The 54,000-nt window shown below is 64.4% G+C and carries 63 protein-coding genes and 1 other RNA gene (1 of these 64 only partly in view); 31 read left to right on the top strand and 33 right to left on the bottom strand.

What is annotated here, in order from left to right; genetic code table 11:
- Positions 1–1,034: the 3' portion of a pyridoxal phosphate-dependent aminotransferase gene (locus ACODSN_RS08985; protein ID WP_489054756.1), read on the top strand. It extends 130 nt beyond the left edge of the window; the window shows 1,034 of its 1,164 coding nt (coding positions 131–1,164); the start codon falls outside the window, past its left edge; its stop codon occupies positions 1,032–1,034.
- A gap of 58 nt (positions 1,035–1,092) precedes the next feature.
- Here the strand turns inward: ACODSN_RS08985 and ACODSN_RS08980 are convergent, their stop codons facing one another.
- The 4 genes from ACODSN_RS08980 to ACODSN_RS08965 are packed head-to-tail and all read right to left on the bottom strand — an operon-like array spanning position 1,093 to position 3,243.
- Positions 1,093–1,563, bottom strand: coding sequence for an SRPBCC domain-containing protein (locus tag ACODSN_RS08980; RefSeq protein WP_489054754.1), 471 nt, complete (start codon positions 1,561–1,563; stop codon positions 1,093–1,095).
- On the bottom strand, positions 1,560–2,051 hold the full coding sequence (locus ACODSN_RS08975; protein WP_489054875.1) for a VOC family protein: 492 nt from the start codon (positions 2,049–2,051) through the stop codon (positions 1,560–1,562). The genes ACODSN_RS08980 and ACODSN_RS08975 overlap by 4 nt, the downstream gene beginning before the upstream one ends.
- The gene (locus ACODSN_RS08970; RefSeq protein ID WP_489054873.1) at positions 2,051–2,863 is read right to left on the bottom strand and encodes a VOC family protein; all 813 of its coding nucleotides are present in this window, start codon (positions 2,861–2,863) and stop codon (positions 2,051–2,053) included. Before ACODSN_RS08970 ends, ACODSN_RS08975 begins: the two co-directional genes overlap by 1 nt.
- A 20-nt stretch (positions 2,864–2,883) precedes the next feature.
- A complete protein-coding gene (locus tag ACODSN_RS08965; RefSeq protein ID WP_489054752.1) occupies positions 2,884–3,243 on the bottom strand; it encodes a DUF1428 domain-containing protein in 360 nt (119 codons plus the stop codon).
- Positions 3,244–3,353: 110 nt separating this feature from the next.
- Between ACODSN_RS08965 and ACODSN_RS08960 the strand changes: the two genes are divergently transcribed.
- Positions 3,354–4,028 carry a winged helix-turn-helix transcriptional regulator gene (locus ACODSN_RS08960; RefSeq protein WP_489054750.1) on the top strand — a complete coding sequence of 225 codons (675 nt, stop codon included), beginning with the start codon at positions 3,354–3,356 and terminating at the stop codon, positions 4,026–4,028.
- Here ACODSN_RS08960 and ACODSN_RS08955 read toward each other — a convergent pair.
- The 3 genes from ACODSN_RS08955 to ACODSN_RS08945 form a co-directional block, all read right to left on the bottom strand.
- Positions 4,025–4,792, bottom strand: a complete 768-nt coding sequence (locus ACODSN_RS08955) for a hypothetical protein (protein ID WP_489054749.1) — start codon at positions 4,790–4,792, stop codon at positions 4,025–4,027. The two genes, ACODSN_RS08960 and ACODSN_RS08955, sit on opposite strands and share 4 nt — an antisense overlap.
- Positions 4,793–4,873: 81 nt before the next feature.
- A complete protein-coding gene (locus ACODSN_RS08950; RefSeq protein ID WP_489054748.1) occupies positions 4,874–5,887 on the bottom strand; it encodes an NAD(P)H-dependent flavin oxidoreductase in 1,014 nt (337 codons plus the stop codon).
- A gap of 117 nt (positions 5,888–6,004) precedes the next feature.
- A complete protein-coding gene (locus ACODSN_RS08945; protein WP_489054872.1) occupies positions 6,005–7,270 on the bottom strand; it encodes an aspartate kinase in 1,266 nt (421 codons plus the stop codon).
- A 79-nt stretch (positions 7,271–7,349) separates the two neighbouring features.
- Between ACODSN_RS08945 and ubiG the strand changes: the two genes are divergently transcribed.
- Together ubiG and ACODSN_RS08935 are read left to right on the top strand one after the other, a co-directional pair.
- Entirely contained in the window at positions 7,350–8,090 is a 741-nt protein-coding gene (gene ubiG, locus ACODSN_RS08940) for a bifunctional 2-polyprenyl-6-hydroxyphenol methylase/3-demethylubiquinol 3-O-methyltransferase UbiG (protein ID WP_489054746.1), read from the top strand.
- A gap of 8 nt (positions 8,091–8,098) precedes the next feature.
- Complete coding sequence (locus tag ACODSN_RS08935) at positions 8,099–8,494, top strand: polyketide cyclase (RefSeq protein ID WP_489054744.1); 396 nt, start codon at positions 8,099–8,101, stop codon at positions 8,492–8,494.
- Here ACODSN_RS08935 and ACODSN_RS08930 read toward each other — a convergent pair.
- Complete coding sequence (locus ACODSN_RS08930) at positions 8,491–9,306, bottom strand: HpcH/HpaI aldolase/citrate lyase family protein (RefSeq protein WP_489054743.1); 816 nt, start codon at positions 9,304–9,306, stop codon at positions 8,491–8,493. The two genes, ACODSN_RS08935 and ACODSN_RS08930, sit on opposite strands and share 4 nt — an antisense overlap.
- A 77-nt stretch (positions 9,307–9,383) precedes the next feature.
- Here ACODSN_RS08930 and ACODSN_RS08925 point away from each other — a divergent pair, with 77 nt between their 5' ends.
- The 3 genes from ACODSN_RS08925 to ACODSN_RS08915 are packed head-to-tail and all read left to right on the top strand — an operon-like array spanning position 9,384 to position 11,449.
- On the top strand, positions 9,384–10,355 hold the full coding sequence (locus tag ACODSN_RS08925) for an SPFH domain-containing protein (protein ID WP_489054741.1): 972 nt from the start codon (positions 9,384–9,386) through the stop codon (positions 10,353–10,355).
- A gap of 34 nt (positions 10,356–10,389) precedes the next feature.
- On the top strand, positions 10,390–10,836 hold the full coding sequence (locus ACODSN_RS08920) for an NfeD family protein (RefSeq protein WP_489054740.1): 447 nt from the start codon (positions 10,390–10,392) through the stop codon (positions 10,834–10,836).
- A gap of 49 nt (positions 10,837–10,885) precedes the next feature.
- On the top strand, positions 10,886–11,449 hold the full coding sequence (locus ACODSN_RS08915; RefSeq protein ID WP_489054738.1) for a nuclear transport factor 2 family protein: 564 nt from the start codon (positions 10,886–10,888) through the stop codon (positions 11,447–11,449).
- Positions 11,450–11,472: 23 nt separating this feature from the next.
- Here ACODSN_RS08915 and ACODSN_RS08910 read toward each other — a convergent pair whose 3' ends face one another.
- Both ACODSN_RS08910 and ACODSN_RS08905 read right to left on the bottom strand, forming a co-directional pair.
- Positions 11,473–12,291, bottom strand: a complete 819-nt coding sequence (locus ACODSN_RS08910; RefSeq protein WP_489054737.1) for a ferredoxin--NADP reductase — start codon at positions 12,289–12,291, stop codon at positions 11,473–11,475.
- 255 nt (positions 12,292–12,546) lie between these two features.
- A complete protein-coding gene (locus ACODSN_RS08905; RefSeq protein ID WP_489054735.1) occupies positions 12,547–12,858 on the bottom strand; it encodes a hypothetical protein in 312 nt (103 codons plus the stop codon).
- Between the two features lie 141 nt (positions 12,859–12,999).
- On the opposite strand from ACODSN_RS08905, the gene ACODSN_RS08900 reads away from it, so the two are divergent.
- From ACODSN_RS08900 to ACODSN_RS08875, 6 genes are all read left to right on the top strand, one after another.
- Positions 13,000–13,704: a response regulator gene (locus ACODSN_RS08900; RefSeq protein WP_489054734.1), complete on the top strand. Its 705-nt coding sequence runs from the start codon at positions 13,000–13,002 to the stop codon at positions 13,702–13,704.
- Entirely contained in the window at positions 13,673–15,265 is a 1,593-nt protein-coding gene (locus tag ACODSN_RS08895) for a sensor histidine kinase (RefSeq protein WP_489054733.1), read from the top strand. Before ACODSN_RS08900 ends, ACODSN_RS08895 begins: the two co-directional genes overlap by 32 nt.
- 96 nt (positions 15,266–15,361) lie before the next feature.
- Positions 15,362–15,793, top strand: coding sequence for an HPr kinase/phosphorylase (locus tag ACODSN_RS08890; protein ID WP_489054732.1), 432 nt, complete (start codon positions 15,362–15,364; stop codon positions 15,791–15,793).
- On the top strand, positions 15,790–16,728 hold the full coding sequence (rapZ, locus tag ACODSN_RS08885) for an RNase adapter RapZ (protein WP_489054730.1): 939 nt from the start codon (positions 15,790–15,792) through the stop codon (positions 16,726–16,728). The genes ACODSN_RS08890 and rapZ overlap by 4 nt, the downstream gene beginning before the upstream one ends.
- Positions 16,729–16,750: 22 nt before the next feature.
- Positions 16,751–17,155: a PTS sugar transporter subunit IIA gene (locus ACODSN_RS08880; protein ID WP_340231060.1), complete on the top strand. Its 405-nt coding sequence runs from the start codon at positions 16,751–16,753 to the stop codon at positions 17,153–17,155.
- Complete coding sequence (locus ACODSN_RS08875) at positions 17,152–17,424, top strand: HPr family phosphocarrier protein (RefSeq protein ID WP_489054728.1); 273 nt, start codon at positions 17,152–17,154, stop codon at positions 17,422–17,424. The genes ACODSN_RS08880 and ACODSN_RS08875 overlap by 4 nt, the downstream gene beginning before the upstream one ends.
- On the opposite strand, the gene ACODSN_RS08870 is transcribed toward ACODSN_RS08875, so the two are convergent.
- Positions 17,425–18,309, bottom strand: coding sequence for a metallophosphoesterase family protein (locus ACODSN_RS08870; protein ID WP_489054726.1), 885 nt, complete (start codon positions 18,307–18,309; stop codon positions 17,425–17,427).
- 71 nt (positions 18,310–18,380) lie between these two features.
- On the opposite strand from ACODSN_RS08870, the gene ACODSN_RS08865 reads away from it, so the two are divergent.
- The 3 genes from ACODSN_RS08865 to ACODSN_RS08855 all read left to right on the top strand — a co-directional run bounded on the left by ACODSN_RS08865 (position 18,381) and on the right by ACODSN_RS08855 (position 21,456).
- The gene (locus ACODSN_RS08865; RefSeq protein ID WP_489054724.1) at positions 18,381–19,274 is read left to right on the top strand and encodes a diacylglycerol/lipid kinase family protein; all 894 of its coding nucleotides are present in this window, start codon (positions 18,381–18,383) and stop codon (positions 19,272–19,274) included.
- Positions 19,275–19,360: 86 nt separating this feature from the next.
- Positions 19,361–20,158, top strand: a complete 798-nt coding sequence (locus ACODSN_RS08860; RefSeq protein WP_489054722.1) for a TrmH family RNA methyltransferase — start codon at positions 19,361–19,363, stop codon at positions 20,156–20,158.
- Between the two features lie 5 nt (positions 20,159–20,163).
- Entirely contained in the window at positions 20,164–21,456 is a 1,293-nt protein-coding gene (locus ACODSN_RS08855; RefSeq protein ID WP_489054720.1) for an MFS transporter, read from the top strand.
- A 58-nt stretch (positions 21,457–21,514) separates the two neighbouring features.
- Here the strand turns inward: ACODSN_RS08855 and ACODSN_RS08850 are convergent, their stop codons facing one another.
- From ACODSN_RS08850 to ffh, 7 genes are all read right to left on the bottom strand, one after another.
- On the bottom strand, positions 21,515–24,010 hold the full coding sequence (locus ACODSN_RS08850; RefSeq protein ID WP_489054719.1) for a TonB-dependent receptor plug domain-containing protein: 2,496 nt from the start codon (positions 24,008–24,010) through the stop codon (positions 21,515–21,517).
- A gap of 338 nt (positions 24,011–24,348) precedes the next feature.
- Positions 24,349–24,717 carry a 50S ribosomal protein L19 gene (gene rplS / locus ACODSN_RS08845; RefSeq protein ID WP_340231052.1) on the bottom strand — a complete coding sequence of 123 codons (369 nt, stop codon included), beginning with the start codon at positions 24,715–24,717 and terminating at the stop codon, positions 24,349–24,351.
- A 5-nt stretch (positions 24,718–24,722) separates the two neighbouring features.
- Positions 24,723–25,460 carry a tRNA (guanosine(37)-N1)-methyltransferase TrmD gene (gene trmD / locus ACODSN_RS08840; protein WP_489054718.1) on the bottom strand — a complete coding sequence of 246 codons (738 nt, stop codon included), beginning with the start codon at positions 25,458–25,460 and terminating at the stop codon, positions 24,723–24,725.
- Positions 25,457–25,735 carry a hypothetical protein gene (locus ACODSN_RS08835; RefSeq protein ID WP_489054717.1) on the bottom strand — a complete coding sequence of 93 codons (279 nt, stop codon included), beginning with the start codon at positions 25,733–25,735 and terminating at the stop codon, positions 25,457–25,459. Before ACODSN_RS08835 ends, trmD begins: the two co-directional genes overlap by 4 nt.
- A gap of 3 nt (positions 25,736–25,738) precedes the next feature.
- On the bottom strand, positions 25,739–26,233 hold the full coding sequence (gene rimM / locus ACODSN_RS08830; RefSeq protein ID WP_489054715.1) for a ribosome maturation factor RimM: 495 nt from the start codon (positions 26,231–26,233) through the stop codon (positions 25,739–25,741).
- Between the two features lie 5 nt (positions 26,234–26,238).
- Complete coding sequence (gene rpsP, locus ACODSN_RS08825) at positions 26,239–26,700, bottom strand: 30S ribosomal protein S16 (RefSeq protein WP_489054713.1); 462 nt, start codon at positions 26,698–26,700, stop codon at positions 26,239–26,241.
- 41 nt (positions 26,701–26,741) lie between these two features.
- A complete protein-coding gene (ffh, locus tag ACODSN_RS08820) occupies positions 26,742–28,202 on the bottom strand; it encodes a signal recognition particle protein (RefSeq protein ID WP_489054711.1) in 1,461 nt (486 codons plus the stop codon).
- Positions 28,203–28,512: 310 nt separating this feature from the next.
- Here ffh and dapF point away from each other — a divergent pair, with 310 nt between their 5' ends.
- From dapF to ispZ, 4 genes are all read left to right on the top strand, one after another.
- Entirely contained in the window at positions 28,513–29,313 is an 801-nt protein-coding gene (gene dapF / locus ACODSN_RS08815; RefSeq protein WP_489054710.1) for a diaminopimelate epimerase, read from the top strand.
- On the top strand, positions 29,310–30,554 hold the full coding sequence (gene mtaB / locus ACODSN_RS08810; protein ID WP_489054871.1) for a tRNA (N(6)-L-threonylcarbamoyladenosine(37)-C(2))-methylthiotransferase MtaB: 1,245 nt from the start codon (positions 29,310–29,312) through the stop codon (positions 30,552–30,554). The genes dapF and mtaB overlap by 4 nt, the downstream gene beginning before the upstream one ends.
- Positions 30,547–31,485: a signal recognition particle-docking protein FtsY gene (gene ftsY, locus ACODSN_RS08805; protein ID WP_489054709.1), complete on the top strand. Its 939-nt coding sequence runs from the start codon at positions 30,547–30,549 to the stop codon at positions 31,483–31,485. Before mtaB ends, ftsY begins: the two co-directional genes overlap by 8 nt.
- 130 nt (positions 31,486–31,615) lie before the next feature.
- Positions 31,616–32,263, top strand: a complete 648-nt coding sequence (gene ispZ / locus ACODSN_RS08800) for a septation protein IspZ (protein WP_489054707.1) — start codon at positions 31,616–31,618, stop codon at positions 32,261–32,263.
- Positions 32,264–32,294: 31 nt separating this feature from the next.
- Here ispZ and ACODSN_RS08795 read toward each other — a convergent pair whose 3' ends face one another.
- Positions 32,295–32,858: a urate hydroxylase PuuD gene (locus tag ACODSN_RS08795; protein ID WP_489054705.1), complete on the bottom strand. Its 564-nt coding sequence runs from the start codon at positions 32,856–32,858 to the stop codon at positions 32,295–32,297.
- Positions 32,859–33,065: 207 nt separating this feature from the next.
- Between ACODSN_RS08795 and ACODSN_RS08790 the strand changes: the two genes are divergently transcribed.
- Positions 33,066–33,677, top strand: a complete 612-nt coding sequence (locus tag ACODSN_RS08790; protein WP_489054703.1) for a superoxide dismutase — start codon at positions 33,066–33,068, stop codon at positions 33,675–33,677.
- Positions 33,678–33,699: 22 nt separating this feature from the next.
- Here the strand turns inward: ACODSN_RS08790 and ACODSN_RS08785 are convergent, their stop codons facing one another.
- The 12 genes from ACODSN_RS08785 to mscL form a co-directional block, all read right to left on the bottom strand.
- Positions 33,700–34,044 (bottom strand): (2Fe-2S) ferredoxin domain-containing protein, encoded by a 345-nt coding sequence (locus ACODSN_RS08785; RefSeq protein WP_489054701.1) that lies wholly within the window; start codon positions 34,042–34,044, stop codon positions 33,700–33,702.
- Positions 34,017–34,565 (bottom strand): J domain-containing protein, encoded by a 549-nt coding sequence (locus tag ACODSN_RS08780; RefSeq protein ID WP_489054699.1) that lies wholly within the window; start codon positions 34,563–34,565, stop codon positions 34,017–34,019. The genes ACODSN_RS08785 and ACODSN_RS08780 overlap by 28 nt, the downstream gene beginning before the upstream one ends.
- A 69-nt stretch (positions 34,566–34,634) precedes the next feature.
- Entirely contained in the window at positions 34,635–36,614 is a 1,980-nt protein-coding gene (locus ACODSN_RS08775) for a hypothetical protein (RefSeq protein WP_489054698.1), read from the bottom strand.
- A gap of 62 nt (positions 36,615–36,676) precedes the next feature.
- Positions 36,677–37,066: RNase P RNA component class A (rnpB, locus tag ACODSN_RS08770), an RNA gene on the bottom strand.
- 46 nt (positions 37,067–37,112) lie between these two features.
- Positions 37,113–37,811, bottom strand: a complete 699-nt coding sequence (locus ACODSN_RS08765) for an N-acetylmuramoyl-L-alanine amidase (protein ID WP_489054697.1) — start codon at positions 37,809–37,811, stop codon at positions 37,113–37,115.
- 148 nt (positions 37,812–37,959) lie between these two features.
- Positions 37,960–38,856 (bottom strand): CheR family methyltransferase, encoded by an 897-nt coding sequence (locus tag ACODSN_RS08760; RefSeq protein WP_489054695.1) that lies wholly within the window; start codon positions 38,854–38,856, stop codon positions 37,960–37,962.
- The gene (locus tag ACODSN_RS08755; RefSeq protein ID WP_489054694.1) at positions 38,856–39,944 is read right to left on the bottom strand and encodes a chemotaxis protein CheB; all 1,089 of its coding nucleotides are present in this window, start codon (positions 39,942–39,944) and stop codon (positions 38,856–38,858) included. Before ACODSN_RS08755 ends, ACODSN_RS08760 begins: the two co-directional genes overlap by 1 nt.
- Positions 39,945–39,990: 46 nt before the next feature.
- On the bottom strand, positions 39,991–40,356 hold the full coding sequence (locus ACODSN_RS08750) for a response regulator (RefSeq protein ID WP_489054692.1): 366 nt from the start codon (positions 40,354–40,356) through the stop codon (positions 39,991–39,993).
- A 76-nt stretch (positions 40,357–40,432) separates the two neighbouring features.
- Positions 40,433–40,870: a chemotaxis protein CheW gene (locus ACODSN_RS08745; protein WP_489054870.1), complete on the bottom strand. Its 438-nt coding sequence runs from the start codon at positions 40,868–40,870 to the stop codon at positions 40,433–40,435.
- 16 nt (positions 40,871–40,886) lie between these two features.
- Positions 40,887–43,253 carry a chemotaxis protein CheA gene (locus tag ACODSN_RS08740; RefSeq protein WP_489054691.1) on the bottom strand — a complete coding sequence of 789 codons (2,367 nt, stop codon included), beginning with the start codon at positions 43,251–43,253 and terminating at the stop codon, positions 40,887–40,889.
- A 161-nt stretch (positions 43,254–43,414) separates the two neighbouring features.
- Positions 43,415–43,687, bottom strand: a complete 273-nt coding sequence (locus ACODSN_RS08735; RefSeq protein WP_489054690.1) for a hypothetical protein — start codon at positions 43,685–43,687, stop codon at positions 43,415–43,417.
- A 143-nt stretch (positions 43,688–43,830) separates the two neighbouring features.
- Entirely contained in the window at positions 43,831–44,265 is a 435-nt protein-coding gene (gene mscL, locus ACODSN_RS08730) for a large conductance mechanosensitive channel protein MscL (RefSeq protein ID WP_489054689.1), read from the bottom strand.
- 122 nt (positions 44,266–44,387) lie between these two features.
- Between mscL and ACODSN_RS08725 the strand changes: the two genes are divergently transcribed.
- The 4 genes from ACODSN_RS08725 to ACODSN_RS08710 are packed head-to-tail and all read left to right on the top strand — an operon-like array spanning position 44,388 to position 46,993.
- Positions 44,388–44,984, top strand: coding sequence for a LemA family protein (locus ACODSN_RS08725; RefSeq protein ID WP_489054688.1), 597 nt, complete (start codon positions 44,388–44,390; stop codon positions 44,982–44,984).
- Positions 44,985–44,988: 4 nt separating this feature from the next.
- Complete coding sequence (locus ACODSN_RS08720) at positions 44,989–45,780, top strand: TPM domain-containing protein (protein WP_489054687.1); 792 nt, start codon at positions 44,989–44,991, stop codon at positions 45,778–45,780.
- A complete protein-coding gene (locus ACODSN_RS08715; protein WP_489054685.1) occupies positions 45,780–46,457 on the top strand; it encodes a TPM domain-containing protein in 678 nt (225 codons plus the stop codon). The genes ACODSN_RS08720 and ACODSN_RS08715 overlap by 1 nt, the downstream gene beginning before the upstream one ends.
- Positions 46,454–46,993: an NUDIX hydrolase gene (locus ACODSN_RS08710; RefSeq protein ID WP_489054684.1), complete on the top strand. Its 540-nt coding sequence runs from the start codon at positions 46,454–46,456 to the stop codon at positions 46,991–46,993. The genes ACODSN_RS08715 and ACODSN_RS08710 overlap by 4 nt, the downstream gene beginning before the upstream one ends.
- A 7-nt stretch (positions 46,994–47,000) precedes the next feature.
- Here ACODSN_RS08710 and ACODSN_RS08705 read toward each other — a convergent pair whose 3' ends face one another.
- Entirely contained in the window at positions 47,001–47,459 is a 459-nt protein-coding gene (locus ACODSN_RS08705; RefSeq protein WP_489054869.1) for a DUF6456 domain-containing protein, read from the bottom strand.
- 96 nt (positions 47,460–47,555) lie between these two features.
- Between ACODSN_RS08705 and ACODSN_RS08700 the strand changes: the two genes are divergently transcribed.
- Positions 47,556–48,119 (top strand): helix-turn-helix domain-containing protein, encoded by a 564-nt coding sequence (locus ACODSN_RS08700; RefSeq protein WP_489054683.1) that lies wholly within the window; start codon positions 47,556–47,558, stop codon positions 48,117–48,119.
- A 44-nt stretch (positions 48,120–48,163) separates the two neighbouring features.
- Complete coding sequence (locus ACODSN_RS08695) at positions 48,164–49,336, top strand: glycosyltransferase (RefSeq protein ID WP_489054682.1); 1,173 nt, start codon at positions 48,164–48,166, stop codon at positions 49,334–49,336.
- Here ACODSN_RS08695 and ACODSN_RS08690 read toward each other — a convergent pair.
- The gene (locus ACODSN_RS08690; RefSeq protein WP_489054680.1) at positions 49,333–50,976 is read right to left on the bottom strand and encodes a molybdopterin-dependent oxidoreductase; all 1,644 of its coding nucleotides are present in this window, start codon (positions 50,974–50,976) and stop codon (positions 49,333–49,335) included. The genes ACODSN_RS08695 and ACODSN_RS08690 overlap by 4 nt on opposite strands.
- A gap of 156 nt (positions 50,977–51,132) precedes the next feature.
- Here ACODSN_RS08690 and modA point away from each other — a divergent pair, with 156 nt between their 5' ends.
- The 4 genes from modA to ACODSN_RS08670 all read left to right on the top strand — a co-directional run bounded on the left by modA (position 51,133) and on the right by ACODSN_RS08670 (position 53,801).
- A complete protein-coding gene (gene modA, locus ACODSN_RS08685) occupies positions 51,133–51,921 on the top strand; it encodes a molybdate ABC transporter substrate-binding protein (protein ID WP_489054678.1) in 789 nt (262 codons plus the stop codon).
- A gap of 2 nt (positions 51,922–51,923) precedes the next feature.
- Entirely contained in the window at positions 51,924–52,622 is a 699-nt protein-coding gene (gene modB, locus ACODSN_RS08680; protein WP_489054677.1) for a molybdate ABC transporter permease subunit, read from the top strand.
- Positions 52,612–53,268: an ATP-binding cassette domain-containing protein gene (locus ACODSN_RS08675; protein WP_489054676.1), complete on the top strand. Its 657-nt coding sequence runs from the start codon at positions 52,612–52,614 to the stop codon at positions 53,266–53,268. The genes modB and ACODSN_RS08675 overlap by 11 nt, the downstream gene beginning before the upstream one ends.
- 287 nt (positions 53,269–53,555) lie before the next feature.
- Entirely contained in the window at positions 53,556–53,801 is a 246-nt protein-coding gene (locus tag ACODSN_RS08670; RefSeq protein ID WP_489054674.1) for a hypothetical protein, read from the top strand.
- Positions 53,802–54,000: the final 199 nt, after the last annotated feature.

The following is a 54,000-nucleotide window of genomic DNA, read 5'->3' as shown; positions in this document are numbered from 1 at the left end:
CTTTCGCGCAGCAGCAGGCTGCACGCGGGATCAAGGGCGCGACGCGGATCGGCGCCAATGAATGCTGGACCGGCCCCTTCCCCGCCGGCGTCGAAGCCATCCGCGAATCCGCTGCGTTCGGCAATTGGTATGATCCTGACAATTATATGGGCGATCTGGTCAGCACCGTCGCCAAGGTCGAGGGCCTGCCGGAAGAAACCGTGCGCGTCTGGCCGGGTTCGGGTGGTCCGCTGGTCAGCATCGTTGCGGCCTATTGCTCGCCCACCAAGGGTCTCGTCACCGCCGATCCGACCTTCGAATCCGCCTGGCGCACCGCCGATTATGTGAAGGCGCCCATCGCCAAGGCCCCGCAGGCCATCGGCAAGGGCAGCGATGTCAAGGCGATGCTGGCCGCCAATCCCAACGCCGGTCTCTATTATATCTGCTCGCCCAACAATCCGACCGGCACGGTCACGCCACTCGCCGACATCAAGTGGCTGCTCGACAACAAGCCCGCCGACGCCATGCTGCTGGTGGATGAGGCCTATCTCCACTTTTCCGGTGCGCCCAGCGCGGCGACATTCCTTGCCGGGCGCAAGGACCTCATCGTCATGCGCACCTTTTCGAAACTGTTCGGCATGGCGGGCGTGCGCCTCGGCCTCACCTTCGCCGATCCCGAAGTGCAAAAGCGCATCATGCTGTTCGGCCCGGCGGCGGGTGGCATATCGATCACGGCGATGGCGTGCGGCAATGCGGTTTACACGCAGGCCGACCTCATCAAGGCGCGCCGAGCGGAAATGATCGCCAACCGGGAAGAGACGATCGCATGGCTGACCAAGAAGGGTATCATGGTGCATCCGGGTAGCCAGGCGAACATGTTCATGGTCGACTGGAAGACCAAGCCCGCCAAGGAAATGCAGACCGCGTTGCTGGCTGAGAATATCCAGATCGGCCGCAACTGGCCGATCTGGCCGACCGTATCGCGCGTTACCGTCGGTTCGGCCGCCGACATGGCCAAATTCCGGGCAGCTGTGGACAAGACCTACAAGGCCTGACGCCACCGCTCGGGTCGCAAGAAAGGGCGTCCGGCCATACCGGGCGCCCTTTTATGTATCAGCCTCGCGCCGCACTCTCACACAAAGCCTTGAACTGCGCCGCGACCTGATCCCAGCCGGGATGGAAACCCATCGCCTCGTGACTCGCCTTCGCCTCGGCGTCCCAGTGGCACACGGTCGCGGTGTAGCGCGTCCCCTCGCCCTCGCCCTCGTCGGCAAAGGCCCATATCGTCGTCATGAACGGCTTTTGCGGCTCCCATCCAGCGCGATAGGCATCGGTGGTCACGATCCGCTCGCCGGGCACGACCTCCAGAACCACGCCCTCCAGCGGCCCCGTATCCTCGCCCGCCGGGCCAGTCATCCGCAGCGCGAAACGCCCGCCTGGGCGCAGATCCTGCGCGATGATCTCTGCCTTCCACGGATCGGGCGCGAACCATTGCCCCGTCCGCTCGGTCCAGACCTTCCAGACGATATCGCGCGGCGCATCGATGAAGCAGGTCACGGATAGCTCATGGTCGGTCTCGCTCATGCCGCTTCTCCCCTGAACGCGGCGTCCAGCACGGCGATGTTCAGCTTGCCCATCGTCATCATCGCTTCCGTCATCCGCCCGATCGCGGCGGCGTCGCCCGATTTCTGCATCGCGATCATCGCTTGCGGCACCAGTTGCCAGGACATGCCGAACCGATCCTTCAGCCAGCCGCAGGGCCGTTCCACGCCGCCGTCAGCGGTCAGCGCGTCGAAACGCGCGTCCAGTTCCGCCTGATCGGCGCAGGTGAGCGAAATCGACACCGCCTCGCTCAGCGGAAATTGCGGCCCGCCGTTCAGGCCCTGAAAGCGCTGCCCGAACAAGGTGAACTCCACCAGCAACACCGTGCCCGCCTTGAAATGCGGCGGAAAGGGCGAGTCCGCCTGATAGCGCGTCACCGCATCGATCGATCCGCCCAGCAAGGATGTGTAGAAGGTCGCGGCCTCCTCGGCCTCGCCATTGAACCACAGACATGTGGCGACCTGACTGATCATGATCCCACGCCCTGATGCGCACGCATGCCCACCACGGCAAAGGCCGCGCCCTGCGGATCGATCGCCTGCACGATCCACGCACCGCCCGGCACCTCCATCGGCCCGTGCGTCACGGATCCGCCGCCCGCGACGATCCGGTCATGCGCCGCATCGATATCGCCGACGTTGAAGTAGAACAGCCAACCGGGCGCGGGCTGCTGCGGCATTTTGGGCATGATCGCGCCGGTCATCGCGTCAAAGCTGGCGACGCGATCCTGCGACCAGAGCTGATAGGTGCCCATCGGCCCCATATCCATGCCGTCGCCCGTCACCCAGCCGAATTGCCTGGTGTAAAAGCCCAGGTCCGCGTCATAATCGCCGCTCGACAGCTCGTGCCAGCCGACATGGCCGGCCGCCATCGGCGGCGGCGCGGCGAAGCCGTCCGGGCTGGACCCTTTGAGCAGCATGAAGATCGCGCCGCCCGGATCGGCCATCACGGCGAAGCGCCCGACGCCCGGTATATCCTCCGCCGCGCGCTTCACGCTCGCGCCCCCCGCCGTCAGCCGCGCGACATCGGCATCGACATCGGCCGATCCGATATAGCCGCCCCACCAAGGGGTCATGCCGCAATCCTTCGCCTCCGCCGGAATCGCCATGATCCCGCCGACGCCGCCGCCCGATCCGGTCAGCACATGATAGGGATCACCCGCCAGATCATCGCCGAACGGCTGCGCCGTCCAACCGACGACATCGCCATAAAAGGCAAGCGCACCCTGCGGATCGCTGGTCATCAGTTCATACCAGAAGAATTTGCCGGTCACGTCCGTCATCATCGCTCTCCCGCGAAAAATCAGCCCTTGAGGGCGACCAGCGACGTAAAGCCGCCATAGATCATGCGCGCGCCCGAAAAGGGCATGTCCTGCCCCTCCATCTTCAGGCGGGGGTCGGCCATCACCTTGGCATTGCCCGCGTCGCGCACCTCTTTGGATGGCCAGATGATCCAGGAAAAGACGACCTCTTCATCCTCTTCCGCGATCACGGCGGTACGGAAATCATTGGTCTTGCCGGTTGGAATATCGTCGCCCCACGCCTCGACATAATCGATCGCGCCATATTCGATCCAGATCGGCCCGGCGATCTCCGCCAGTGCGCGATAGGCATCCTTCTTCGCGCGGGGCACGGGCACCAGAAAACCATCGATATAGGTCATAGCTACTCTCCTGTCGCGATGGCGGAGGTCGCTTCAAGGCGACTCGCTCACTTGAACTTTGTGCCGCAGAAGATTATTTAATACAACTTCAAAGTTAGAAAAGATAACCAATGTCCTCAAGCACCCGGAAAAGAGCGTATCAGGACGGCTGCGCCACCGCCCACGCGCTGGATATTATCGGCGATCGCTGGGCGATGCCGATCATGCGCGAATTGATGCTCGGACCCAAGCGATTCACCGATCTGCGCGCCGGTCTGCCCGGAATCAGCGCCAATGTGCTGACGCAGCGGCTGGAGGAACTGGAGGCGGCGAGCATCATCGTCCGCCGCCGCCTGCCCCCGCCCGCCGCCAGCCAGATTTATGCGCTGACCGACTGGGGGCTGGAGTCGGAAATCCTGTTCAACACGCTCGGCCGCTGGGCCAGCCGGTCGCCGACGATGCAGCCGGGCATGCCGATGAGCCGCGTGTCCGTGATCCTGTCGCTGCGCACGATGATCGACCGGGGCGCGATCGGCGATCTCAACGCCACGATCGGCCTGCGCTTCGGCGATGAGGAATTTCTGGCGCGATTGCGCGACGGCGATTTCACCATCGATCGCGGCGCGGCAGATGGCGCGGACGCCATCTTCACCGGCGACCAGAATGCGCTGGCGGCGGTCATCTATGGCGGCGCGCGCTTCGCCGATGTCGCCGACACCCTGTCGATCGAGGGCGACCGCGCGCTGGCGGACAGGTTCGTCACGCTCTTCCCCCTGCCCCCCAAAGCCCCGTCGACGGTGAGCTAGCCCGGCAGCAGGATCATGTCGGACGGCTTCTGCGGCGGCGTGTCGGGCATCTGCTCGGTCGGCAGATGCGGCGCCGCGGGCGCGGGCGGCGGCGTACTCTCGTCATGCCATCCTTCCACCTTCACGCTGGGCCGGCCAAAGCGCTTGCGCCATTCCTCCAGCTTGCGCAGATATTCGGCATATTCGTCCCAGAAATCCTCGAACGGCTTTTCCAGCGCCTGCAATGCCTTGGGCGCATAGTCGATCAACTGCTCGGGCGTCATCCCGTTGGCGATGGTCAGCGTCGCGACCGCCACATCGCAAAACGCCTTCTGGGCGGGCGGCAGCGAGAAGAAATTATAGACGATGGTATTGAGCCGCTCGCGCATGTCAAACGCATTGACGCCATAGCGCGCCTTGTAGCTCTCCTCGACCGTGTCATTGGCCTTTTTCAGCGCCGCGACATGGATATGCAGCATCCGGTTATATTGCACCTTGGCCGGTTCACCCGGCGTGCGGCAGCCGAGCGCCGCGACATTGAGCGCCATGCGCACATGCCACAGCGCCTGCTCCCCCACCATATTGCGGTTGGGCGTGACATAGTGGCCGCTCTCATCCTTATCGGGCACGATCATGTCGGGCGCGGAACCGCGCGGCGGCAGCGGCATGATGGTCGGCACAATCGGCGGCGGCGGGGTCGGCGGTGACTTGGCCGGCTGACAGGCCGCCAGCATCAGGGCCAGCGCGAGCGCAAAACGCGTGAAAAGCCGTCGATCGGCGGGCATTCCAGTCTCCATGCAATGTCCATTCCTATTGCACTGCAATAGAGAGCAAGGAAACAGGCTATTAACCGTTCATGGGATCGATCAGGCGGTTCGCCGCTCCAGCGCGGCGGATGCCTCGTGCATGAGCTGGGCGATGATGTCGGCCACCGGCTCTTCCTTCGTCACCATGCCGACCGACTGGCCCGCCATCAGCGACCCGCCCTCGACATCGCCGTCGATCACCGCGCGGCGCAGCGCGCCCGCCCAATAATGTTCGATCTGAAGCTGGGCTTCCATCATCTCGATAGCGCCGTCATCCAGCAGATTGGCGACTTCGCGCTGTTTGACGGTGAAACTTTCCATGCCCGCATTTTTTAGCGCACGGACCGGGATCACCGGCAGGCGCGCGTCGATCTGCACGCTCGACACCGCATCGCGGGCCGATGCGCGGAAAAACGCCTTCTTGAACGCCGGATGGGCGATGCTTTCGCTCGCGCACGCAAAGCGGGTGCCCAATTGCACGCCCGCCGCACCCATTTCCAGATAGCCAGCGATCGCTTCACCCCGGCCGATCCCGCCGGCCACGAACACCGGAAGCTGCTCGGCCATTTCAGGCAGGATTTCCTGCGCCAGCACGCTGGTCGACACCGGGCCGATATGCCCGCCCGCTTCCATCCCCTCGATCACCAGCGCATCGACGCCAGACCGCGCCAGCTTCTTGGCGAGCGAGAGCGCGGGCGCGAAGCAGATCAGCTTGGCGCCACTCTGCTTGATCGCCTCGATGCTGCCCTTGGGCGGCAGACCACCAGCCAGCACGACATGGCCGACCGCATGAGTCGCGCACACCTCGATCAGCTCGAACAGCTGCGGGTGCATGGTGATGAGGTTCACGCCGAACGGCTTGGTCGTCAGCGCCTTCGTCGCCGCAATTTCCGCATCGAGCAGCGCGGGCGTCATCGCGCCACAAGCGATCACCCCGAACCCGCCCGCATTGGAAATGGCGGCCACCAGATTGCGCTCCGACACCCAGCTCATCGCCCCGCACAGAATCGCCGTCTCGCATCCAAAAAATGCAGCGCCACGGGCCATGAGGGAGGTGAGTTTGGCTTGGGTCATTCTATAGTCCCGTCATCCCCGCCAATGCCGGGATCCATCTCCGGACCTTGCGGCTGAAGATGGCGCTGAAATGGATTCCCGCCTTCGCGGGAATGACGAATTTAGTAAAGGCCGAACTCAGGAAACGGCAGCATCCAGCCCATAGGCCGTATGCAGCACGCGCACCGCCAGTTCGGTCTCGTCCTCGTCGATCAGCACGCTGACCTTGATCTCGCTGGTCGAGATGGCGAGGATGTTGATGCCGCGATCGGCGAGGCTCTGGAACATCGTGCTGGCGACGCCCGCATGGCTTTTCATGCCGACGCCCACGACGCTGATCTTGGCGACCTTCGTATCGGGGATCACGCGGTTGAAGCCGATCACGTCCTTCTGCGCTTCCAGCACGTCGAGCGCGCGGGCGAGGTCCGCGCCGGGCACGGTGAAGGTGACGTCGGTCTCGCCCTTGTCGCGGCCGACATTCTGGATGATCATATCGACATTGATCGCCGCGTCCGCGAGCGGGCCAAAGATATGCGCCACCGCGCCGGGCCGGTCGGGCACGCGGGTGACGGTGATCTTCGCCTCATTCTTGTCATGGGCGATGCCGGTGATGAGCTGACGTTCCATCTTGTCTTCCTTGAGCTTGGCTTCCAGTTCCTCCTCGCTGACGATCAGCGTGCCGGGCAGGTCCTGTTGCGTCGGGTCGTCGAAGGAGGACAGCACCTGAACGACGACGCCTTCCTTCATGGCGAGGCCGACCGACCGGGTCTGGAGCACCTTTGCGCCGACCGAGGCCAGCTCCAGCATCTCCTCATAGGTGACGAGGTCGAGCTTGCGCGCACGCGCCACGATACGCGGGTCGGTGGTGTAGACGCCGTCCACGTCGGTATAGATGTCGCAGCGGTCGGCCTTGATCGCCGCCGCCACCGCGACCGCAGAAGTGTCCGATCCGCCCCGGCCCAGCGTCGATACCCGGCCATCGGCCATCCGGCCTTGAAATCCGGGGATTACCGCGACCTGGCCCGATCGCATCGCCGTCAACAGATCGATCGTGTCGATGCTCTCGACCCGCGCCTTGGCATGCGCCTCGACCGTGCGGATCGGCAATTGCCAGCCGAGCCAGCTGCGCGCGTCCACATCCATGGCCTTGAGCGTCATCGCCAGCAGGCCGCTGGTGATCTGCTCGCCCGCCCCGACCACGACATCATATTCCGCCGGATCGTAGAGCGCCGACGCTTCCTTGCAGAAGCCCACGAGCCGATCCGTCTCGCCCGCCATGGCGGATACGACGACCGCAACCTCATGTCCCTGCGACGCGACATGTTTTACCCGCGCCGCCACGTTGCGAATCCGCTCCATCCCCGCCATGGAGGTGCCGCCGAACTTCATCACGATGCGCGCCATTTGCTTGTCGAGCCTGCCTATGGGTAAGAACATATCCTATTCAGGATAAAGCGGCGCTCTCTTAGCAGTAGAAACGGATATGGCAAGCAACCCCGGAACAACGATCGACCCGCGCGAGGCGGCGCATTTCGGCGCGATGGCGGCGGACTGGTGGGACCCCAGGGGCAGCAGCGCGATGCTGCATAAGCTGAACCCGGTCCGGCTGCGCTATATCCGCGCCGCGATCGACGCGCATTGGCATGGCGACGCCCACGGTTTCCGGCCGCTTGGCGGCAAGCGCGCGCTTGATGTCGGATGCGGTGCGGGGCTGCTCGCCGAACCGCTGGCGCGGCTGGGCGCGGCGGTGACGGGGCTGGACGCCGCGCCTGAAAATATCGCCGCGGCGGTGGCCCATGCCCGGCCGCAGGGCCTCACCATCGACTATCGCGCCACCCCCGTCGAGCGCCTGGAGGACAGCGGCTTCGACCTCGTCACCTCGATGGAAGTAATCGAGCATGTCGCCGATCCCGCCGCCTTCGTCCGCGCGCTCGCGGACAAACTCGCGCCCGGTGGCCTGATGATCCTCTCCACTCCCAACCGTACGCCGCTGTCGCGCCTCGCCATGATTACGGTCGGCGAAAGCATCGGCGGCATCCCCAAAGACACGCATGACTGGGGCAAGTTCATCACCCCCGACGAACTGACCGTTCTGCTGGAGGATGCCGGGCTGGAAGTGACCGACAGCAGCGGCCTCGCCTTCGATCCGCGCAAAGGATTCGTCCTGTCCTCCAACACGGCGATCAACTATCTGCTGACCGCCCGTCATCGCATCCAGGATTAAGACCGACCATGTTGCCCTCCCGCTCCTTCAGCATCGCGATCGCCCGGCCATGGCGGGCGCTCTATGACCAGATCTGGCGCCCCGAATATTTTCGGCGATGGGCGGTCGGCCTGTCGGAAGCGGACCTGCGCGCCGATGGCGACGCGTGGGTGGCCGACAGCCCGGACAGCCCGATCCGCATCCGCTTCACCCCGCATAACGATTATGGCGTGATGGATCATATCGTCGAAACCGGCGACGGGCAGACGATCCATGTTCCCTTGCGCGTCGTCGCGAATGGCGACGGTGCGGAAGTCATCCTCACCCTGTTCCGCCAGCCGGACATGGACGATGAGCGCTTCGCCGCCGACATCAAGCTCATCAACCGCGACCTACGCGCATTGAAGGCGATGGCGGAGCGTTAAATCCCCACCGCCTCCGCCCGAGCGATCAGCGCCCTGGCTTCTTCCACATGCATCGCCTCGATCATCCGGCCCTCGAACCTTTCCGCCCCGCCGGTAGCCGCCGCGATCAGCCGCCGCGCGTCGGCCAGCGCCTGCGCATCCGGCGCGAACACGGCGTTCGCAACGGGCACCTGGGCTGGGTGGATCAGCGTCTTGCCGTCGAAGCCAAGAGCATGCCCTTCCGCACATTCCGCTTCCAACCCGGCCTCGTCGTCCAGTCGGTTGAACACGCCGTCGAACACCGCGATCTTCGCCGCCCGCGCCGCCAGCACAACCGACTGCAACGCGAGCGAAAGCCCGCCCCGCCCCGCCGACGCCGGAATCCCCAGATCCTGCCGCAAATCGTTGGTCCCCACGAACAGCGCCGCCGTCCCTTCCGCCGCCGCAATTTCCCGCGCCGCCAGCACCCCTACCGCGCTTTCGATCATCGCGATCACCGGCTTCTGGCTCACGCTGAACACGTCGCTCACCTGCCGCGCATTTTCGACCTTGGGCAGTATGACATAGTCCGCCGCCGCGCTCTTCATCGCCACCATCTCCGCGCCATGGCTGGGCGTTCCCGCCATGTTGATCCGCACGGCCGCGATTCGCCCGCCGAACCCTTCCGCCAACGCCGCGACCGCCCCGGCCAGCGCGTCGGCCTTCTTGTCGTCAGGCACCGCATCTTCCAGGTCGAGCATCACCATGTCGCACGCCAGCGTCCGCGCCTTGGCGATGGCGCGGGGGTTGGACGCGGGCAGGAACAGCAGCGATCGGGCGTGGCGCAGCAACATGGGGCAGGACTCCGGCAATGACTTTCCCCGTTAACGATTTGCGGGCATAGTCGGCAAGCGTTTCGGGGGAGAGAAGCATGATCACGACATTCGCACTGACGGTCACGATATTGGTGCTGTTCTACCTCGCCGTCAGCGTCAAGGTGGTGCGGCAGGGCTATCAATATACGATCGAGCGGTTCGGCCGCTTCACCGAAGTCGCCCGCCCCGGCCTCAATTTCTACCCCGCCTTCTTCTATGCTGTGGGCCGCAAGATCAACATGATGGAGCAGGTCGTCGATATTCCGGGGCAGGAGATCATCACCAAGGACAATGCCATGGTGTCGGTCGACGGCGTGGTGTTCTTTCAGGTGCTGGACGCCGCCAAAGCCGCTTATGAAGTCAGCGAACTCTATGTCGCGATCATGCAGCTCGCCACCACCAACCTGCGCACGGTCATGGGATCGATGGACCTCGACGAAACCCTGTCGAAGCGCGACGAGATCAACGCCCGACTCCTCTCGGTGGTCGATCACGCCACCAACGCATGGGGCATCAAGATCACCCGCGTGGAACTCAAGGACATCCGCCCACCCGCCGACATCGTCAACGCGATGGGCCGCCAGATGAAGGCGGAGCGTGAAAAGCGCGCCAACATTCTCGATGCCGAAGGCGCGCGCGCCGCCGAAATCCTGCGCGCCGAGGGCGAGAAGGCGGGCCAGATCCTGCAAGCCGAAGGCCGCCGCGAAGCCGCCTTCCGCGACGCCGAAGCCCGCGAGCGCGAGGCGGAGGCCGAAGCGAAGGCCACCCGCCTCGTGTCCGAAGCCATTTCCGCCGGCAATCCGCAGGCGCTCAACTACTTCATCGCGCAAAAATATACCGAGGCGGTCAGCCAGTTCGCGACATCGCCCAACGCCAAGACAATCCTGTTCCCGGTGGAAGCGACACAGCTGATCGGCACATTGGGCGGCATCGGCCAGCTCGCCAAGGACGCGCTCGGCAGCGATACGCCACCGCCTGCGCCGCCCGCCCGTCCCCGCCCCGCGCCCTTCGGCCAGAGTCAGGGATGAACGTGATGCGACCCTCTGTCACCCGCGCCTGCTCATGACCCCCTTTCTTCCCATCCTCGAAGATCATTGGTGGTGGCTGGTGTTCGCCGCGCTGCTTGGCATCGGCGAGGTCCTTCTCCCCGGCGTGTTCCTCATCTGGATCGCCATCGCCGCCACCGCGACCGGCCTCGCCGCCCTCGTCCTGCCGATCGGCGTCGCGCTGCAATTCCTGCTGTTCGCCGCCCTGTGCATCGCCGCCGTCTGGGGTGGTCGCCGCTGGTATAACGACAATCCGGTGGCATCCAGCGACCCCCTCCTTAATGACCGTACCGCCCGCCTGATCGGCCAGACCGTGACGGTGGTCGAAGCCATCGAGGGCGGCGAAGGCCGCGTAAAAGTCGGCGACAGCGTCTGGACCGCGCGCGGCGGCGACGCGGTAGTGGGCGCGAGGGTGCGGATCACCGCAGCCGATGGTTCGGTATTGCGGGTCGAACTGGATTAACCTGTCCCTGCGCGGCTACGGAATCAATATCTCGGGAGTGGTTGCCACAATGGCCAATGATGTGAATGTTTTCGCCGGCCCCTCATTCGGTCTGAAGCACAGACCGGCCGCGACGGTCGAGGCGCGGCTGCAACTGATCGAGGATCATCAGGATATCGAGCGGCTGATGTCGCTCTACTGCCTCTATAATGATGGCGGCTGGGAAGGACAGGGGCCAAGCCACATGGGTCCCTCCGAACGACTGTTTACGCCCGAAGGAGTCTGGGACGATGGCGGGCCGATCGGCCGGGCGGAAGGCCGCGCGGCGATCCGCGCCCTGTTCGACCAATTGCGCTCGACCCTCTACGTCTCACACAATGTCATGAATCCGATCATCGACGTCGATGGCGATGAGGCCCGTGGCCATTGGCACCTGATCGCGCTCGCCAAGCGATCCGACCCCTATGGCGTCGAAAATGTCGACGGCGCGTGGAGCCTGGGCAATTATTTTGTCGATTTCCGGCGGACCGAAGAGGGCTGGCGCTTCACCAGCATGAAAGTGGTGAGGGGCCGGTCCATGCCCCAGCGCGGGTATAATCCGCCGCCGACCTGGTCAGCGCCCGATCCTGCCTGACGGATGGAGCGGGCGCGCCGACCTCAGCCGACGAAGGCGCGCTCGATCACGAACTGGCCGGGCGCGGCGTTGGAGCCTTCGGTAAAACCATTCTCCTCGAACCACGCCGCGAACTGCTTGATCATCTCCATGCTGCCGCACATCATGATCCGGTCGGTTTCGGGATCGAACTTCGCCGCCCCCGGAATGCCTTCGAACAGCGCGCCGCTTTCCATCAGCGCATCGATCCGCACGCAATGCCCGTCGAACGGTTCGCGCGTCACGGTCGGCACATAATGGAACTGGCCGGCGGCCTGCTCCGACACCAGCGGATCTTCGGCCAGCTTGCCGCTCAGTTCCTCGTGGAAGGCAAGGTCGCTGACCCGGCGCACCGAATGGATGGCGACCACCTGCTCGTAAAATTCATAGACATCGGGGTCGCGCGACAGGCTCAGGAACGGCGCGAGGCCGGTTCCGGTCGACAGCATGAACAGCCGCTTGCCCGGCAGCAACGCATCCGTCACCAGCGTGCCCGTAGGCTTGCGGCCCAGATAAATCTGGTCGCCCGGCTCGATCGCCTGCAACCGCGACGTCAGCGGCCCGTCCTGCACCTTGATCGACAGGAATTCCAGTTCCTCGTCCCATGACGGGCTGGCCACCGAATAGGCGCGCAGCAGCGGTTTGCCATTATCGCCCTTCAGCCCGATCATGACGAATTCGCCCGAGCGGAAGCGGAAGCTCGCCGGCCGGGTGATGCGGAAACTGAACAGATGCTCGTTCCAATGGCGGACGGACAGGACCGTCTCCACCGACAGGGCGCCGGTGGCTTCCAGCTGCGGCTTTTCGGTGGTCACGTCGCTCAACACCTTTTCTCCTGCCAAAGCCCAACCCGTCACGAACGGGCCAGTTGCATCTCTTTCGCAATAATCAGACTGAGCGTTTTCACATTGGATGAAAACGCTCCGGTCTTTTGATGCCGCATTTTCCGAGCCGTTAACCGTGAACGGCCAACTTGAAAATGCTCTGGCGGGCCGCATGCCGCCTGCGCCGTCCCAAGGCAAGGCGAAAAAAACTTGTGCCCCCAAAAGCGGCCCGACAACCGGCAGATGCGCGGGCGCTTACCCGAACAGCCCCTTGGCCAGCCCGCTCAGCTTGCTCAGGGGGTCGCCTTCACCGTCGAACATCCCACTCAGCATCCCCATCATCGCCTGCGGATCGCCGAACTGGCCCATCAGTTCCTGCAATTTGTCGGCTGACACGCCGTGCTGCGCCGCGACTTCCGCCAGCGCCGCGACGCTGGTTTCGCCGCCGCTGATCTTGGCGCTGATCTCGCCCAGCAGCGCCTGCATCTGTTCCGGCTCCAATCCCATGCTGGCGGCGATCGCGCCGATGCCGCCGAAATTCCCCGCCAGATCGTCAAACATACCCATGGCCATTCTCCCGCGCTAATCGGGTCAACATAGCATCCTCCGACGCAGCGCCCAAGCGAGACATGGCGACTTCCTTGCGGCTGCGCGCCCCTTGGTCTAACGCACGACTGGCGCCAGCATGGGCCAGGATTGGAAGGACGCATGACCGCAACCATCGCCCTGGTGGACGACGACAAGAATATCCTGACATCGGTTTCGATCGCGCTCCAGGCCGAAGGCTTCGTCACCCGCATCTATTCGGACCCGGAAGCCGCGCTCAAGGCGCTGCTCGAAAACCCGGCCGATCTTGCCGTGTTCGACGTCAAGATGCCGCGCATGGACGGGATCGAACTGCTGCGGCGGTTGCGGGAGAAGGCGCAGATGCCCGTCATCTTCCTGACCTCCAAGACCGACGAGCTGGACGAAGCGCTCGGCCTTGCCATGGGGGCGGACGACTATATCGCCAAGCCATTCTCCCAGCGGCTGCTGATCGCCCGCATCCGGGCGATCCTGCGCCGCGCCGAGGTGAGCCGCACGCCGCCGGCCCCCGACGATCCGGTCGTGGAGCCGATCGTGCGCGGACGGCTGGAAATGGACCCGCCGCGCCATCGGGTGAAGTGGGATGGGGAGGATGTGACGCTGACCGTCACCGAATTTCTGATCCTCGAAACACTGGCGACGCGCCCCGGTGTCGTCAAGAACCGCAATCAACTGATGGACGCCGCCTATCAGGATGATGTCTATGTCGACGATCGCACGATCGACAGTCATATCAAGCGCCTGAGGCGCAAGTTCCGCGAGGTAGACTCCGATTTCAACGCAATCGACACCCTATATGGCGCCGGATATCGTTTCTCGGAGGAATGATGGCCCATCGCCGTTGCGCTGGTCGGGTCAGCTCAGCCTGACGCCGCGCATTCTGGCGGTGAATGTCTTTGCTCTCGCCCTGCTGGCGGGCGGCTTCTTCTATCTCGATTCCTATCGTACGCGGATCGTCGACACGCGGCTGGAACAATCGGCGCGCGAACTGCGCCTGCTGGCGATCGGCCTTGAAAATGTGCCGGCCGAACGACAGGACGCGCTCATCGCCGACTATGCGCGCCAGACCGAGGACAGGGTGCGCCGTTACGCCGCGGACGGCCGGCTGATCGCGGACAGCTTCGCCATGGAAACCCCGCAATATCGGCTGCGCCTCCCATCCGAAGAGGAGTGGCAGCGGCATGTCGCGCGTTTCCTCGACAAGGCGATGGATCGGGTCGTGTCCGCCGACCGCCCCCCCAATTTCGAGGAGCCGCGCGTCGATCGCGCGTCCGCCTGGCCCGAACTGGTGGCCGCGCGCCGCACCGGCCAGCCGCAGACGATGAACCGCTACGCCCCCGATCGCACCTTCGTCATTTCGACGGCGATGCCGATGCAGGATGGCACCAGCCTGCTGGCGACGGAAAATGCCCGCGACATCACCCGCATCGTGCGCGCGGAACGGTTTCGCCTGGGGATCGTGCTCGCGGTCGCCACCCTTGCTTCGATCATGCTGTCGCTGTTCCTCGCCCGCACCATCGTTCAGCCGCTCCAGCGGCTGGCGCGTGCGGCGGTGCGGGTGCGGCTCGGCCGGGCGCGCGAAGTGACGGTGCCGCGCCTGCCCGATCGCCGCGACGAGATCGGCATGCTCGCGCGCGCGCTGTCGGACATGAGCCATGCCCTGCGCCAGCGGATCGACGCCACCGACGCCTTTGCCGCCGATGTCAGCCATGAGCTTAAAAACCCGATCGCCTCGCTCCGGTCGGCGCTCGATTCGCTCGATCGGGTCGAACAGCCCGACCTGCGCGCGCAACTGATGGCGATCGCGCAGGATGATGTGCGACGGCTCGACCGGCTCGTCACCGATATCGCCGAAGCCTCCCGCATCGACGCGCAACTGTCGCACACGCGGTTCGAACCGATCGACCTTGGCCTGCTGATCGAGCGGATGGTCGTCTCGCGGGAGGCGCGCGGCGTGCCGCGCGGCGTCCGCCTCGCCTTCGCGCGCCCGCGCAAGGATGTCGCGGTGGTGCTGGGCGAGGAGCAGCGCTTGCTCCGCGTGCTCGACAATCTCATCGACAATGCGATTTCCTTCTCGCCCGATGGCGGGCTGGTGCAGATCGTCGCGACCGTGGCGGACCATGAAGTGCTGGTCAGCGTCGAGGATGAAGGACCGGGCGTCCCCGAATCGGAGCGCGAGCATATTTTCCGCCGCTTCCATTCGGTCCGGCCCGAAGGCGAATCGTTCGGCAAGCACTCGGGCCTCGGCCTCGCCATCGCGCGGTCGATCGTCGAAGGGCATCAGGGCAAGATCAGCATCGGCGACCGCGAGGATGCGCAGAGCGGTGCCAGCTTCATCATGCGCCTGCCGATGGCGGTGGAGCGCGACCCCGGCATCGTTTCGGAATAGCCCATCCCCATTCGGGACAGAAGCATCGGTCCCGGTTGCCCCTGTCCTGCAACGCCATTCCCACGGCGCTCAACAGTCGCTAGAAGTTTGACGGGTATGGCGCGGGCACTTTCATCCGAAACGCTTCACGCGACAACGGTGGCGATCAACGGCCGCGCCGTGCTGCTGGCCGGCGTCAGCGGCATCGGCAAATCCGACCTCGCACTGCGCCTGATCGACCGGGGCGCGACATTGGTCAGCGACGATTATACGCTGGTCGAGCGCATCGATGGTCGGTTGATCGCGACCGCGCCGGAGACGATCGCCGGACTTATGGAGGTACGCGGCATCGGCCTCGTCGCCATGGCGCATGTCGATGCGCCGGTGGCGCTGCTGATCGATCTGTCCGACCGGGTGGATCGCATGCCCGCCGATCCGCTGACGCGCGCCGTGGCCGGCATCGACGTTCCGGTGGTGACACTCGCCCCGCTGGAGGCATCCGCCCCGATCAAGGTCGAGCTCGCCCTCAACGCGCTGGATCACCGATGACCGCGCACCCGCCCAAGACCATCCTGCTCGTGTCGGGCCTGTCGGGCGCAGGCAAGACGACGACGCTCAAGACGCTCGAGGATATCGGTTGGGAGGTGGTCGATAACCTCCCGCTGGTGTTGCTCGACCGCCTGCTCGACACGCCCCTGCCCGCCGGCCATGGCGGCGAGGATGATCGTCCGCTCGCGCTCGGCATCGATGCGCGCACGCGCGGTTTCGACGCCAGCGCCATTGTCCAGCGGATCAAGGCGCTGCGTGAGCGCCATGGCCACGATATCGAGACATTGTTTCTCGACTGTTCAGGCGCGGAACTCGAACGACGCTTCGCCGAAACCCGCCGCCGCCATCCGCTGGCGCTCGATCGTCCCGCCGTCGACGGCATCGCCCGCGAGCGCGAACTGACCGAGCCGCTGCGCCGGTGGGCGACGCAGGTCATCGATTCGACCAATTTCAACAGCAACGCGCTCCAGCAGGCGATCCGCGACCGTTTCTCGCGCGAGCGGCTGTCGGACCCGGTGCTGACCATATTGTCCTTCGGCTTTTCGCGCGGGGTGCCCCGCAACGCCGACCTGATGTTCGATATGCGATTCCTGCGGAACCCGCACTGGGACGACGCGCTGCGCCCGCTCACAGGTCTCGATCCCCAAGTCGCCGCCTATATCGCGCAGGATCCGGCCTATGAGGATGCGCTGGCAAAGATCGAGGATCTGCTGCTGATGCTGTTGCCGCGCTATGCCGAAAGCGGAAAGACATACATCACCGTGGCCTTCGGCTGCACTGGCGGACGGCATCGTTCGGTCCATGTTGCGCAACGGGTCGCCAAACGCTTGCAAGATGCGGGCTTTTCGCCCACGGTCTCGCACCGCAATATGGAATCAGCGCCCCAGGATGCCCTGGAGAAGCGCCGAACGGGAGGCCCGAAAGCAACATCATGACGCAGGTGGGCCATACAAGCACATGATCGGACTGGTACTCGTAACGCACGGATCGCTGGCGACGGAATTCGTCATCGCGATGGAACATGTCGTCGGACCGCAGCAGCAGATCGGAACGATCTGCATCGGGCCGGAGGATGATATGGAATTGCGCCGCGCCGACATCGCGGCGGCGGTCGCGCGCGTCAATGACGGCAGCGGCGTCATCCTGCTGACCGATCTGTTCGGCGGCACCCCCTCCAACCTCGCCATCTCGCTGCTGAAAGCCGGCGAGATCGAGGTGATCGCTGGCATCAACCTGCCGATGCTGATCCGGCTGGAAAGCGCGCGCAAGGTGATGGACGTGCGCGCCGCAGTTGCGGCCGCACGCGAAGCCGGGCAGAAATATATCAGCGTGGCATCGGAATTGTTGGGCAGTACGACATGAATGAATTGAGCCAGGAAGTCCTCATCAGCAACAAGCGCGGCCTGCACGCGCGTGCCAGCGCCAAGTTCGTGACGCTGGCAAGTGGCCTTCCGGCACAGATCACCGTGCGCAAGGATGGCAGCGAAGTGACCGGCACCTCGATCATGGGCCTGATGATGCTCGGTGCGGCGATGGGCGATTCGATCGTCATCAGCGCCGTGGGGCCGGAGGCGGACATGGCGCTCGGCAAGCTGGTGACGCTGGTCGAAGACAAGTTCGGCGAAGAATAGCTACCGGCCGGGGACGCCTTTTTCCGCCACCGCCTTGCCGGGGATCGGCGCATCCACCATATCCCGCGCCACCCAAACCTCGTCCGCACGCCGATATTCGACATGATGGCCGCGCTGGAAGCTGGCGCCGTCCCACACCACCACCTGCAACTCTATCTCGTTATGATGGCGCACATGCAGCCAGTTGAAGCTTTGCGGCTCGGCATTGCGCAGCCGGGTGGAGGTCGCGGTGCCGGCCTGAATCACCAGCGCCCCGCCGGCACTGGCCACCATCCGGTCCGCCGCTTCGGCATAGGTCCGGTGAAAATGTCCTGCGAGCGCGATGTGGATGCCGGCCTCGCACACCGCCTTGACCGCATCGTCATGCTGGCCGACCGCCTCGCTCAGTTCGCCGCCCTTGCCGATCGGCATGGCGAACAGCGGATGGTGCGTCACCAATATCCGCGTTTTCTCCGGCCTGACGGCGGCGAAGCGTTCGCGCAGCATCCGCATCTGGTCGTGATTGATCCGCCCGTCCTTGATCGTCAGCGACCGAGCGGTGTTAATACCCTGAATCGCCACCTCGTCATTTTCGAACCACGGGCATAGGTCATTGTCGATATAGCGTTTGTAGCGATCGAGCGGACGGGCGAAGCGGCGAAAAACATCGTAGAGCGGAATGTCGTGATTGCCCGGAATGACGAGCAGCCTGTGCCCCGCCGCGCGCAAGCGGTTGAGCCAGGCCGACGCCTCGCGGAACTGCTCGATCCGCGCACGCTGCGTAAAATCGCCGCTGATGATGACGAGGTTGGGCTGATGCTCGGTCAGCCACGCTTCGGTCGCCGAAACGATTTTGGGGTCGTTCGCGCCGAAGTGGATGTCGGACAGATGAGCGATTCGGGCCATGTCCGCCCAACGAGCCAACGTCATTTCTGGTTGCGCAGGGACCCGTGCCGGTTTCCGCGAGTTGTTGCGGCATGGAAACCAAATCGCTCCCCCGGCAAGCCGCTCTCGTGGTAAATGCGCATTCGCGCAAGGGCGAGGCTCTGTTCGAAAAGGCAAAGGCGGCGCTGGAGGCGGCCGGCGTCACGCTCATCGCGGCCCATGGTGTCAAAGATCCCGATCAGATGAACCCGACCGTCCGGCGCGTGATCGCCGATGGCGCGCCGATGGTCATCGTCGGCGGCGGCGACGGGTCGATGTCGGGCACGGTGGACGAATTTGTCGGCAAGGATTGCGTGTTCGGGGTGCTGCCGCTCGGCACCGCCAACAGTTTCGCGCGGACACTCGGCCTGCCGCTCGATCTGGAGGGCGCGGTCGGCGTGCTCGCCCATGGCCAGCGCCGCCGCATCGACCTTGGCCTGATCGACGATGATTATTTCGTCAACGCCGCCTCGCTCGGCCTGTCGCCGATGATCGGCGACACCGTGCCGCACAAGCTCAAACGCTATCTCGGTCGGGCGGGCTATCTGCTGTGGGCGGTGAAATGCTCGATCGGTTTCCGCGCCTTTCGCCTCACGATCGACGACGGCACCGGCGAACGCCGCATGTGGTCGACCGAAGTCCGCATCCTCAACGGACCTTATCATGGCGGGGTCGAATTGTCGGACGATGCGGCGGTCGACAGCGGCGAACTGGTCGTGCAGGCGGTCGTCGGCCGCAGCCACGCCCGCCTTGCCTGGGACTGGTATGCCAAATTCTTCAAACTGCGCGACCGCAACGCTCATACGGAGGAATTTCGCGGGCAGAGCATCCGCATCGCCACGCATCCGGCGCAGAAAATCTCGATCGACGGCGAAGTGCTGGCGCGCACGCCGGTCACTGCAAGGATAGCGCATCGCGCGATCGAGGTCGCCGCGCCCGCTTCCTAAGCCCCCTGTCTTTTTGCACGCGCCGCCGATAGAGAAGCGCTTTCTTCCGCCCGCTGGCGGATCGCTTCAAGGGGCAGGCGCAGGTCGTGGCACGCGAGATCACCGGATTTTCCAACCCACTGGTGAAGCGCGTGCGATCCTTGCGCGAAAAGAAATATCGCAAGGCCGAAGGGCTGTTCCTGGCCGAAGGGCTGCGCATTCTGACCGAAGCGCGCGAGGAAGGCGTGCTGCCCGAAATGCTGTTCCACGCCGGATCGACCCATCCGCTCGCCCGCGACCTGATCGTGGCGATGGAAGCGACGGGCGGCGATGTGATCGAAACCACACCCGACATATTATCCAAAATCTCCGGCAAGGATAATGCGCAGGCGGTCGTCGGCGTCTATCGCGACCGGCTGATCCCGCTCGCGGCGCTCGACCGGGGCAAGGCAGACATCTGGATCGTCGCGCAATCGCTGCGTGATCCCGGTAATCTCGGCACGATATTGCGCACCGGCGACGCCGTCGGCGCGGGTGGCCTCATCCTTATCGACGATTGCGTCGATCCCTTCTCGGTCGAATCGGTGCGCGCCAGCATGGGCGCCCTGTTCACCCAGTCGATCACGCAGGCGCGCTGGGACGAATTTCTGCCCTGGCTGCGCGGCGGCCCCGGCGAGCTGATCGGCACCAGCCTCAAGGCGTCGCAGGATTATCAGGAGCCGCGCTACGCCAGCCCGTCTTTCCTGCTGGTCGGCAATGAAGCGCAGGGGCTGCCCGCCGACTATGAGGCGGAATGCGACCAACTGGTCAAAATGCCCATGCTCGGCAAGGCGGACAGCCTGAACGCAGCGGTCGCCTGCGCCGTCATGGCCTATGAATTGCTGAACCAGAAACGAAAGAGATAGACGCGATGACGGGGGATGCGAGCGAAACGGAGAGCGGAATCGGCGCGATCTGGCGCCATAAGCGGGTGCTGGGCGCGAGTCTGATCGGCACGGCGGTCGAATTTTACGACTTCTACATCTACGCCACCGCCGCCAGTCTGGTGTTCGGATCGCTGTTCTTCCCGTCCACCTCGCCCTCGGCGCAGCAACTCGCCGCCTTCGCAACGCTCGCCCTCGCCTTTTTCGCCCGTCCATTGGGCGCGGCGGTGTTCGGCCATTATGGCGATCGCGTCGGTCGCAAGGCCACGCTCGTCACCTCGCTGATGCTGATGGGTGGATCGACGCTGCTGATCGGCTTCCTGCCGACCTATCAGGCGATCGGCTGGTGGGCGCCCTTCATCCTGTGCGTATTGCGCTTTGGCCAGGGCTTCGGTCTTGGCGGCGAATGGGGCGGCGCGGCGCTGTTGGCGGTAGAAAACGCCCCACCCGGATGGCGCGCGCGCTTCGGCATGTTCCCGCAGCTTGGCGCGCCGGTCGGCTTCCTCGCCGCCAACGGGCTGTTCCTCATCCTCGGCGCCACGCTTTCGGAAGCGGATTTCCTCGCCTGGGGCTGGCGCCTGCCCTTCCTGGGCAGCGCGATCCTCGTCATCCTGGGCCTGTGGGTCCGCCTCAAGCTGACCGAAACACCCGAGTTCGCTGCCGCCCGAGCCGAAGCGCCGCCGCCCAGCGTCCCCCTCGCGACCTTGTTCTCGTCCCATCTCGGCGCGGCGATCGCGGGCACCTTCGCATGCGCCGCCTGCTTCGCGGTTTACTATATCGCGACCGCCTTCGCGCTCAGCTACGGCACCAAGGACTTGGGCATCGACCGCGAAAGCTTCCTCGGCATCCAGCTCGGCGCAATCCTGTTCATGGCGCTCAGCATCATTCTCGCCGGCTGGTGGGCGGACAAGACCAGCCCGACACGGGTGCTGGCGATCGGCTGTGTCGGCACGGTGCTGATGGGCGTGGCGTTCGGCCCGGCCATGGGGAGCGGCGGACTGCTGCCGATCTTCCTGATCCTCAGCCTGGCCCTGTTCCTGATGGGCTTCGTCTACGGCCCGCTCGGCGCCTATCTGCCCGCCTTGTTCCCGGTGCAGTTGCGCTATACCGGCGCGTCCTTCTCGTTCAATCTCGGCGGCATATTGGGCGGCGCGCTGGCCCCCATTGTCGCGACCTGGCTGATCGCACTGCAAGGCATCGCCTTTGTCGGCCTCTATATGTCGGCGGCGGCGGCGATCAGCCTTGCCGGGTTATGGTGGACCAGCGGTACCGCGCGCTGACACACAAAAACGGCCGACTCCGCAAGGAATCGGCCGCTGAATATGGGTCGGAAAACGATTAGAGCTTGAAGTTGATGCGCCCGTAATAATAGCCGCCATTCACGCCATAGGGCGAGAAGTTAACCGGCGCATCCAGCACCCGGCCGCCATCGACCGGGAACCCGTCAGGACTGTTGGGGACGGTGGACGCCTTTTTATTGAACAAATTGTTCGCGCCCACGCTGAAGGTCACATTGCTCGTCAGCGCATAGCTCGCCTCCAGATCGGTGATCGCGGCCGCCTTCGATTCGACGGTGGGCGTCGTGCCATTGAACAGCACGACCTGCGACGCCTTGCCGAAGAAGGTCTCGCGCAGATTGACGGTGATACCGCCCATGGTAAACAGCGCGCCCGCGATGACCTTATATCTAGGCGAAGCATTTTCCAGGATGCTGCGTGAATCGGCCGCGAAGAACAGGTCGCTCAGCTTGAGACTGGTGATTTTCGTCTTATTATAATTAGCCGACAGCGACCACAAAATGCTGCCATCGCCGACCGGGGTCGGATAGCTCGCCGTCACGTCGATGCCCCGCGTGCGGGTATCGGCACCATTGGTGAACAGGGTCACACCCACATCGCCGCTCGCCAGCACATAGGGATCGAGTACATTGCCATGCGCGGCGATCGCGTTCAGAACGTCCTGCCCGGTATATTGTCCGTTGGTGGGCTGCAACGCACCGCCGACCAGACCGAAGATTGATCCGGTGCCGACGATCCGGTTTTTCACTTTCACCTGATAAGCGTCGATAGTGATGTTCAGCCGGTCGATCGGCCGGATCACCGCGCCCAGGCTGAAATTGGTCGATGTTTCGGGCGCAAGATCCTGATAACCGAGCAACTTCGCGGCGGCCGAGTTGGGCGGCAACTGAACGAACGCCGTAGTGGGGCCGACATTGGTGGCGGAATAATATTCCTCCAGCAGAGACGGCGCGCGGAAGCCCGTGCTTACGGTGCCACGCAGCGCGAACTGCCGGGAGAAATCATAGCGGGTCGTGACCTTCCAGGTCCATTTGGTGCCGAAATCGCTATAATCTTCCCAACGAACTGCGCCGTCGATCTTCCAGTCCTCCAGCGGATTTATCGAAATGTCGAGATAGGCTGCCTTGTTGTTGCGCTTGTGCTTGCCCGCATCGGTGGCAAGGAAGCCGGGATAGGAGGAACCGCCCTCGAAATAGGTGGACGCGAAGTCCCCCTTCCCGATGGTGAAGGCATTCTGGCGATATTCAGCACCGAAGGCGACATTGACCGGCTGGGCTAGGCCAATGTCGATCTCCTTGCTGACGTCCAGATTGTTGGTCCATTCGCTCGCCTTGAGGAAGCCGTCATAGAAGTTTGACGGCGTCGATCCGGTATTGATGAACAGGCTGCCATTGGCAGAATCGAGCGTATAGACCTTCGAATAATCCTGGCCATAGGTGGAGCTGAGGTCCCAGCGGAAGCCCCCGACCTCGCCCTTCAGGCCCACGGTGTTGGCGAAATCATCCTCCTTGATGGCCTCGCGCGGATTGAAGCCATAGGGCGCAAACAAAATGTCCTCGCCGCCGACACCCAACACGTTCGAGCGGGTGATGCGCCAGGGCTGCCGGTAATTTTCATAAGCGCTGGCGTCGCGATGGGCATAGCTGCCAAAGGCATAGAGTGTGACGCCGCCAAAATCATGGCCGGCATTATAGACCATGGTGGTCAGCATAGAACGGGCGTCGCCGTTGATCCGGTTCGTATAAGGCGCGTTCGGCAGGCCGATCGCGGCCATATCCTGATGCGCTTCCGATATGTCGGTGCGGATCGAACCGTCTTCGTTGTAGATGCCGCGATCGACGCCACCGCGCTGCGAGAAGCCGTGATAGCGGTGGAACAGGGTCACGTTCAGCCAGCTATCCTCGCCAACATCTGCGCCGAAGGTGATGCTGCCCGAATAGGTCGCGCCGTCGCTCTTATAATATTGACCGGCGGTCATGCTGCCGGAAATTCCCTTGTCGTCCTTGAGGATGATGTTGATGACGCCCGCGATCGCGTCGGAGCCATATTGGGCGGCAGCACCGTCTTCCAGCACTTCGATGCGGCCGATCGCGCCGGGCGGGATGAGGTCGAGGTCAGGGGCAACCGCGCCCTGATAGGGTCCGCCGAGAACGTGCAGGTTGGACGTGCCGTGCCGCCGCTTGCCGTTGACCAGCACCAGAGCGTGGTTCGGGCTGAGGCCACGAAGCCGTGCCGACAAAGTAAGGTTCGCGGTGTCGCCGCCAAACGCTTCCGCCGTGAAGGATGGCACGAGCTGGGCGAGCACCTGGTTGAGGTTGGGCTGCCCCACTTTTTCCAGGGCTGCGCTGTCCAGCACCTTGATCGGCGCGGCGCTTTCCGCCGCGGTGACACCGGATGCGCGTGTACCGGTGACGATGATCGCCGCGCCCTCATCGGCTGCGGCCGCTTGCGGTACGCTATCCTGCGCAAATACCGGCAATGAATAGATGATGGCTGCAGCCATCGCCGCGCGAGAAACAAGACCCTTATACTTCATGTAACAGCCCCCTATGTTCTTTTTGAAGAGGCCTCTCCCAATCCTTATCGTTGCGACATAGTCCCGATATTGCCGACCCCACCCCGACGAATGGGACCATCCCCAATCCACAGGGACTGAGCTTGAAACTGTCGGACAACAACTAGAAACGGAAGGCTGACATAAAACCGCCATCTAAGAAATGAAATTTGCGCAATGCAGCAAAATTCATTCACACCCGGAACACCGAGTCGAGTGCCGGTAGCGACAAAGCACATGAAACGAAACGAAAAAGGCGGCACCCCCTGGGGATGCCGCCTGTTTCCTTTATACAACTGTCAAGGACAGTTAATAAAAGCTTAGCCCTCGCTGCGAACGTCGCGACGTTCGGCGATACGGGCGCGCTTGCCGGTCCGGCCGCGCAGATAATAGAGCTTGGCGCGCCGTACGACGCCACGGCGGACAACCGTGATCGAATCGATGTTGGGCGAATAGAGCGGGAATACGCGCTCGACGCCTTCGCCGAACGAAATCTTGCGAACGGTGAAGTTCGACCCCATGCCCTTGTTCGAACGCGCGATGCATACGCCTTCATAATTCTGGACGCGACTGCGTTCGCCTTCGATGACCTTCACACCGACGCGCAGTGTGTCACCGGGACGGAATTCGGGAATATCCTTGGCCAGAGCCGCGATATTTTCGGCCTCGATCTGCTGGATCAAGTTCATGTGACTTAGTCCTTCTTCATGCGCTGCGCACCAGAGGGCGACTGGTCCCGAACGCCGATATGACGTTCCCAAAGGTCCGGCCGCCTTAGCCGTGTGTCATCTTCCGCCCTTTGTTTCCGCCAGGCGGCGATTTTCGCATGATCCCCCGATCGCAACACTTCAGGGATCGTGCGCCCTTCCCACAAAGCGGGCCGGGTATAATGCGGATATTCAAGAAGGCCGCTTTCGAAGCTTTCCTCATCCCCGCTGGAAGCCGCGCCCATTACACCGGGCAACAGGCGGATGCAAGCGTCGAGCAGCATCAGCGCGCCCATCTCTCCGCCGGACAGGATGATGTCGCCCATGCTGACCTGTTCGACCGGGCGCGCATCGAACAATCGCTCGTCAAACCCTTCGAACCGGCCGCACAATATGGTCGCCCCCGGCCCTTGCGCCAGCGCCCGGACCCGCGCCTGCGTGATCGGTTCACCACGCGGCGTCATCGCCAGCACCGGCAGGTCAGGCCGCTCCGCCAGCGCATGATCGACCGCGCGGGCGACGATATCGGCGCGCAGCACCATACCCGCGCCGCCCCCTGCCGGGGTATCATCCACCGTGCGGTGCTTGTCCGTCGCGAAATCGCGGATCGACATGGGGCCGCATGTCCATATCCCCTCCCTCAGCGCCCGCCCGGCGAGGGACACGCCGAGCGGCCCCGGAAACATTTCGGGATACAGCGTCAGGACCTGCGCGGTGAACGTCACGGCCGTCGCGCGCGGAGCCTTGCCGCCGAAAAGCCGCCAGCAAGGCAGAGGACGCCGCAGACGAGCAGGGTCAGCCCGAACTGGATCAACAGGCCGGACCAGGCGCTCCGTCGCATGAGCGCGGGGATGATGAAGAGCAACGGCGCCGGCAGCACCAGCGCCAACGCGATCGCCACCTTCAGCCGGTTCGCCCAGCCGATGCTCCACAACCGCCATCCCGCCGCAAGCAGGAACAGCAAATACAGGCCCAGCAGGATCTTGGGAGCCATGCCCATGCGCTACTCCACGAAAGCGGCGTCGACCACCGCTCCCGCATCCCCCAGCGTCACGCCATGCATCGCGACCATGAAGCGCTTGCCGGCCTTGCCGTCCACCGGCGGCCGCTCAATCTCGACGATATCGCCCGCGCCGAAATTCTCGATAGCCACGATATGCCCCAGCGGCGCGCCATCGCTGGCGGTACACGGCAAGCCGATCAGATCGACATGATAATATTCGCCCTCGCCCAGCGGCGGCAAGGCCGATCGCGGCACCGTCAACGCCGTGCCGCGCAACGCGTCGGCCGCGCCGCGATCGCCGATTTCGGCAAAGCGCGCCACCGCGCCATTCACACCGGGCCGCACCGACGTTAGCGTCAGCGTGCGGCCAGCGGCATCGAAGCTTTTATAGGCGCTGAGGCTCTCCACCCCCTCGCCGAACAATTTCAGCCGAACCTCGCCCGTCACGCCATGCGCGCCGATAATAGCGGCCAGAGTGACGGGCTTGTCGGTCAAGGGGTTCAGCCCTCGGCCTGTTCTTCGGAAGCGACGGCTTCGGCAGGCGCTTCCTCGGCAGCGGCTTCGGCCGGTGCCTCAACAGGTGCCTTGGCGGCTTCTTCGGCGGCCTTGCGGGCTTCCTCGGCTTCGGCCAGCTTGTTCGCGCGATCTTCGGCGCGATCCTTGGCCTTCTGGCCCGGCTCGCCCTTCTGCGGGTTGTTGCTGGCCTTGCGCTCCTTGATTCCGGCGGCATCAAGGAAGCGGGCGACGCGATCGGTCGGCTGCGCGCCGACGCTGACCCAATGCTTGGCGCGCTCGGCGTTCAGCACGACGCGCTTCTCGTCATCCTTGGCGAGCAGCGGGTTGAAGCTGCCGATGCGCTCGATGAACGCACCATCGCGGGGGCTGCGGCTGTCGGCCACGACGATCCGGTAATAGGGACGCTTCTTGGAACCGCCGCGCGAGAGACGAATGGACGTTGCCATGGGAACTTACCTTTCTGTATAAACTAAAATATTGAAAATGCTTATTTCTTCATGAAATTCTGAAAGCCGGGCGGCAGGCCGGGCATCGACCCGCCGCCGCCAAGCCCCGGCAGGCCACCCGCGCCACCGCCGCCGCCGAGCATGCCCTCCAGCCCGCCACCGCCACCGCCGAACATCTTGGCCAACCCTTTTAGGCCGCCCATCTTGCGGATCTTCTTCATCGCGCCCTCCATCTCCTGATGCATTTTCAGGAGGCGATTGACGTCCTGCACCGTGGTGCCGGCGCCCTTGGCGATGCGGATCTTGCGCTTGGCGTTGATAAGCGCGGGCTTTTCGCGCTCCTTGAGGGTCATCGACCCGATCATCGCGTCGAGATGCACCAGCGTCTTGTCGTTCGCGCCGCTCGACGCCATCGCCGCCTGCGCTTTCTTGAGACCGGGGATCATCCCAGCGAGCGCGCCAAGCCCGCCCATGCGGCGCATCTGGTTGAGTTGCGCGCGCAGGTCGTTGAGGTCGAACTGGCCCTTGGCCATTTTCTTGGCGAGCTTGTCGGCTTCCTCGACGTCGATCGATTCCGCCGCCCGCTCGACCAGCGACACGACATCGCCCATGCCCAATATGCGCTGCGCCACCCGCTGCGGGTGGAACGGTTCGAGCGCGTCCAGCTTTTCGCCGGTGCCCGCGAACTTGATCGGCCGCCCCGTAACGGCGCGCATGGAAAGCGCAGCGCCGCCGCGCGCATCGCCGTCCATCCGGGTCAGCACCACGCCGGTCAGCGGCACCTGGCTGGTAAAGCTGGTCGCGACATTCACCGCGTCCTGGCCGGTCAGCGAATCGACCACCAGCAGGATTTCCGCCGGGGTCGCGACTTCCGCAACCGCCTTCATCTCGTCCATCAGCGCCTGATCGACATGCAGGCGGCCGGCGGTGTCGAGCATCACGACATCGAAGCCCTGGAGCTTCGCCGACTGGAGCGCGCGCCGGGCGATCTCCACCGGCTGCTGCCCCGCGACGATCGGCAGGGTCGCGACGTCGATCTGGGTGCCGAGCACGGCGAGCTGCTCCTGCGCGGCCGGACGTTGTACGTCGAGCGATGCCATCAGCACCTTCTTGCGCTCGCGCTCCTTAAGGCGCTTGGCGAGCTTGGCCGTGGTCGTCGTCTTGCCCGACCCTTGCAGGCCGACCATCATGATGACGGCGGGCGGCGTGACGTCGATCATCAGGTCCGACGTTTCGGACCCCAGCGTTTCGGTGAGCGTGTCCGATACGATCTTGACGACCATCTGGCCCGGCGTGACCGATCGCAACACGTCGCTGCCCACCGCGCGTTCGGTCGCCTGCTCGACGAAGCTGCGCACCACCGGCAGCGCGACATCCGCTTCCAGCAGCGCGATTCGCACTTCGCGCATCGCGGCGCGGACATCGTCCTCCGACAGCGCGCCGCGCCCTCGAAGCTTGTCGAATACCCCACCCAGACGATCGCTCAGCGAATCGAACATCATCACCTCAATTGGGCCGCAAAGCCCGGAAAACATGGCATGACCCGTAAAACGACAAAATCGCCGGCGGGCGAAACCTCGCCGGCCAGCGTCCATGCAAAGCGCCGCTTGCGCTCAATGGATATGTCAGGGTCTCGAACGGCAAACCGCCCGATTGCTGGCGCGCCTTTAACGCAAGCAGTGCGCAATCGCAAGCCGCCCTTCTCGGGCGATCAGCGGCCCGGCCATTTCCCTACGGCCCAAAGAGGGCAAGAATGCCCGACAGGCATGCCACGCTGGCTTTTTGCCCCTGCGGCCCTTACATGGCCGCCCTATGAGCCGCTTTTCCAAAATGCACGGCCTCGGCAATGATTTCGTCGTGATCGACGCGCGGGAGCACGCCGTCGAAATGACCCCGGCGCGCGCGCAGGCGATCGCCGATCGCCATGCCGGTATCGGCTGCGACCAGCTGATCCTGATCGGCGAGGCGGACGATGCCGACGTGTCGATGCGCATCTTCAACGCCGATGGCAGCGAGGTCGAGGCGTGCGGCAACGCCACCCGCTGCGTCCCCCTGTTCGTCGGCCGCGACGTGACGATCCGCACGCGCGCGGGCCTGCTGAACGCGCAACGGGTCGACGGCGGCGCTAGCGTCGATATGGGCCAGCCCCGGTTCGACTGGGATGCGATCCCGCTCGCTTATCCAATGGATACGCTGACGATGAGCGCCAGCTGGGAGGACCTGCCCCCGCCCGCAGCGGTCAATGTCGGCAATCCGCATGTGATCTTCTTCGTGGACGATCTGAACGGTGTGAACTTCGACCGGCTTGGCCCGCTGATCGAACATGATCCGCTGTTTCCGGCTCGCGTGAACGTCAATTTCGCGCAAGTCGTCGGCGACAATCATATCCGCCTGATCGTGTGGGAACGCGGCGCGGGACTGACGCGCGCGTGCGGCACCGGCGCCTGCGCCACGGCGGTCGCGGCCATCCGTCGCAAGCTGATGAACGGGCCGGTGACGGTCAGCTTGCCGGGCGGCGATCTGGAAATCGACTGGCGGCCGGGCGGATCGATCCGCATGACCGGCCCCGCCACCCATGTTTTCGACGGCGAGGCGGACTGGACCCGCTTCTGATGCCGGCCGACATCATTACCCTGGGCTGCCGGCTCAATATCGCGGAAAGCGAAGCCATTCGCGACATGACGGGCGCACAGGATGATCTGGTCGTTATTAATAGCTGCGCGGTCACGGCGGAGGCCGTGCGCCAGACGCGGCAGGCGATCCGCCGCGCGAGGCGCGCCCGCCCCGATGCGCGAATCGTCGTGACAGGCTGCGCGGCTCAAACCGAGCCGGAAATCTTCGCGGCAATGGCGGAAGTCGATGCAGTTCTCGGCAACCGGGAGAAGATGGACCCCGCTTACTATGCGCTGTCGGAGAAAGTCCGCGTCGCCGATATCATGGCCGTCCGCGACACCGCGCCGCACATGGCGAGCGCCTTCGCGGACCATGCCCGCGCCTTTCTGGAGGTACAGAATGGCTGCGACCATCGCTGCACCTTCTGCGTCATCCCCTTTGGCCGGGGCAACAGCCGGTCGGTGCCCGCCGGCGCGGTGGTCGACAAGGCGAAAGCGCTGGTCGACGCCGGCCATGGCGAGATCGTGCTGACCGGGGTCGATGTCACCAGCTACGGTCCCGACCTGCCGGGCAAGCCATCGCTCGGCCTGCTGGTCGAACGCATCCTCAGGGGCGTGCCCGCCCTGCGCCGCCTGCGCCTGTCCTCGCTCGACAGCGTGGAGATTGACGACCGATTGTTCGACCTGATCGCGCACGAACCGCGCATGATGCCGCACCTGCACCTGTCCTTGCAGGCGGGCGACGACATGATCCTCAAGCGGATGAAGCGCCGCCATGCCCGCGCCGACGCCGTGCGCATCGTCGAGCGGCTGAAGGCGGCGCGGCCACAAATCAGCATCGGCGCGGACATCATCGCCGGCTTCCCGACCGAGGATGCTGCCATGTTCGAGAACAGCCTGGCGCTGATCGCGGATTGTGACATAGTGCACGGGCATATCTTCCCCTATTCCCCGCGCGCCGGCACGCCCGCCGCGCGTATGCCGCAGGTCGATCGGGCCACCATCAAGGCGCGCGCTGCGCTACTGCGGGCTGCGAGCGAGGCGCGACGCGATCGCTGGCTGCACGGACTGATCGGATCGACGCAATCGGTGCTGGTCGAGCGCAACGGGCGGGCGGGCCATGCCGAAAATTTCGCGCCGGTGCGTTTTGCACAGCCGCAGCAGCCCGGCGCAATCCTGCGCGGCACCATCACGGCGCTTGAGAATGGCCAGTTGATCGCGCAAGAGGCAAGCCATGACTGATAGTGGCACAAGCTGGCGCGACCGCCTGTTCGGCGGATTGAAGCGCACGTCCGACAAGCTCGGCGAAAACCTGACCGGCCTGTTCTCCAAGGCGGCGCTGGACGACCAGACTCTGGACGAGATCGAGGAAGCGCTGATCGTCAGCGACCTTGGCCCCGTCACCGCCGCGCGGGTGCGCGACCGGCTGGCCGAGGGACGCTTCAATCGCGAACTGACCGAGGACTATCTGCGCGAGATCATCGCCGACGAGATCGAGAAGGCGCTCGCCCCGGTCGCCCGCCCGCTGGAGATCGAAGCCTTTCCCCGGCCGCAGGTGATCCTGGTGATCGGCGTCAACGGATCGGGCAAGACGACGACCATCGCCAAGCTGGCGCATAATTTCCTGGAACAGGATTATGGCGTGATGCTGGCGGCGGGCGACACGTTCCGCGCCGCCGCCATCGGCCAGCTCAAGATATGGGCGGAGCGGCTGGGCGTGCCGATCGTTTCGGGCAAGGAAGGCGGCGACGCGGCGGGAATCGTGTTCGATGCGGTCAAGCAGGCGACGGCGACCGGCATCGACGTGCTGATCGTGGACACGGCCGGGCGGCTCCAGAACAAGAGCGAACTGATGGACGAGCTGGCGAAGATCCGCCGCGTGCTTGGCCGATTGAACCCGGCGGCCCCGCATGACGTTGTGCTGGTGCTGGACGCCACCACGGGACAGAATGCGTTGAACCAGATCGAGGTTTTCAAGGAAGTCGCGCAGGTCACAGGGCTGGTCATGACCAAGCTCGACGGCACCGCGCGCGGCGGCGTGCTAGTTGCGGCGGCGGAAAAATATCGACTGCCGATCCACGCCATCGGCGTCGGCGAAAAGATCGAGGATCTGCGCCCCTTTGATCCGGGCGACATGGCGCGCGCGATCGCCGGAACCGCCTATGCGCGGTGACGCCCTGCTGCCTGTTTTCAGAATGTCTCCGTTATCCCGGCTCAGGCGGGAATCCATTTCTCAACCTTGCATCAGAGGATGGGACCGGAGAGGGTTTCCCCGCCTTCGCGGGAATGACGAAAGATAAGATATGCCATCATCCAAACCCGCCCATGGCGGCAATCTCAGCTTGGCGCTCGATTTCGGCCCGCTGCTGATATTTTTCCTTACCTACAAGGGTGCGGGCTGGTTCTGGGGATCGGGCAATCCGATCACCGCGATGATGCTCAGCACCGGCGCGTTCATGGCGGCGATCGTTATCGCGGTCATCATCTCGAAGGTAAAGCTCGGCCGCGTATCGCCGATGCTGTGGCTTTCCGCGATGTTGATCCTGTTTTTCGGCGGACTGACCATCTATTTCCACGACCAGCGCTTCATCCAGATCAAGCCGACGATTATCTATGCTTTTTTCGCGGCGATGCTGTTCGCGGGCCTGATGCGCGGCAAGCCGTTGCTCAAATATCTGCTTCAGGCGGCGTATGATGGGCTGACCGACGAGGGCTGGCGCAAGCTGTCGCGCAACTGGGCGCTTTTCTTCGTCGCCATGGCGGTCGCGAACGAGGCGATGCGCCGGTCGATGAGCTTCGATGCCTGGCTGGCGGTCAAGGTGTGGGGCGTGACGATCGTGTCGCTGCTGTTCGCCGCCGCCAACGTGCCGATGCTGCTGCGTCATGGCCTCAGCCTTGGTGAAAAGCTCGACAGCGAAGACATCGGCGAGACCACCCCGCCGCAGGGTTGAGGCAGGCGCGGGAAGCGCCTGCCTTCCTTGCTCAACCGCCGTTGAAATTGATCATGCAGTACAGCATGGCCAGCGACAGCAGCGTATTGGTGCGCGAAAAGATCATCGCGGTGGTCGCCGCCTTGGCCTTCGCCGCGTCGTCAACGGCAACGATGCCGAGCGCCTTTTTCTGATTCGGCCAGATCACGAACCAGACATTGAAGGCCATGACGAGGGCCAGCCACATGCCGATGCCGATCAGCACGAAGCCGGGCTTGAAGGTCAGCGCCTCCACCAGATAAGCACTGCGCCAGGCGATGATCACTCCGGTCAGCACCGTCAGCGCCGCCGCCCAGCGAAAGAAGAACAGCGCGGAGGGCGCAATGAATTTCGATACGCCCGGCTTCAGTTCCGCCGGTACTTTGGGCATGGTCGGTATCTGCACGAAGTTGAAATAATAGAGCAGCCCGATCCAGGTGATGCCGAAGAAGAGGTGGAGCCAGCGCAGAATCGCCTGTTCAGGCACCGCATTTGCGGGAACCGCGAAGATGACCACCAGCGCAAGCACGAGGCCCGCGACCAGCACCAGATGTAGATTGCCGAAAAATTTTGCCATCACTCTCCCCCTAATACCGCCCCCGCTTGACGGACGGTTTGCCGCCCCAGTTTAGGCTATCCTCACGCCCCTGTCATATGGATATTTCCGTACGGTCGGATCGAACAATCCACTTTTTCGCAGCGCAACATCGCTGCTAGGGGCAAGGACCCTTTCGGCGCGCATCGTCGTTATGAGCGCTGTACCCACCCATCCGAGGAGTTCCCCATGGCCTTTGTTTTGCCCGACCTGCCCTATGCCAAGGATGCGTTCGGCGACATTCTTTCGCCAGAAACCTTCGACTATCATCATGGCAAGCATCACAACGCCTATGTCGTGAAAGCCAATGAGCTGATCGCAGCCGACTCCGCTTTCCAGGGCAAGTCGCTGGTCGAGCTGATAAAGGTTACGAAGGGTGGCCTGTTCAACCAGGTCGGCCAGATCTGGAACCACACATTCTACTGGAAGTCGCTCAGCCCCGACAAGAAGCAGCCCTCCGGCAAGCTGCTCGACCTCATCAATGAAGGCTTCGGTTCGGTCGATGCGCTGCTCGACAAGCTGAAAGCCGAAGCCGTGGGCCATTTCGCCAGCGGCTGGGCCGCGCTGATCCTCAAGGATGGCAAGCTGGCGGTTACGTCATATCATGACGCCGACACGCCGGTCGCGCATGGCGACGCTCCGCTGCTGATCCTCGATGTGTGGGAACATGCCTATTATATCGACTATCGCAATCTGCGGCCGAATTATGCCGAAAAACTGCTTAAGGAAGCGATCGACTGGGATTTCGTCGCGCTGAACCTTGACGGAGAAGGCGCAAGCCGCGCCGATCAGCCCGGCTGACAAGTGAGTGCCGCCCGTCGCCTCATGCGGCGGGTGGTTCGCCTTCCATCAGATGCAGCGTTCGGGCGAGCGCATTCAGATCGGCGCCGGGACGCACCAGCAGCCATTCGCGCGCATCCGCGCCGTCGATCACCGTCACCGCCCCTTTCGGGCAGACTCCCAGACAACCGACTTCCACGATTCCCGCCGCCGCCTTGCGCCCCTTACGAAGCGCGAGTTGCCTGCGCAGCGCCTTGGCAAGCCGCTCGTCGCCGTCCGGCCCGAAACCGCCGTCCAGCTTCTTCGAACATTTGCGGCAAACCAGCACGGCGCTACGCCAGTTGGACCGGACATGATCCTTCAATCGGCTGCACCCCGCGGCTTCCATGTGCGTCGCTCTTCGGCCGCGCGCAACACTTCATAGGCAGCCTGGATCGTTTGGAACCGCACCGCCGCCTGCGCGTCACCGGGCTTCACATCGGGATGATATTCCTTCGCCAGCCTTCGCCAGCTTTTTTTCACCGCCTCGAAATCGGCATCATCCTCCAGGTCGAGCGCCTGCAAGGCGTGCATCTCGTCGCGCGAGCGGCTGCCGTCGCCTGGCCCGCCCCAGCTATGATATGCGCTGCCCTGAAACCCGCCCGCATCGCGCCGCTCGTCGCGCTCGCGACTGGCGCGCTCCTCTTCGTCCAGACCCTGAAAATAGTCCCAGTTCCGATTATATTCGCCGGCATGTTCGGCGCAGAAATACCAGCGCTCCGGGCTGTTGGGCGATTTGGGCGCTGGGCAATCGCCCGGCTGGTCGCAGCCATAGCGGTCGCACATGCGCAACTGCTGCGCCTCGCGCGTCGCACCATAGGCGCGCCAGCGGGGGAATCCCCAGTCATTGGATCTGCTGTTGCGTGCCATCCCGGCAAACTAGGGAAGCTTGACCGGGAATGCCACCCCGATCGACCGATTTGCGCGGGACGCGGCGATTCAGCGGCGGAAATTGATAACGGTTGCGCCGCCGCCGCAGCCCAGCCCGCCATCAGGGCGATAGCTTTGTTCAAAGCGCGCGCGGGCCAGAACTTTCTGACCGTTGGGGCCAAAAGTCATCGGCGGATAAGTGATGACGGCGCGCTGATTGCGGGTCGAACCATCGGCAGCGATATCGAACTGGATGCGGGTCCATCCCTCTACCCCGACCGCCAGCATATCGGTGGGATAGTCGGCCGATGAGGTCGGCGCGGCGCGCAGGCTGGGCCGCGCGTCAACGATCGCACATTGCTGCGCCGAAAGCCCGGTGGTCGCAAAGTCGCGCCGCGCGCCTTCCAGATCGCTGACAGCGGCGCGTGCACTTGCCCGCCGAATGAGCGCCGCCACCTTGATCGGCGCATCGGCGGCCAGCGCCTTGTCGTCAATCACGGCATCGAGCAACGGCTGAGCGCGCGCCTTTTCCCGCGGTCGCATCGCATCATAATCAAGGATGCGGAAGGTCGCCATCGCTTCCGGATCGGCGTGATAGCGATCAGCCCGATGTTCGAAGGGCGAACCGGGGACGATTTTGAGATTGGCCCGCTGCGCCGCACCATGAAGCGCCTCGTCCGCCGCCAGCATGGGCAACGGCGGCAGATTGGCCGCGTCGATCAGCCGACGCAGCGCCTGGCCGTGGCGTTCGACATCCTGCCTGCCGGTCATCGGACTGGAAAGCAGCGCGACCAGCGCGGCGATCATCGGCGGCCCATCCTGCCCGGAGGCGCGCAGCCGATCGACGGTCGCAACCAGCGAATCCCGCCGCGCGCTTTCGCTGCCACCCGCCGGTTCGGGCAGATCCACTCCCTTGCTCTCCAGCCACTGCCCCAGGGCCGCGTTGGCGCGCGCGATGACGGATGGGCCACCCTCCGCCGTCGAACACCGTAGCTCCAGGCGGGTCGCCATGCGGAACAGGCCAGGAATGTTGACGACATCCTCGGGCCGCCACGACCAGCGCGCTACCGCCCGCGCAAAGGTCAGCGCCAGACTGCCCGGCCGCGATCCATAGACGGGGCGCGCGTAGGTGACGGCGCCATTATCGCCGATGCCGAACTCGACGACGGCATAATCGTCCGGCTGAACCCCATCCAGGCCGCAGGGCGGCAGCCCCATGTCCGCACCCTTGGTGAAGTCCTGCTTTTCCAGGCGTCCAGCCCCGGTATAGGCGAGATAATTGCGCGCAGCATCGCGATGCCCGGCCAGCATCGCCGCGATCGACGCATCCGACCGGGCGACGAGATCGTCATAATCCACTTTCATGGTCAGCCCGCCCTGCCCGGCGATGGCCCTGGCAAAAACCTTTTCCGCTTCGGCGAACCGGCCGAGATTGAGCAGGGCACGGCCGCGCACGACATCGATGGCGGCAATCCAGCGTTTCCCGAACTCCGCAGGCTGAGCTGCGGACATGCTGACCGCTTCGTCGGCTATCACGAGCGCTCGGGCGGGATCGCTGAAGGTGGTCGCTTGCGCCTGACCGAGCAAGATGGCGACACGGTCCCGCGCCTCCTTCGCATCCTCCAGCGCGCGCGCATAATAGCGCGCCGATTCATCGTAATCGAGGTCGGCGGCGGCGATGCGGCCCAGCGCGACCGCGCCGGCCATGCGATCGCCCGCCAGGCTGTCGTCGTCGCGCGGGATCACCGGCAGCGCCTGTCCGAGCAGCAAGCGCGCCTCGTCCAGCCGCGCCAGCTCGACAAGCGCTGTCGCCTTGCGGACGCGAATGATGGCCCGGCTGCGCGGATTGCTCGCGACGCGACTTTCAAGCTGGGTCAGCAGGTCGACTGCCCGGCTATACTCCTTCGCCGCGTTGGCGGCATCGGCTTCATCGAACAGTTGCTGGACCGTCTTTACGGCTGCGGCCGATGGCGCATTTGCCTCCCCCGCCTGAACAACGGACGGCAGGGCGACGAGGCCCAATGCAAAGGCCGGCAATATCAGTCGCAATGCGCACCCCCCAACGGGCCGTCACAACGGCCCTTTAGCCGGGATAATCACACAGGCTGAAAAATGCCAGAGGGCCTGTAAGCCGGGTTTTGTCCACTCCTTTTGGGGAGATGGGCGACCATTCCTCTAGGGAACGGATTGCTCCGTTCCTCAAGCAACCAACCCGGGCGATCTCGGCCGAAAAATGCCTAGCGGACTTGCATCCGCGCGCCGCCCCTATTCGGTCTTGCTCCCGGTGGGGTTTACCATGCCGCCGCCCGTTACCGGGGGCGCGGTGCGCTCTTACCGCACCCTTTCACTGTCACTGGGTCGAAACCTGAGCGACCTTCTCTCTGTTGCACTGTCCCTTGGATCACTCCAGCCGGCCGTTAGCCGGCACCGTCATTTCGTGGAGCCCGGACTTTCCTCGCCGTGGAAGTTACCCGCCACGCCGCGGCCGCCCGGCCCTCTGGCGCGACGGGTGATACACGCATCGGATGCGCGCGTCATCCTGCTTCTTCATTCGTCGCCGCGCGGCTTGGGCAGCAGCAGGGCGAGCAGGATGGCGCGGCATTCGCCGCAGATCACGCCGTCGATCAGCTCCGGGCGAAAACGGCGCTGAAAAGCGATGACGGCTGCCTGCGGATCGGCAATGTCATAGCCAAAGCGTTCGAGCGCCAGCATGAAGCCCCCATCGGTCCAGTGCGGATCCATGAGATTTTTGGTCGGACGCGGCAAGGCGAGACGCAGGCGCGCCAACTGGCCCCACGGAAACAGCTCGCCCGGATCCTGCTTGCGCGCGGGCGCGATATCGCTGTGCCCGACGATGTTGCCGCGCGTGATCCCATGTCGCCCAATGATATCGTGCACCAGCGGGATCAGCGACCCCATCTGCGCTTGCGGGAAGGGCCGATAGCCCCACTCATGCCCCGGATTGACGAGTTCGATGCCGATACTGGCCGAGTTGACGTCATCGATCCCTCGCCAGTGGGACCGGCCCGCATGCCAGGCGCGTTTTTCCTCCGCCACCATCCGGACGATCTGGCCATCCTCGGTCACGCAATAATGAGCGGACACTTTGGATTCGGGGTTGGCGAGCCAGTTGATCGCGCTCGCCGCATCCGGCATGCCGGTATAGTGCAGCACCAGCATCGACACCGGCAGGCTGCGCTCGTCGAAATTGGGCGACGGGGTATCGATCAGGGGCATGTCGATCATAGGGCCAAGCCAGTCACATATCCTCGCCATCGCATCCCGCCGCCCGGTTCAGGTGGCGGGACAGGAGCGAACCATGACGGAGACCGGGCGGGCAATCAAGGGCTGCGGAGGCGTTAAGACCTGTTTGGAATGTGCGGCGACAGTCGGATCAGAAGGCGCGACGCAGCGGGCTTTCCGCCGCTGCCGCCGTAGCAGGGCGGCGGGCGTAGCTGCCGCGAAAATCCGGGTGGGGAAAGAAATCGTCGCTCTGCCCGATCACGGTTTCACCCGCGCCCAGCAGCAGGACGGACGCCGCATGGCTGTGCCGCGCCAGCAGGGCCAGCACCGCCTGCCGCCTTTCGCCCGTGAAATAGAGCAGCACGTTGCGGCAAAGCAGCAGATCATAGTCGCCCGAAGGCGCTCGCGGATCGAACAGATTGTCGGTGCGAAATTCGATCATCGCGCGCAATTCCGGGCTGGCACGCCAGTCATCCCCAGCCGGCTCGAACCATTTGATAAGATCGCCGACGGCAAGGCCGCGCTGGACATCCATCTGCGAGAAAATGCCTGACTGCGCCTGAGCGATGGCGGCGGTGGAAATGTCGGTCGCCAATATCTCGATCTGCCATCCGCGCCAGCGCGCGATGTCATTGCGAAATCGGATCGCGAGCGAATAGGCTTCCTGCCCCGTCGAGCAACCCGCGCTCCAGATGCGCAACCGCCGATCCTTCCGGTCGGCATGGAAGTGCGGCAGAATCTGGCGCTGGAGCATGTCGAATATGTGGATGTCGCGAAAGAAGCTGCTTTCATTGTTGAGTAGTGCGTTCACCACATCTGCTTCCAGCTGCGCATCGCGCGAGCGCATCATGTGCAACGCCAGCGCATCGATATCCGCCAGGTCATGGTTGCGGAGCACAGGCTTAAGCACGGTTTCCATGCGCCATGCCCGGCTTTCGGACAGAATCTGGCCCGTCCGCGCCTCCAGCAGCGCCGACAGGATGCGCGCCGCCCCCTGCAATCCATCCGTCGATCGGGTCGGCGTTGACGTTGGCGTTGGCGTCGTCATCACTCTCTACCCTTTGCCCGATGCGCGACGAAATCCATGATCGCCTCCGGTTCCAGCAGAGCGCAGGTCAGTCCCGCTCCCGCCACCGATCCCGGCATCCCCCAAACGACGCTGCTCGCTTCGTCCTGTGCGACGATCCAGCCACCTGCGGCGACGATGTCGCGCGCGCCCGCCGTACCGTCACGGCCCATGCCGGTCAGCACGATGCCCGCCGCGCCGGGGCCGAATATCTGCGCCATGCTCGAAAACATCGGATCGACGCCGGGCAGATTGCCCGCCGGTGTCCGATCGGTGTTAAGCGTGATCGTGATGCGATCATGCAGACTGCGGCGCAATTGCAGGTTCGCGTCGCCGGGCGCCACGAACACGGTGTCGGCGGTCAGCAGATCGCCGCTTTCCGCCACCTTGACCCGCAGGCTGGTCATGCGCGCCAGTTGCTGGACGAAATAGAGGGTGAAGCTGGCGGGCAGATGCTGGGTCAGAATGATGGGCACGCCGAGCGGCGCGGAAAGGCCCTGGAAAAGCTGGCTAAGCGCGTGAATGCCCCCGGTCGATGCCCCTATTCCCAGGCAGGCCAGCGGATGGGTTGCCGCATCGGGCAGCGCGCGCAGGGGTGGAGATGCGAGGTCGGGCGCGCCGATGCCGCGACGATAGCCGAACAGGCGCAGCAGCCGCTCGATCAGCGCCTGGGGGAATTGTTCGCCGAAACTGCCGCTGCCCGGCTTCGACACGATGTCGCCCGCGCCCAGCGCCAGCGCCTCGATGGCGACGCTGCTGCCCTCATCGCAATTGCCCGACAGGATCGCGACCTTCGCGCGGGGCGCCGCCCCCAGGATCGCCGGCAACGCGGCGAGGCCGCTCTGGCCCGGCATTTCGATGTCGAGCAGCACCAGATCGACTTCATGCGCCCCTAGATAGCGCAGCGCATTTTCAGCGGTGTTGGTCTTGTGAACGACCGAAAAGCGGGGATGCTCGTTCAGGATTCGCTCGATCACCGTGCGCACCACGACCGAATCGTCCACGACCAGCGTTCGAACCGGGCGCGGTTCGCTGCGGGTGTTGGCCAGGATCGGCACGATGGCGGTCATTGCAGGGCTTTCTGGACGAGGAACGAAGGCGGTCGGTTGATCGGCGCTAGATGACGCCGACGATGGCCAGCTTGCTTTCCAGCGTCTCCCGATCGAACGGTTTCATGACATATTCGTCCGCCCCGGCCTCGACCGCTGCCTTGATATGGCCGATGCCGTTTTCGGTGGTGCAGAAGATGATTTTGGGCCGGGCTGACAGCTTTGCATGGGTCAGCGCCTGGAGAAATTCCATGCCGCTCATCACCGGCATGTTCCAGTCCAGCAGCACGACATCGGGCGCGGCCGCCTCGCACTGGGTCAATGCGTCGCGCCCGTCGACCGCTTCGCTCACAGTGAGATCCAGCGATTCCAATATATGACGCGCGACTTTTCGAATGACCTTGGAATCATCGACGACCAGACAGTTTTTCATGAAGCGTCCCTTGTTTTTCGCCTTGTTCGATGATGCTAACAGTCAAAGCCAAGTAATTGGTAAACGCGCGGGATATTTACGCAGCCTGCGCCGTCGCACCCGCATCGATGAAGCTGGCGAGCGAAATAAGCAAATGCGGTTCGCCTTCATAATCGACGATCGCTCGGGCGTAAGGCGACCAGACCGGATCGAGCTGACCGTGCAACGGCAGTTCGCCCTCCACCACCTGGCAGATATCCGACACGGCATCGACCATCAGGCCATAGCTGTGGCCGCCGATATTCGCGATGATCGCCAGATCACGGCGCATGCTCGGCGTCGCCCCGCCCCGGATCAGGGCGGCGACATCGACGATGGTGAGCACCCGGCTGCGCAGCGCGGACAGGCCCGCGACATGCGCGCCCATGCCGGGCACCGGCGAGATCTCGGCGAGCTTGACCACGGCTTCGACTTCATCGGCATTCACCGCGACGCGGACCCCAGCGATCATCGCAAAGAGATAGAGTTGATCCATGGCCATGCGCTCCCTGCTAGCCCCGCGTCCCGGCGATCGCGGCCATCAGGGCGTCCTGATCGTAACGATAGATGCTGCCGTCCGGCGCGCCCTGCGCCCGCGGCGAGTTGCGCAACTGAACGACCCGGCATCCCATGATCTCGGCCGCCTGCACGATATCGGTTCCCGCGCACAGCACGACATCGTCCGGCCGCGCGGCATCGTCGAGCGGCAGGCCGATCACAACTTCATGCCCGGCCTGGCGCAGCAGCGGGGCCAGTATCTCGCGGGTCCAGCCATCTTCGGCGTCCGCCAGCAGGCATCGCCGGCCGCTCCTCGGCTCAGCCATGTCGAGCGCCGCGAACAGAGCGAAGGGGTTGAGGACTTCCAGATGCTCGCCATCGATAACGGCAACGCCGCTCAACATGCCGCGCATGGCCACCATGTCGGGCACGACCGGCATTTGAACGATGTCGAGCACGGCGGCGACGGGATAGCAGATTTCCCGCTCGCCTTCGCGCAACCGGAGCGCCGAGATGCGTTCATGCGAACCCGCCTGCGGAGGATGAGACACCGGCAACAAGCGACCCTCCAACTGTACGAAGGCGCGCCCCGCCGACTGGCCGAAGGCGGCGGCCTCGATATCCTCGACCCGCTCGATCAGCGACAATTTGAGCAGGCGGCGTTCACCCGAATATTCCTCGAACCGCAGGGCGGCGACCATTTCGACGCCGGGCTGCGCTTCGGCCTTGTCCCGCGATCGCCGCGCCGCCCTGTCGTCGACCATATTGGGCAGGTGCGCGGCCTTGGCGATTCCGCCCGCATCCAGCAACAGCATCGGCTTGCCGTTGTCGGGCAGGGTCATGCCGGCATAGACGCCCCGCGCCATGACCAGCGGCGAGGCCGGACGGATGACCAGTTCCTCATGATTGTCGACCGCCGACACGCCCAAAGCGAAAGGGGCGCCGGAGGAGGAGCGCACCACCATGATGGCGCGCGGTCCCGCCTGTTCGGGTCTGGCCATGCCCAGCACATCTTCCAGGTCGATCATCGAATGGCGGATCGATCGGATGGTGGCGATCTTCGCGCCGCCGATCGTCGCGATCTGAAGTGTTTCGTTGGTGTCGTGCAGAATTTCGACCACGGCGGCGCGGGGAATGGCGAAATGCAGCCCGCCCGCCCTGATAATGAGGCCCGGAATGATCGTCAGCGTCAACGGCACGCGCAGCGTGATGCACAGTCCCTGCCCCGGATGATTGTCGAGCGCGATCACGCCGCCGATCCGTTCGACATTGGCACGCACCACGTCCATGCCGACGCCGCGCCCGGAAATCGCCGTGACCTGACTGGCGGTCGACAGGCCGGGCTGGAAGATAAGGTCGAGCCGCTCCGCCTCGCTCATGCGCGCGGCGGCGTCGGGCGTCAGCCGGCCGGCGGCAACGGCCTTTTCGACGAGGCGCGCCGTATTGATACCCGCGCCGTCATCGCGAATCTCGATCACGATCTGATTGCCCGACTGGCGCGCATCCAGCCGTAGCAGCCCGGCTTCGGGCTTGCCCAGCGCGCGTCGCCGTTCGGGCGACTCGATGCCATGATCGATGCTGTTGCGGACGATATGGGTGAGCGGATCGACGACCATCTCCACCATCTCGCGGTCCATTTCGACATCGCCGCCTTCGAGGCTGAGGTCGATCCGTTTGCCAAGATCGCGGCCAAGATCGCGCACCATGCGCGGGATCGCGGCGAACAGCCGTTCGACCCGCTGCATCCGGGTCTTGGAAATGGCGTCGCGCATGTCGGCAACGCAACTCGAAAGGCGTTCGAACGCGCTTTCCAGTTCGGGGTCGGCAGATCGGTCGCGTAGCTTGCGCGATAATTCGTTGCGCGCCAGCACCATGTCGGACACGCCGTTCATCAACTGGTCGATCAGCGACAACGGCAGCCGGATCGTGCGCGGCCCACCCGGCCCGCTGCCCTGGCGGCCACCCTGTTTGGCCATCGCCATCGCCGGTTCCTCGGCGGCGACGGGCGCCTGCGCATCCACGCTGAGCGCGCCGATCAGATATTCGTCATTCTCATGGGGCAGGGCCGTACCGAGCGCCACCGCTTCGGCCAGTTCGCCGATCCGGTCCATAACGCCCAGAACGGCGTTCACGGTCGCCGGATCTGGAGCGCGCTTTCCGGCGCGGATTTCCGCCAGCACATCTTCGGCCGCGTGGCTTAGCCGTTCGAAGCGCGGCAGGTTGAGGAAACCGCAACTGCCCTTCACGGTATGAAAGAAGCGGAAAATGGCGTCCAGCCGATCGCTGTCCGTGGGGTCCGCTTCCCATGCGACCACTTCGCCGGCAAGAGCCTCCAGCGTTTCCTGCGTCTCGGAGATAAATTCCTGAAGTAGCTCGTCCATGCTCCACGATCCAACAGAAACGCTGGCCGACAAGGGCGCGCAGCGACATCATGGGGACGCGTGGTTAAGGTGTCGTTAAAGAGCCGCAACGCACGAAAAGAGGCGTCGCAATCCTGTTGCGACGCCTCCTGACGGCTCAGGTAGTGAACGAAGTCGCGCTATTAGTGCGTCTTGGCGTCAACCGCGTCGGCGGCGTTCTCGCCAGCATCGCGGGTTGCATCGGCCTTGTTCTCCAGGGCATCTGCCGCATGCTCGGCCGCATTGGAAGCGTTGCCCGACAGATTGTCGGCGGCCGCTTCCATATTATCGGCCTGATTGTCGATCTTGTCCGCCTGATTCTCGTATGCGTTCTGGACATTGTCCGCCTGCTTCGACTGGCACGCGCCAAGCGCGATCAGGCTGGCGATGCCCAAGACTTTGACGAAAGTTTTCACGGCGTATTCTCCTGCTATGCCCCCTGGGGCTGACGTCGATCGGCGCGGGCCGGGCGGGATATATCGCCCGTCGCCCTGACGCGGATCAACCAGTTGTCCTACCGATGGTTCCGTTCATCATCTCGTTTCGTCGCATTAACGACTTATTTTTTCAGCGAATCGCGAATTTCGCGCAGCAGCAGCACCTCTTCGGCCGTCGGCGCGGGTCCGGCGGGCGCTTCTTCCTTCGGCATCAGCCGGTTCACCGCCTTGACCAGCAGGAAAATAATGAAGGCTAGGATCAGGAAGTTCACGAACACGGTCAGAAACTCGCCCCAGCCGAACATCGCGACCCCGGCTGCCTTCAGGTCGGTATAGCTTTCCGGATTGCCCTTGAACCCCGCCGGCAGATCGCCGAGCCGGATGAAATAGCGCGAGAAATCCGCGCCGCCAAAGACATAGCCGACCACCGGCATGATGAGGTCATCGGTCAGCGATTTGGTGATGGTGGCGAACGCGCCGCCGATGATGACACCAACGGCGAGGTCCATGACATTGCCGCGATTGATGAAGGTCTTGAACTCGGTGAGAAGCCCCATGATCCACTCCTTTGACGAAAGTTCGGATGGTTAAAAGTCGTGACGGCGAGCATGGGACGTTGCGCCCGATCGGACAACCACCTATTTCCGGGGGCGAAACAACAGGTAAGGATTTCCCGCCGATGCGTCGCCGTTTCAAAGCCGTTCTGCTGCCCCTCGCCAGTGCGCTGGCGCTGTCCGCCTGCGGCATCAACAGCGTGCCCACCGCCGAAGAAGCGGCCAAGGCAAAATGGGCCGATGTGCAGGCGCAATATCAGCGGCGCGCCAATCTGGTCGGCAATCTGGTCGCCACGGTGAAGGCGGCCGGCAAGCAGGAGCAGGACACGCTGGTCAAGGTGACGGAGGCGCGGGCGAAAGCGACGTCGGTGCAGGTCAACGCCGCCGACCTGAGCGACCCCGCCAAGGTCGCGCAGTTCCAGGCGGCGCAGGCGCAACTGAGCCAGGGGCTTGGCCGCTTGCTGGCGTCGGTCGAGGCCTATCCCGACCTCAAGAGCAACCAGAATTTCCTCGATCTGCAATCGCAGCTTGAAGGCACCGAAAACCGCATCGCCGTCGCCATCCGCGACTATAATGGCGCGGTGCAGGACTATAATACCCGCATCCGCACCTTCCCCGACGCGATTGGCGCGAAGCTGATCCACGGCGCCAAGCCCATGACCCCGTTCCAGGCGACGACGCCCGGCGCGGAAGAAGCGCCGAAGGTCGATTTCGGCAAATAATGCGATGATCGCCCGCTTGCTCCTGTGCCTTGCGCTGCTGGCGGTCGCTCCCGCCGCGCAGGCGCAGAGCTTTCCCACATTCAACGATAGCGGCGTCATCGATGCCGCCAACCTGCTAGATCCCGCGCAGGAACAGGCGCTCAGTCAAAAGCTGATCGCGCAGAAGAAGGCGAGCGGCCGGTCGCTGATCGTGGCGACCATTCCCGATCTTCAGGGCTATGATATCTCCGACTATGGCTATCGACTCGGCCGTGCGTGGGGGATCGGCGACAAGGCGAAGAATGACGGCGCGCTGCTGATCGTCGCGCCCAATGACCGTAAGGTCCGGATCGAGGTTGGCTATGGCCTAGAAGGCTTTTTGACCGACGCACTGTCGTCGCAGATCATCCGCAACGCCATCGCGCCGCGCTTCAAGGCGGGCGACATGGCGGGCGGCATTGATGCGGGCGTGGACCAGATCAGTACCGTGCTGGCGCTGCCTCCCGATGAGGCCAAAGCGCGGGCCGCGGCCGCCGCAGCGGAGGCCCGCCAGCAGGATGATGGCGGTGGCATCGCCGGCTTCTGGATCGTCCTTTTCATCCTCTTCTTCCTCGTCCTGCCGATGCTGTCGCGGATGCGCGGCGGCAAGCGCTACGGTCGAGGGGGCGGGGCGCCGATCATTTTGTGGGGACCGGGCGCTGGCAGCTCCGGATGGGGTTCGGGCTTTGGCGGTGGCGGATCGAGCTGGGGCGATAGTGGCGGTGGCTTTTCGGGCGGCGGCGGCTTCGGCGGCGGCGGCGCGTCGGGGGATTGGTGATGGATGTTCGCCTGACCGAAGCCGACCATAGCCTCGTTAGCGCCGCCGTATCGCGGGCGGAGGCCCATACGTCGGGCGAGATCGTGACGATCGTCGCCCGGCGGTCCGACAGCTATCATGATGTGGGCCTAAGCTGGGCAGCGGCTGCAGTGTTCGTAGCGCTCGCTTTCGCTGCCGCCTTTCCCGCAGAGGTGCGCGGCCTTTTCTCGATGATCCTGCGCGACTGGGAGCATGAGCTGGCCGACTGGAAGCTGCTGACCGGACTGCTGGGGCTGCTGATCCTCAAATTCCTCATCGTGCGCTATCTGCTGGCGATCATGCCGCTGCGCATGATCGTCACGCCCAAGGCCACCAAGGCGCGGCGGGTGCGTCGCCGCGCGATCCTGCTGTTCCGCACCGCTGCTGAAGCACGAACGCGCGGGCGCACCGGGGTCCTGATCTACCTCTCGCTCGACGAGCATCGTGCCGAGATCGTCGCCGACCGCGCTATCAACGAGAAGGTCGCGCCCGAGCTTTGGGGGGACGCGATGATCGCGCTGATCGACCATGTCCGCGCCGGGCGGCCCGGCGAAGGGCTGGCGGAGGCGGTGCGACAGGTCGGCGCGGTCCTCGCCGCGCAATTCCCTCGCGATACCGATGACATCAACGAACTGCCCGACAGGCTGATCGAATTATGACCGAAAGTGACAGCCCGCCCGAAGAGATTATGTGGGAGGGGCGCTTCATTACAGCGAAGCGACGCGGCCAATGGGAATATGTCGGCCGCGCGCGCGGCATTCGCGCCGCCGTGATCGTCGCGATCGACGAAGCGCCAGAAGGCCGCCATGTACTGCTGGTCGATCAATATCGCGTTCCACTGGGCAAACGCTGCATCGAACTGCCGGCGGGCCTTGTCGGCGATGAGGAGGAAGGCGAAGAAGCGACTGTCGCGGCCGCCCGCGAACTGGAGGAAGAGACCGGCTACCATGCCGGCCGGCTCGAATCGCTCGGCGAATTCTACTCCTCACCCGGCATGGTGTCGGAAAGCTTCACCCTGTTCCGCGCGCATGATCTGATGAAAACCGGCCCCGGCGGTGGCGTGGATGGTGAGGATATCCGCGTACTTCGTGTGCCGTTGGCCGATATCGATGGTCAGATCGCAGCCTTGCGAAACCAGGGCTATGCGATCGACGTCAAAATCCTGCTGCTGCTCGGCGCCGGGCTGGTCGGTTAGCCGCCACTCAAGGCACCCTGTACCACGCCGCCACCCGGTCGAGCGCGAGCGTCAGCACCAGCTTGCCCGCGCGGCTCGGCCAGCCCAAGGCCCGCTCGGCGGCGACCAGCCCCTCCCCCGCGCAGGCGACGCGCCACAATATGTCGGCGAGACCCGGCCCCGCCATACCGATCGCGCCGTCGAACCGCTCGCGCGCCGACAACTGCGACAGCGTCGGGTCGGGCGGGCGCCCCGGCCCGCGCCGTCCGCCCTGCGCAGGCGCCGCGTCCCAGCGCATCGTGACTCGCGCGCCCAGTCCCGCCCTTTCCCAGTCGGCACGCAGCCGGTCGCCCGCAACATAGTGGCGCTCGCTCAAATGCCCCCGCGCATGCAGCCAGGCGAGTGGCGATTCGCCGACATGCACCGACACGGTCTGCCGCTGACCGTTAGGGTCCTCGATCGATTGCTCGACATGATGGGTGCGCATCCCGTTCTCCTTGATCCACTTGAAGGCGATGGCGCTTGCCATGGCCGCGCCGATGTAGGAAAGAGGAAAAACCAAATAGGTAAATCGCAGGTGCCGATGATTACGCGCATAAGAGAGGTTCGCCGGGCCAGAGGCCTGACATTGGAACAGGTTGGGGCGTTATGCGATCCGCCTACCACGGCGCAGACCATCGGCCGGCTCGAAACCGGCACGCGCACCGTATCGGTCAAATGGCTCAACCGGATCGCGCTGGCATTGGGTGTGACCAGCGCCGATCTGGTGGCGATGCCGGGGCAGGACAGCGTGCCTGTCGCCGCGCTGCTGGGGCCGGAGGGCGCGCGCGCGCCTACCCGCCCGCTGGCCTTCACCCTCCCCGGCGCGGGGGACGCGATGATTGGCGTGCATGTCAGCGGCAGCATCGGCGACTATCGCCATGGCGACGAAATCTGGTGCCGCCGCATCGCACCGCCCGATTTCGGCACGGCGCTCAACCGCGACCTGCTGTTGCCACGTCCCGCCGGGCGTTTTCTGTTCGGGCGGCTGATCGGGCGCGATGCGGAACGGCTACATCTATTGCCGCTGAGCGCAGGCGCACGCCAGCAGATAATAAACGATCCGCCATGGGCCGCAGTTGCGGCACAACTCGTCCGACGGCTGTAAACATAGCTAACCTTGCCTTAAAGGCCGTGCCATAAAGGACAATCATGACCCTGAACGTCCTCATGCTCTCCACCCTGTTTCCCGATATCAGCCGGCCCAATTTCGGCGTGTTCGTGGAACGGCAGGCGCGCGAACTGGCGAGCCGTGCGGAAGCGAGCGTGACGGTCGTCGCGCCGGTCGGCCTGCCCGTCTGGCCGCTATCGCTCGCGGGTCGCTACGCGCCGCTGCGCGCGCTGCCCCGGCAGGAACGGTGGCGCGACCTGACGGTATATCGCCCGACCTTCCCGATCATTCCCAAATTCGGTGGTCGATCGAACGTCGCCGCCATGACCCACGCCATCCTGCCGCTGGTCAAGCGCCTGCATGCGCAGCGGCCGTTCGACGTGATCGACGCAAGTTTCTTCTTTCCCGACGGGCCGGTGGCGCAACGCCTGTCGCGCGCGCTCGGCATCCCCTATTCGATCAAGGCGCGCGGCGCCGATATTCATTATTGGGGCACGCGCAAGGGCACGCGCGCCATGGTGCGCCGCGCCGCTGACGAGGCAGGCGGCCTGCTCGCGGTTTCGGGCGCAATGCGCCGGTCGATGGCGGCGATGGGCATCGATGCGGACAAAATCCGCGTCCATTATACCGGGGTCGATCTCGATCATTTCGAAATCGCCGACCGCGCGGCGGCTAAGGCGGCGCTGGGTTTCGACGGTCCGGTGCTGCTGTCCGTCGGCGCGTTGATCCCGCGCAAGGGGCAGGATCTGCTCGTGCGTGCGCTACCATTGCTGCCGGACGTCACGCTGTTGCTTGCCGGACAGGGGCAGTATCGACGGACGCTCGAAAATCTGGCGGAGCAACTGGGGGTCGAGCGGCGGATCGGTTTTCTGGGGTCGGTGCCGCATCATAAATTGCCCCGCGTCTTCGCCGCCGCCGATGTCATGGCCCTGCCCTCCGCATCCGAAGGGCTGGCCAATGCCTGGGTCGAATCGCTCGCCTGCGGCACGCCAATCGTCATCAGCGATGTGGGCGGCGCGCGCGAACTGCTCGATCGGCCGGAAGCCGGCACGATCGTCGCGCGCGAGCCGGAAGCGATTGCCGGGGCTGTGGCCGCGATCCTCGCCGACCCGCCCACTCCCGAAGCGGTGCGGGAAAGTGCGCTGCGCTTCACCTGGGCCGCCAATGGCGACGCGCTGCTGGCGCATTTGCGCGAGATTGCCGGGAAGGATTAACGACCCGGAGGCATGAGCCGCGCCCGGCCATCCGGGGTCGGAAAATGTCCCTCATCGAACGGCGCACCGCCCCATCGCCAGGGCGTAAGCTCGTCATAGGCGGGGTTGGAAATGGAAGCATGGCGGCGCAAATCGAACAGGCGGCTCCCGTCATTCTGATACGCCGTCAGCCGCGCATGTTCACGGTAAATGTCGGCCGGATGCGTAAAGGGAAAGGCGGATCCCCAGCCCATCACTTGAGCGACCTTCGTGATCGCCCACCAAAGCGCACGCGCTTCTCCGGGTGGGGCGAGCGCGGGACGGTGCCGGCTTATAAGGCGCTCCGCGCTAGTCATCGTGCCGTTCTGCTCCAGTCCCGCAACCGCCGGCAGGGTAATATCGACATGCTCGGCGATCGCGGGATCGAGGCGGTCGGTCGACAGGATGGTGAAGGGGCTAAGCGCCATTGCTTCGCGCATCAGGGGGCTGTCGACAGACGCGCTGCCAACCAGCCACAGCATGTCGATCTCGTCACGGCGGATCGCTTCGATCAACGCCTCACCGACCAGGCCGGGCGCTCGCGCCAGGGCAGGCGCCGACCAGAAACGAGCAATCAGCGCGCTATGCTCCGGCGCAAAATCCATATGCGCCGCAAGACTATCGGCCATGCAACCTACCTCGCGAGCGCCCATGCCATTGGCGGCGCGGCCAATCATCATCGGCCCAGCGCCGCGCCGACCGAGCCATCCAGTCGCAAGATGCAAGTTGAGGATTGCGGCGGCAAGATCACCGCTCGCCCGATCACCCAATTCCGGCACGAAAAGGGTGACGATCCGCGAGCGTGCGGCGGCAACCGCATCATAAAAGGCACGGACGGCGGCGGGCGATAGGTCGCAGGTCTGCGCGACGGACCATAGATCATGCCCCGGCCGCAGATCGCGCCAGAAGTGGGTCGGCATGCTCACACCATGCTCAAGCTGCGCCGGATCAAGCAGTCCGGCGTCGCGGCAATGAAGCAACAGACCCGCGATCAGCGTAGATTCCGTTCCCCGCCTTACAGGCAGGTCGAAATCGGCGATGACTGGGCCGGCTTGGCCAATCCGTACTAATCGCGCGCCATTTCTCTCCCGCGCCGCGACGATGCGGTCGAACAGGACCGGGTGGGTCGATGCGGCATCAGCGCCCAGCAACAACAGCAGATCGGCCTGTTCGAGATCTTCGAAGGTTGCCGGCGTCACGTCCTCAGCGAGGGCCGCGTGCTGCGCCGTGACAATCACACCATCATCGCCGCACGGAACGCCGATATGCGCCGAGCCAAGAAAGCCCTTCATCCATTTATTCGCGACGTAATAATCTTCGGTTGTCAGGTCGCCCGCCAATTGAAGAGCGAGTCTCGGCCCCGCCCTGGCGCCTGTCAGCCGGCGCGCAATGTTGGCGATCGCGCGCTCCCAGGAAACGCGCCGCCCCCCGATCGACGGGTAGAGCAGCCTGCGCTCGGCAGCCTCCCCGCTACCGAGGCCAAGCCCGCGCTCGCACAGCGCACCTGCATTGGCAGGATGCACCGGATCACCTTCGACCGTCAGGATGCGGCCCGGATCGGATCGGATTCGGACGCCGCATCCCATACTGCATTGTCCGCAAAGAGTCCGCACGATCGTCATGTCAGATCATGACCCAGACACTATGGTCGGGCCGGTTTGATAACAGTTCGCGCATGATGCGGCCCCGTGTAGCGGATCAAGGCCGGACAAAAAAGCGTGCGACGATCAATGGGAGCGGCCATTGCACGCATCCTTTTCGCACGGCACAGTGTTGGCATGACCTTTAAGATTTTCTCGCGATATCTCTGCCTCACGCTGTTGATCGCGCTGCTGGCCCCATTGGCCGCCCCACTCTCCGCTGCGGGGCCGCGAAAAGGGCCGCTCGTTCTTGCCGCCGCCAGTCTTCAGGACGCGCTGGGCGGCGCGGCCGATGCATGGGCGGCGCGTGGAAATCCCCGTCCCGTCCTGTCCTTCGCCGGCTCCCCTGCCCTTGCCCGCCAAATTAAGGCAGGCGCGCCCGCCGACCTGTTCGTTTCGGCGGATAAGGAGTGGATGGACGATATCGAGCGGAGCGGCTTCGTGCAGCCGGGTACGCGCGCCGATCTGGCCGCCAATCGCCTAGTCCTTATTGCGCCGGCCGCACAGGCCCCTCATTTGCACATGGGCCGCGGCATGGCGCTTGCCAAGGCGCTCGGGCAGTCGCGGCTCGCCATGGCCGATCCCGACAGCGTACCGGCTGGACGATATGGCAAGGCGGCGCTGACGTCGCTGGGCGTCTGGGCACAGGTGGCAGACCGCATTGCACGGGTCGACAATGTGCGCGGGGCGCTGGCACTGGTCGAGCGGGGCGAGGCACGGTTGGGGATCGTCTATGCCACGGATGCCCGTGTATCACGGCGGGTTCGTATCGTCGGGACCTTCCCAAGGGCCAGCCACCCGCCCGTTCACTATCCCATGGCGCGCCTTAAGAGCAGCCGCAACGCAGATGCCGAAGGATTCCGCCGCTTCCTGCTGTCGGCGCAAGGCCGCGCGGTCATCGCCCGGTTCGGTTTCATAGCCCCTTGAACATGCACCTGTCTCCAGATGAGTGGGCAGTGCTGGGTCTGTCGCTGAAAGTCGGCATTGTCGCCGTCATCGCGATATTGCCGCTCGCTTTTGTGCTGGCCTGGGCGCTGGCGCGCTGCCGATTTCCCGGCAAGCTGTTCCTCGATGCGCTGGTGCATCTTCCCCTCGTCCTGCCGCCGGTGGTGACGGGCTGGCTGCTGCTGCTGCTGTTCGGAATGAACGGGGTGGTGGGACGATGGCTGGCGGAATCGCTTGGTATCGTCCTGCTGTTCCGCTGGACCGGCGCCGCGCTGGCCGCCGCGATCATGGCGCTGCCGCTGATGGTGCGTACCATGCGCCTGTCGATCGAGGCGATCGATGCGCGGCTGGAGGACGCCGCCCGGACATTGGGCGCGGGGGCGATGCGCGTATTCCTCACCATATCGCTACCGCTCGCCATGCCCGGCATATTGGCGGGGATCACGCTCGGTTTTGCGCGTTCCATCGGCGAGTTCGGCGCGACCATCACCTTTGTATCCGATATTCCCGGCGAAACGCGCACCTTGCCGATCGCCATCTATGCGGGCCTCCAGACGCCGGGCGGCGAAACGATGGTGGGGAGGCTCGCGATTCTGTCGGTCCTGCTGTCGCTGGGTGCACTTATGATCTCCGAATTGCTGGCGCGGCGGATGGCGCGGGGCGGGACCTATAATGGGCTTTGACATAGACATCGGCGGGCGCGCTGGCGATCGCAGCATCGCCTTTCACTGCCGCGACGATGGGGGCCTGGTCGCGTTGGCGGGACCTTCTGGAATAGGAAAGACCAGCATTCTCAACATGGTGGCCGGACTGCTACGTCCGGAGCGCGGCCATATCCGCATCGGCGGGCAGACGCTGTTCGACAGCTCGGCCGGGATCGACGTGCCGCCCGCGCGGCGGCGAGCGGGCTACGTGTTTCAGGAGCGCAGGCTGTTTCCGCATATGCGAGTGCGCGCCAACCTGTTGTACGGCAAGCGCGAAGGCGCGCCGGTCAGCTTCGACGAGGTGCTGACGTTCCTTGGCATCGGTCCTTTGCTCGACCGCTGGCCCGCCACCCTCTCGGGCGGCGAAACGCAACGCGTGGCGATCGGCCGGGCGCTGCTGTCGGCGCCCCATTTCCTGTTGCTGGACGAACCGCTGTCGTCACTCGATCCGCCGCGCCAGGCGGAAATTCAGGAAGCGATCGACCGGATTCGCAAGCGGATTGCCCTGCCGATCCTGTATGTGACGCACGATCTGACGGAAGCGGAGCGGCTGCGGGCGCGGCTTGTGATAATGGGCGAAAATGAGCAGTCGACTGTGCTTCACGCCACGCAAAGCCTATCCTGATTCGGAACGGATTAGTGCAGGCTAAGCGCCGTAGTCAAAATTTGAGCCAGTCTCTGCCGGTGGTAATATGGACCATGCCGGGGAAGCTGTGGGCCAGTTGCCATGTCATATGGCGGTGGCGCGGTTGGACCTTGAGACGGCCGAACATATGCTTGATGCGGTGGCGCTGCCGCGCCCAACTCATTATCTCAGCGGCCGCATGCGCCGCCATCGATAGCGCAGAAAACGAGTCCTAGCTGCGATGCAGATCAACGCGGATGGGGCGAGCGGGCGAGCGCGCGCCATAATTGCACGCTTCTACCGACTATGTGTTCGAAGGATCGGGCGAGCGTCCCTCGCGGGACGAGGAGCCGATGCGACCGTTCGGTGTATGGCGCCGCGCGGTGACACAGGCGCGACTATGCCCATTGGTGGCGGGTGGACGGCACCATCCAGGCACCGGCGCCTATCATGTGCGGGGCAATGGAGCACTGCTAGGCAAGCGTTGCGCGAGCTATTTCGCGAGGCTGGTGGCGATAGGCGGCGTTTATTAGTGTAGCGACCGCCCGATACCGCCCGCTCCACGCCAGTCCAAATCCAGGCGAAATCGCATGCGGGTCAAAAAGATTTTTGGCTTCCAATATGCTAATATGGCACGCGCCTCGGGCCGCGAGGGTCGCGGAACTGGTACAGGTAAGTTGCTTCTGCTTGGCATTGCTTTGGGGTGGGTCAGGCGCTATCGAGGCACATAAA

It is taken from the genome of Sphingobium sp. FG11, assembly GCF_057809915.1.
Note: the sequence above shows the minus strand (reverse complement) of the source record. Positions and strands in the feature narration are given on the sequence as shown.

What these genes read in the sequence shown, in the direction of transcription:
- ACODSN_RS08980 (WP_489054754.1), bottom strand. Translation starts at nt 1,563, where the DNA reads ATGAGCGAGACCGACCATGAGCTATCCGTGACCTGCTTCATCGATGCG.
- ACODSN_RS08970 (WP_489054873.1), bottom strand. Translation starts at nt 2,863, where the DNA reads ATGACGGACGTGACCGGCAAATTCTTCTGGTATGAACTGATGACCAGC.
- ACODSN_RS08965 (WP_489054752.1), bottom strand. Translation starts at nt 3,243, where the DNA reads ATGACCTATATCGATGGTTTTCTGGTGCCCGTGCCCCGCGCGAAGAAG.
- ACODSN_RS08960 (WP_489054750.1), top strand. Translation starts at nt 3,354, where the DNA reads ATGTCCTCAAGCACCCGGAAAAGAGCGTATCAGGACGGCTGCGCCACC.
- ACODSN_RS08955 (WP_489054749.1), bottom strand. Translation starts at nt 4,792, where the DNA reads ATGCCCGCCGATCGACGGCTTTTCACGCGTTTTGCGCTCGCGCTGGCC.
- ACODSN_RS08950 (WP_489054748.1), bottom strand. Translation starts at nt 5,887, where the DNA reads ATGACCCAAGCCAAACTCACCTCCCTCATGGCCCGTGGCGCTGCATTT.
- ACODSN_RS08945 (WP_489054872.1), bottom strand. Translation starts at nt 7,270, where the DNA reads ATGGCGCGCATCGTGATGAAGTTCGGCGGCACCTCCATGGCGGGGATG.
- ubiG (WP_489054746.1), top strand. Translation starts at nt 7,350, where the DNA reads ATGGCAAGCAACCCCGGAACAACGATCGACCCGCGCGAGGCGGCGCAT.
- ACODSN_RS08935 (WP_489054744.1), top strand. Translation starts at nt 8,099, where the DNA reads ATGTTGCCCTCCCGCTCCTTCAGCATCGCGATCGCCCGGCCATGGCGG.
- ACODSN_RS08930 (WP_489054743.1), bottom strand. Translation starts at nt 9,306, where the DNA reads ATGTTGCTGCGCCACGCCCGATCGCTGCTGTTCCTGCCCGCGTCCAAC.
- ACODSN_RS08925 (WP_489054741.1), top strand. Translation starts at nt 9,384, where the DNA reads ATGATCACGACATTCGCACTGACGGTCACGATATTGGTGCTGTTCTAC.
- ACODSN_RS08920 (WP_489054740.1), top strand. Translation starts at nt 10,390, where the DNA reads ATGACCCCCTTTCTTCCCATCCTCGAAGATCATTGGTGGTGGCTGGTG.
- ACODSN_RS08915 (WP_489054738.1), top strand. Translation starts at nt 10,886, where the DNA reads ATGGCCAATGATGTGAATGTTTTCGCCGGCCCCTCATTCGGTCTGAAG.
- ACODSN_RS08905 (WP_489054735.1), bottom strand. Translation starts at nt 12,858, where the DNA reads ATGGGTATGTTTGACGATCTGGCGGGGAATTTCGGCGGCATCGGCGCG.
- ACODSN_RS08900 (WP_489054734.1), top strand. Translation starts at nt 13,000, where the DNA reads ATGACCGCAACCATCGCCCTGGTGGACGACGACAAGAATATCCTGACA.
- ACODSN_RS08895 (WP_489054733.1), top strand. Translation starts at nt 13,673, where the DNA reads ATGGCGCCGGATATCGTTTCTCGGAGGAATGATGGCCCATCGCCGTTG.
- ACODSN_RS08890 (WP_489054732.1), top strand. Translation starts at nt 15,362, where the DNA reads ATGGCGCGGGCACTTTCATCCGAAACGCTTCACGCGACAACGGTGGCG.
- rapZ (WP_489054730.1), top strand. Translation starts at nt 15,790, where the DNA reads ATGACCGCGCACCCGCCCAAGACCATCCTGCTCGTGTCGGGCCTGTCG.
- ACODSN_RS08880 (WP_340231060.1), top strand. Translation starts at nt 16,751, where the DNA reads ATGATCGGACTGGTACTCGTAACGCACGGATCGCTGGCGACGGAATTC.
- ACODSN_RS08875 (WP_489054728.1), top strand. Translation starts at nt 17,152, where the DNA reads ATGAATGAATTGAGCCAGGAAGTCCTCATCAGCAACAAGCGCGGCCTG.
- ACODSN_RS08870 (WP_489054726.1), bottom strand. Translation starts at nt 18,309, where the DNA reads ATGGCCCGAATCGCTCATCTGTCCGACATCCACTTCGGCGCGAACGAC.
- ACODSN_RS08865 (WP_489054724.1), top strand. Translation starts at nt 18,381, where the DNA reads ATGGAAACCAAATCGCTCCCCCGGCAAGCCGCTCTCGTGGTAAATGCG.
- ACODSN_RS08855 (WP_489054720.1), top strand. Translation starts at nt 20,164, where the DNA reads ATGACGGGGGATGCGAGCGAAACGGAGAGCGGAATCGGCGCGATCTGG.
- ACODSN_RS08850 (WP_489054719.1), bottom strand. Translation starts at nt 24,010, where the DNA reads ATGAAGTATAAGGGTCTTGTTTCTCGCGCGGCGATGGCTGCAGCCATC.
- rplS (WP_340231052.1), bottom strand. Translation starts at nt 24,717, where the DNA reads ATGAACTTGATCCAGCAGATCGAGGCCGAAAATATCGCGGCTCTGGCC.
- ACODSN_RS08835 (WP_489054717.1), bottom strand. Translation starts at nt 25,735, where the DNA reads ATGGGCATGGCTCCCAAGATCCTGCTGGGCCTGTATTTGCTGTTCCTG.
- rpsP (WP_489054713.1), bottom strand. Translation starts at nt 26,700, where the DNA reads ATGGCAACGTCCATTCGTCTCTCGCGCGGCGGTTCCAAGAAGCGTCCC.
- ffh (WP_489054711.1), bottom strand. Translation starts at nt 28,202, where the DNA reads ATGATGTTCGATTCGCTGAGCGATCGTCTGGGTGGGGTATTCGACAAG.
- dapF (WP_489054710.1), top strand. Translation starts at nt 28,513, where the DNA reads ATGAGCCGCTTTTCCAAAATGCACGGCCTCGGCAATGATTTCGTCGTG.
- ftsY (WP_489054709.1), top strand. Translation starts at nt 30,547, where the DNA reads ATGACTGATAGTGGCACAAGCTGGCGCGACCGCCTGTTCGGCGGATTG.
- ispZ (WP_489054707.1), top strand. Translation starts at nt 31,616, where the DNA reads ATGCCATCATCCAAACCCGCCCATGGCGGCAATCTCAGCTTGGCGCTC.
- ACODSN_RS08795 (WP_489054705.1), bottom strand. Translation starts at nt 32,858, where the DNA reads ATGGCAAAATTTTTCGGCAATCTACATCTGGTGCTGGTCGCGGGCCTC.
- ACODSN_RS08790 (WP_489054703.1), top strand. Translation starts at nt 33,066, where the DNA reads ATGGCCTTTGTTTTGCCCGACCTGCCCTATGCCAAGGATGCGTTCGGC.
- ACODSN_RS08785 (WP_489054701.1), bottom strand. Translation starts at nt 34,044, where the DNA reads ATGGAAGCCGCGGGGTGCAGCCGATTGAAGGATCATGTCCGGTCCAAC.
- ACODSN_RS08780 (WP_489054699.1), bottom strand. Translation starts at nt 34,565, where the DNA reads ATGGCACGCAACAGCAGATCCAATGACTGGGGATTCCCCCGCTGGCGC.
- ACODSN_RS08765 (WP_489054697.1), bottom strand. Translation starts at nt 37,811, where the DNA reads ATGATCGACATGCCCCTGATCGATACCCCGTCGCCCAATTTCGACGAG.
- ACODSN_RS08760 (WP_489054695.1), bottom strand. Translation starts at nt 38,856, where the DNA reads ATGACGACGCCAACGCCAACGTCAACGCCGACCCGATCGACGGATGGA.
- ACODSN_RS08755 (WP_489054694.1), bottom strand. Translation starts at nt 39,944, where the DNA reads ATGACCGCCATCGTGCCGATCCTGGCCAACACCCGCAGCGAACCGCGC.
- ACODSN_RS08750 (WP_489054692.1), bottom strand. Translation starts at nt 40,356, where the DNA reads ATGAAAAACTGTCTGGTCGTCGATGATTCCAAGGTCATTCGAAAAGTC.
- ACODSN_RS08745 (WP_489054870.1), bottom strand. Translation starts at nt 40,870, where the DNA reads ATGGATCAACTCTATCTCTTTGCGATGATCGCTGGGGTCCGCGTCGCG.
- ACODSN_RS08740 (WP_489054691.1), bottom strand. Translation starts at nt 43,253, where the DNA reads ATGGACGAGCTACTTCAGGAATTTATCTCCGAGACGCAGGAAACGCTG.
- mscL (WP_489054689.1), bottom strand. Translation starts at nt 44,265, where the DNA reads ATGGGGCTTCTCACCGAGTTCAAGACCTTCATCAATCGCGGCAATGTC.
- ACODSN_RS08725 (WP_489054688.1), top strand. Translation starts at nt 44,388, where the DNA reads ATGCGTCGCCGTTTCAAAGCCGTTCTGCTGCCCCTCGCCAGTGCGCTG.
- ACODSN_RS08720 (WP_489054687.1), top strand. Translation starts at nt 44,989, where the DNA reads ATGATCGCCCGCTTGCTCCTGTGCCTTGCGCTGCTGGCGGTCGCTCCC.
- ACODSN_RS08715 (WP_489054685.1), top strand. Translation starts at nt 45,780, where the DNA reads ATGGATGTTCGCCTGACCGAAGCCGACCATAGCCTCGTTAGCGCCGCC.
- ACODSN_RS08710 (WP_489054684.1), top strand. Translation starts at nt 46,454, where the DNA reads ATGACCGAAAGTGACAGCCCGCCCGAAGAGATTATGTGGGAGGGGCGC.
- ACODSN_RS08705 (WP_489054869.1), bottom strand. Translation starts at nt 47,459, where the DNA reads ATGCGCACCCATCATGTCGAGCAATCGATCGAGGACCCTAACGGTCAG.
- ACODSN_RS08700 (WP_489054683.1), top strand. Translation starts at nt 47,556, where the DNA reads ATGATTACGCGCATAAGAGAGGTTCGCCGGGCCAGAGGCCTGACATTG.
- ACODSN_RS08695 (WP_489054682.1), top strand. Translation starts at nt 48,164, where the DNA reads ATGACCCTGAACGTCCTCATGCTCTCCACCCTGTTTCCCGATATCAGC.
- ACODSN_RS08690 (WP_489054680.1), bottom strand. Translation starts at nt 50,976, where the DNA reads ATGACGATCGTGCGGACTCTTTGCGGACAATGCAGTATGGGATGCGGC.
- modA (WP_489054678.1), top strand. Translation starts at nt 51,133, where the DNA reads ATGACCTTTAAGATTTTCTCGCGATATCTCTGCCTCACGCTGTTGATC.
- modB (WP_489054677.1), top strand. Translation starts at nt 51,924, where the DNA reads ATGCACCTGTCTCCAGATGAGTGGGCAGTGCTGGGTCTGTCGCTGAAA.
- ACODSN_RS08675 (WP_489054676.1), top strand. Translation starts at nt 52,612, where the DNA reads ATGGGCTTTGACATAGACATCGGCGGGCGCGCTGGCGATCGCAGCATC.